The organism is Paenibacillus sp. Aloe-11 (assembly GCF_000245715.1).
GTDB lineage: Bacteria > Bacillota > Bacilli > Paenibacillales > Paenibacillaceae > Paenibacillus > Paenibacillus kribbensis.
Window position 1 is genome coordinate 533,979 of record NZ_JH601056.1, and the last position, 57,671, is coordinate 591,649.

The 57,671-nt window shown below is 47.9% G+C and carries 54 protein-coding genes and 1 other annotated feature (1 of these 55 only partly in view); of the genes, 5 read left to right on the top strand and 49 right to left on the bottom strand.

What is annotated here, in order from left to right:
- On the bottom strand, positions 1-1,327 hold a 1,327-nt coding region (locus tag WG8_RS28580), incomplete at its 3' end, for a PD-(D/E)XK nuclease family protein (protein WP_007431260.1).
- Positions 1,328-1,567: 240 nt separating this feature from the next.
- Positions 1,568-2,944, bottom strand: coding sequence for a class I SAM-dependent rRNA methyltransferase (locus tag WG8_RS15965; RefSeq protein ID WP_007431261.1), 1,377 nt, complete (start codon positions 2,942-2,944; stop codon positions 1,568-1,570).
- Positions 2,945-3,439: 495 nt separating this feature from the next.
- On the opposite strand from WG8_RS15965, the gene WG8_RS15970 reads away from it, so the two are divergent.
- Positions 3,440-4,462 carry a Na/Pi cotransporter family protein gene (locus WG8_RS15970; protein ID WP_007431262.1) on the top strand — a complete coding sequence of 341 codons (1,023 nt, stop codon included), beginning with the start codon at positions 3,440-3,442 and terminating at the stop codon, positions 4,460-4,462.
- Here the strand turns inward: WG8_RS15970 and WG8_RS15975 are convergent.
- The 22 genes from WG8_RS15975 to gpr all read right to left on the bottom strand — a co-directional run bounded on the left by WG8_RS15975 (position 4,452) and on the right by gpr (position 28,902).
- Positions 4,452-4,886 (bottom strand): NUDIX hydrolase, encoded by a 435-nt coding sequence (locus WG8_RS15975; RefSeq protein ID WP_007431263.1) that lies wholly within the window; start codon positions 4,884-4,886, stop codon positions 4,452-4,454. The two genes, WG8_RS15970 and WG8_RS15975, sit on opposite strands and share 11 nt — an antisense overlap.
- A 104-nt stretch (positions 4,887-4,990) precedes the next feature.
- Positions 4,991-6,334, bottom strand: a complete 1,344-nt coding sequence (gene mtaB / locus WG8_RS15980) for a tRNA (N(6)-L-threonylcarbamoyladenosine(37)-C(2))-methylthiotransferase MtaB (RefSeq protein ID WP_007431264.1) — start codon at positions 6,332-6,334, stop codon at positions 4,991-4,993.
- Between the two features lies 1 nt (position 6,335).
- The gene (locus WG8_RS15985; protein WP_007431265.1) at positions 6,336-7,100 is read right to left on the bottom strand and encodes a 16S rRNA (uracil(1498)-N(3))-methyltransferase; all 765 of its coding nucleotides are present in this window, start codon (positions 7,098-7,100) and stop codon (positions 6,336-6,338) included.
- A gap of 122 nt (positions 7,101-7,222) precedes the next feature.
- Complete coding sequence (locus tag WG8_RS15990; protein ID WP_007431266.1) at positions 7,223-7,915, bottom strand: site-2 protease family protein; 693 nt, start codon at positions 7,913-7,915, stop codon at positions 7,223-7,225.
- A gap of 2 nt (positions 7,916-7,917) precedes the next feature.
- Entirely contained in the window at positions 7,918-8,883 is a 966-nt protein-coding gene (gene prmA, locus WG8_RS15995) for a 50S ribosomal protein L11 methyltransferase (RefSeq protein WP_007431267.1), read from the bottom strand.
- A 195-nt stretch (positions 8,884-9,078) separates the two neighbouring features.
- Positions 9,079-9,264: a YfhD family protein gene (locus WG8_RS16000; protein ID WP_007431268.1), complete on the bottom strand. Its 186-nt coding sequence runs from the start codon at positions 9,262-9,264 to the stop codon at positions 9,079-9,081.
- 24 nt (positions 9,265-9,288) lie between these two features.
- Positions 9,289-9,663, bottom strand: a complete 375-nt coding sequence (locus WG8_RS16005; RefSeq protein WP_007431269.1) for a hypothetical protein — start codon at positions 9,661-9,663, stop codon at positions 9,289-9,291.
- 165 nt (positions 9,664-9,828) lie between these two features.
- Complete coding sequence (locus WG8_RS16010) at positions 9,829-11,034, bottom strand: NAD(P)-dependent malic enzyme (RefSeq protein ID WP_007431270.1); 1,206 nt, start codon at positions 11,032-11,034, stop codon at positions 9,829-9,831.
- A 66-nt stretch (positions 11,035-11,100) separates the two neighbouring features.
- The gene (locus WG8_RS16015; RefSeq protein ID WP_007431271.1) at positions 11,101-12,444 is read right to left on the bottom strand and encodes a 2-hydroxycarboxylate transporter family protein; all 1,344 of its coding nucleotides are present in this window, start codon (positions 12,442-12,444) and stop codon (positions 11,101-11,103) included.
- A gap of 133 nt (positions 12,445-12,577) precedes the next feature.
- On the bottom strand, positions 12,578-13,297 hold the full coding sequence (gene dcuR / locus WG8_RS16020) for a two-component system response regulator DcuR (RefSeq protein WP_007431272.1): 720 nt from the start codon (positions 13,295-13,297) through the stop codon (positions 12,578-12,580).
- Positions 13,290-14,942, bottom strand: a complete 1,653-nt coding sequence (gene dcuS / locus WG8_RS16025; protein ID WP_083837586.1) for a DcuS/MalK family sensor histidine kinase — start codon at positions 14,940-14,942, stop codon at positions 13,290-13,292. Before dcuS ends, dcuR begins: the two co-directional genes overlap by 8 nt.
- Positions 14,943-15,102: 160 nt before the next feature.
- Complete coding sequence (gene dnaJ / locus WG8_RS16030) at positions 15,103-16,230, bottom strand: molecular chaperone DnaJ (protein ID WP_007431274.1); 1,128 nt, start codon at positions 16,228-16,230, stop codon at positions 15,103-15,105.
- A 245-nt stretch (positions 16,231-16,475) separates the two neighbouring features.
- Positions 16,476-18,320, bottom strand: coding sequence for a molecular chaperone DnaK (gene dnaK, locus WG8_RS16035; RefSeq protein ID WP_007431275.1), 1,845 nt, complete (start codon positions 18,318-18,320; stop codon positions 16,476-16,478).
- An 89-nt stretch (positions 18,321-18,409) separates the two neighbouring features.
- The gene (gene grpE, locus WG8_RS16040) at positions 18,410-18,985 is read right to left on the bottom strand and encodes a nucleotide exchange factor GrpE (protein WP_007431276.1); all 576 of its coding nucleotides are present in this window, start codon (positions 18,983-18,985) and stop codon (positions 18,410-18,412) included.
- A gap of 121 nt (positions 18,986-19,106) precedes the next feature.
- A complete protein-coding gene (hrcA, locus tag WG8_RS16045) occupies positions 19,107-20,138 on the bottom strand; it encodes a heat-inducible transcriptional repressor HrcA (RefSeq protein WP_007431277.1) in 1,032 nt (343 codons plus the stop codon).
- 352 nt (positions 20,139-20,490) lie between these two features.
- Complete coding sequence (locus WG8_RS16050) at positions 20,491-21,369, bottom strand: hypothetical protein (protein ID WP_043891109.1); 879 nt, start codon at positions 21,367-21,369, stop codon at positions 20,491-20,493.
- A 347-nt stretch (positions 21,370-21,716) separates the two neighbouring features.
- Complete coding sequence (locus tag WG8_RS16055; protein ID WP_007431279.1) at positions 21,717-22,193, bottom strand: N-acetyltransferase; 477 nt, start codon at positions 22,191-22,193, stop codon at positions 21,717-21,719.
- 172 nt (positions 22,194-22,365) lie between these two features.
- Positions 22,366-23,553 (bottom strand): radical SAM family heme chaperone HemW, encoded by a 1,188-nt coding sequence (gene hemW / locus WG8_RS16060; protein WP_007431280.1) that lies wholly within the window; start codon positions 23,551-23,553, stop codon positions 22,366-22,368.
- A gap of 403 nt (positions 23,554-23,956) precedes the next feature.
- Entirely contained in the window at positions 23,957-25,771 is a 1,815-nt protein-coding gene (gene lepA, locus WG8_RS16065) for a translation elongation factor 4 (RefSeq protein WP_007431281.1), read from the bottom strand.
- A 71-nt stretch (positions 25,772-25,842) separates the two neighbouring features.
- The gene (locus WG8_RS16070) at positions 25,843-26,352 is read right to left on the bottom strand and encodes a DUF3679 domain-containing protein (RefSeq protein WP_007431282.1); all 510 of its coding nucleotides are present in this window, start codon (positions 26,350-26,352) and stop codon (positions 25,843-25,845) included.
- A 50-nt stretch (positions 26,353-26,402) separates the two neighbouring features.
- The gene (locus tag WG8_RS16075; RefSeq protein WP_007431283.1) at positions 26,403-27,671 is read right to left on the bottom strand and encodes a stage II sporulation protein P; all 1,269 of its coding nucleotides are present in this window, start codon (positions 27,669-27,671) and stop codon (positions 26,403-26,405) included.
- A 229-nt stretch (positions 27,672-27,900) separates the two neighbouring features.
- Complete coding sequence (gene gpr, locus WG8_RS16080; protein WP_007431284.1) at positions 27,901-28,902, bottom strand: GPR endopeptidase; 1,002 nt, start codon at positions 28,900-28,902, stop codon at positions 27,901-27,903.
- Between the two features lie 198 nt (positions 28,903-29,100).
- Between gpr and rpsT the strand changes: the two genes are divergently transcribed.
- Positions 29,101-29,373 (top strand): 30S ribosomal protein S20, encoded by a 273-nt coding sequence (gene rpsT / locus WG8_RS16085; protein ID WP_007431285.1) that lies wholly within the window; start codon positions 29,101-29,103, stop codon positions 29,371-29,373.
- Between the two features lie 100 nt (positions 29,374-29,473).
- Here the strand turns inward: rpsT and holA are convergent, their stop codons facing one another.
- The 6 genes from holA to WG8_RS16110 all read right to left on the bottom strand — a co-directional run bounded on the left by holA (position 29,474) and on the right by WG8_RS16110 (position 34,895).
- Positions 29,474-30,505, bottom strand: a complete 1,032-nt coding sequence (holA, locus tag WG8_RS16090; RefSeq protein ID WP_043891110.1) for a DNA polymerase III subunit delta — start codon at positions 30,503-30,505, stop codon at positions 29,474-29,476.
- A gap of 213 nt (positions 30,506-30,718) precedes the next feature.
- Positions 30,719-32,185 carry an anti-sigma factor gene (locus tag WG8_RS16095; protein WP_007431287.1) on the bottom strand — a complete coding sequence of 489 codons (1,467 nt, stop codon included), beginning with the start codon at positions 32,183-32,185 and terminating at the stop codon, positions 30,719-30,721.
- Complete coding sequence (locus WG8_RS16100) at positions 32,182-32,730, bottom strand: RNA polymerase sigma factor (protein ID WP_007431288.1); 549 nt, start codon at positions 32,728-32,730, stop codon at positions 32,182-32,184. Before WG8_RS16100 ends, WG8_RS16095 begins: the two co-directional genes overlap by 4 nt.
- Positions 32,731-32,971: 241 nt before the next feature.
- Positions 32,972-33,409, bottom strand: a complete 438-nt coding sequence (locus WG8_RS28585) for an ABC transporter substrate-binding protein (protein ID WP_007431289.1) — start codon at positions 33,407-33,409, stop codon at positions 32,972-32,974.
- A gap of 158 nt (positions 33,410-33,567) precedes the next feature.
- Complete coding sequence (locus tag WG8_RS28590) at positions 33,568-33,774, bottom strand: hypothetical protein (RefSeq protein ID WP_007431290.1); 207 nt, start codon at positions 33,772-33,774, stop codon at positions 33,568-33,570.
- Positions 33,775-33,923: 149 nt separating this feature from the next.
- Entirely contained in the window at positions 33,924-34,895 is a 972-nt protein-coding gene (locus tag WG8_RS16110; RefSeq protein WP_007431291.1) for an aldo/keto reductase, read from the bottom strand.
- Between the two features lie 185 nt (positions 34,896-35,080).
- On the opposite strand from WG8_RS16110, the gene WG8_RS16115 reads away from it, so the two are divergent.
- On the top strand, positions 35,081-35,767 hold the full coding sequence (locus WG8_RS16115; protein WP_007431292.1) for a TetR/AcrR family transcriptional regulator: 687 nt from the start codon (positions 35,081-35,083) through the stop codon (positions 35,765-35,767).
- Between the two features lie 114 nt (positions 35,768-35,881).
- On the opposite strand, the gene WG8_RS16120 is transcribed toward WG8_RS16115, so the two are convergent.
- From WG8_RS16120 to WG8_RS16130, 3 genes are all read right to left on the bottom strand, one after another.
- Positions 35,882-38,509, bottom strand: a complete 2,628-nt coding sequence (locus WG8_RS16120) for a ComEC/Rec2 family competence protein (RefSeq protein WP_442950077.1) — start codon at positions 38,507-38,509, stop codon at positions 35,882-35,884.
- Between the two features lie 201 nt (positions 38,510-38,710).
- On the bottom strand, positions 38,711-39,229 hold the full coding sequence (locus WG8_RS16125; protein WP_007431294.1) for a deoxycytidylate deaminase: 519 nt from the start codon (positions 39,227-39,229) through the stop codon (positions 38,711-38,713).
- A gap of 89 nt (positions 39,230-39,318) precedes the next feature.
- On the bottom strand, positions 39,319-39,870 hold the full coding sequence (locus WG8_RS16130; RefSeq protein ID WP_007431295.1) for a ComEA family DNA-binding protein: 552 nt from the start codon (positions 39,868-39,870) through the stop codon (positions 39,319-39,321).
- Positions 39,871-40,085: 215 nt separating this feature from the next.
- Between WG8_RS16130 and comER the strand changes: the two genes are divergently transcribed.
- A complete protein-coding gene (gene comER / locus WG8_RS16135) occupies positions 40,086-40,931 on the top strand; it encodes a late competence protein ComER (protein ID WP_007431296.1) in 846 nt (281 codons plus the stop codon).
- Here comER and leuS read toward each other — a convergent pair.
- The 16 genes from leuS to spoVAC form a co-directional block, all read right to left on the bottom strand.
- Positions 40,912-43,350 (bottom strand): leucine--tRNA ligase, encoded by a 2,439-nt coding sequence (gene leuS, locus WG8_RS16140; RefSeq protein WP_007431297.1) that lies wholly within the window; start codon positions 43,348-43,350, stop codon positions 40,912-40,914. The genes comER and leuS overlap by 20 nt on opposite strands.
- A gap of 62 nt (positions 43,351-43,412) precedes the next feature.
- Positions 43,413-43,670, bottom strand: a binding site (T-box leader).
- A 121-nt stretch (positions 43,671-43,791) separates the two neighbouring features.
- Positions 43,792-44,565: a class I SAM-dependent DNA methyltransferase gene (locus WG8_RS16145; RefSeq protein WP_007431298.1), complete on the bottom strand. Its 774-nt coding sequence runs from the start codon at positions 44,563-44,565 to the stop codon at positions 43,792-43,794.
- Positions 44,566-44,568: 3 nt separating this feature from the next.
- Positions 44,569-45,477: a CvfB family protein gene (locus WG8_RS16150; RefSeq protein WP_007431299.1), complete on the bottom strand. Its 909-nt coding sequence runs from the start codon at positions 45,475-45,477 to the stop codon at positions 44,569-44,571.
- Positions 45,474-45,821 carry a ribosome silencing factor gene (rsfS, locus tag WG8_RS16155; protein WP_007431300.1) on the bottom strand — a complete coding sequence of 116 codons (348 nt, stop codon included), beginning with the start codon at positions 45,819-45,821 and terminating at the stop codon, positions 45,474-45,476. The genes WG8_RS16150 and rsfS overlap by 4 nt, the downstream gene beginning before the upstream one ends.
- Positions 45,818-46,414 (bottom strand): bis(5'-nucleosyl)-tetraphosphatase (symmetrical) YqeK, encoded by a 597-nt coding sequence (gene yqeK / locus WG8_RS16160; protein ID WP_007431301.1) that lies wholly within the window; start codon positions 46,412-46,414, stop codon positions 45,818-45,820. Before yqeK ends, rsfS begins: the two co-directional genes overlap by 4 nt.
- A complete protein-coding gene (gene nadD / locus WG8_RS16165; RefSeq protein ID WP_007431302.1) occupies positions 46,398-46,988 on the bottom strand; it encodes a nicotinate-nucleotide adenylyltransferase in 591 nt (196 codons plus the stop codon). The genes yqeK and nadD overlap by 17 nt, the downstream gene beginning before the upstream one ends.
- A gap of 18 nt (positions 46,989-47,006) precedes the next feature.
- The gene (gene yhbY, locus WG8_RS16170) at positions 47,007-47,303 is read right to left on the bottom strand and encodes a ribosome assembly RNA-binding protein YhbY (RefSeq protein ID WP_007431303.1); all 297 of its coding nucleotides are present in this window, start codon (positions 47,301-47,303) and stop codon (positions 47,007-47,009) included.
- Positions 47,304-47,371: 68 nt separating this feature from the next.
- The gene (aroE, locus tag WG8_RS16175; RefSeq protein ID WP_007431304.1) at positions 47,372-48,244 is read right to left on the bottom strand and encodes a shikimate dehydrogenase; all 873 of its coding nucleotides are present in this window, start codon (positions 48,242-48,244) and stop codon (positions 47,372-47,374) included.
- Positions 48,245-48,351: 107 nt separating this feature from the next.
- Positions 48,352-49,479 (bottom strand): ribosome biogenesis GTPase YqeH, encoded by a 1,128-nt coding sequence (gene yqeH, locus WG8_RS16180; protein ID WP_007431305.1) that lies wholly within the window; start codon positions 49,477-49,479, stop codon positions 48,352-48,354.
- Positions 49,472-50,002: a YqeG family HAD IIIA-type phosphatase gene (locus WG8_RS16185; protein WP_007431306.1), complete on the bottom strand. Its 531-nt coding sequence runs from the start codon at positions 50,000-50,002 to the stop codon at positions 49,472-49,474. The genes yqeH and WG8_RS16185 overlap by 8 nt, the downstream gene beginning before the upstream one ends.
- Before the next feature lie 145 nt (positions 50,003-50,147).
- On the bottom strand, positions 50,148-52,394 hold the full coding sequence (locus tag WG8_RS16190) for a DUF4129 domain-containing transglutaminase family protein (RefSeq protein ID WP_007431307.1): 2,247 nt from the start codon (positions 52,392-52,394) through the stop codon (positions 50,148-50,150).
- A complete protein-coding gene (locus WG8_RS16195) occupies positions 52,391-53,638 on the bottom strand; it encodes a DUF58 domain-containing protein (RefSeq protein WP_007431308.1) in 1,248 nt (415 codons plus the stop codon). The genes WG8_RS16190 and WG8_RS16195 overlap by 4 nt, the downstream gene beginning before the upstream one ends.
- Positions 53,639-53,641: 3 nt before the next feature.
- Positions 53,642-54,601, bottom strand: a complete 960-nt coding sequence (locus WG8_RS16200; RefSeq protein ID WP_007431309.1) for an AAA family ATPase — start codon at positions 54,599-54,601, stop codon at positions 53,642-53,644.
- Between the two features lie 205 nt (positions 54,602-54,806).
- On the bottom strand, positions 54,807-55,163 hold the full coding sequence (gene spoVAE / locus WG8_RS16205) for a stage V sporulation protein AE (RefSeq protein ID WP_007431310.1): 357 nt from the start codon (positions 55,161-55,163) through the stop codon (positions 54,807-54,809).
- A complete protein-coding gene (spoVAD, locus tag WG8_RS16210; protein ID WP_007431311.1) occupies positions 55,160-56,182 on the bottom strand; it encodes a stage V sporulation protein AD in 1,023 nt (340 codons plus the stop codon). Before spoVAD ends, spoVAE begins: the two co-directional genes overlap by 4 nt.
- Entirely contained in the window at positions 56,182-56,685 is a 504-nt protein-coding gene (spoVAC, locus tag WG8_RS16215) for a stage V sporulation protein AC (protein WP_007431312.1), read from the bottom strand. The genes spoVAD and spoVAC overlap by 1 nt, the downstream gene beginning before the upstream one ends.
- 182 nt (positions 56,686-56,867) lie before the next feature.
- Here spoVAC and WG8_RS16220 point away from each other — a divergent pair, with 182 nt between their 5' ends.
- A protein-coding gene (locus tag WG8_RS16220; RefSeq protein WP_007431313.1) for a M42 family metallopeptidase crosses the window boundary here: on the top strand, positions 56,868-57,671 show its 5' portion. Its footprint extends 276 nt past the window's final position; the window shows 804 of its 1,080 coding nt (coding positions 1-804); its start codon is at positions 56,868-56,870; the stop codon falls past the right edge of the window.

Consider the following 57,671-nt stretch of genomic DNA (forward strand, 5'->3'; position numbering starts at 1 on the left):
AATTTTCCAGACGGTCCATGTCCTCACGGCTAACCCGACCATCCAGCGGCAGCAGAAGATCCGTTTTGACCGCACGAAATACATCTTCATACCGCCAACGCCGCTGGACGATATCCAGCGAAGCCCGAATCATTTCCACTAAGGGATGATGCAGTACACTTCTTCGCTGATCCAGGAATACCGGAACTCCATATTGCTTGAATATCGGTTCCACCCACGGCTCATAATCCTCAATATGACGTACAAACAAAGCCATTTCCCGATAACGTGCGCCTTCATCCCGGGCCAGACGGCGCATTTCGCGTACGGCCCCTTCCAGCTCTGCACGACGATTGGCCGCAGCGTACAGCTTTATGCCCTCCGGCTGCTTGTCTGCCCATTGATCCCGTAGCTGCTGCGGTATCCGATACCCTGTACGATGTTCAAAATATGCCTCCAAATACGCCAACGCCGAACGCTCCTTAAACCTCGGCATTGGATCTGGGCGCAATAATTGGGTCCGCATCTCTATCATCAGCTCGTCGGCCATTCCTTTAAGCTTTACATAGGTAGCTGCCGACGGATGAAACAAATCCAGCTCATGCGGAAGCTGTCCGCTCTCGTAGCTGCGGTTGCAGGTCAGCGCCACCGTCAACGAAGAGGCGTGCAGCATAAGCTGCTCTACCACCTTGTATTCATGCGGCGTAAACCTGCGGTAGCCATCCATCCAAATATCTGCCCCGCGCACAAGAGATGACTCGGCAATCTGTTCTGCCAGCATGCGCAGCGTATCCTCACCGTCAATATATTTAAGCGCCAGCTCTCGTTCAAAATCCTCATAGATTAAACTGATATCCTTGAGCTTACCGCGCAAAATCGGGACCGTCTCCCCTGCGGCATGCATGCGCTCCAGCTGCTCTGGTACAGACCGTGTATCATTCCCATACTGCTTTAGCTCCGTAAACAACGTATTCAACCGGTCTACAAAGCCAAGCTGATCCCCCGAGTCCTTGAACAAGCTCAGTTCATCCTTGCGACGACGTATAATTTTATATAAAAGCATCTTCTTGCCCTCTTCCGTCACCGGCACCAGCGCTGAACCTCCGGTTTCCTGCATGACTAAATAAGCAAGACGATGAAATCCCATCACCTGGGCGCGCACCGACCCCTGAATACCGTTTCCGGCTTCTGTAAGCAACGCATGCTCGGAAGCAAATGACGATTGCTCCGGTACGAGCAGCAACATGGGCTTGCCTAGCGGCTGCTCGCGTAGCATAGATGTCATTTCATGACGGATTAGCGTGCTTTTACCACTGCCTGAGCGGCCAATCAACAAACGGACCGACATGATGCGGCCTCCTCTCCAACGAACAACATTCTATTTAACAGTATAGCACACGAGGCAAGGGAGAAAAGAACGTACGTTTGCCATTTTGCAGCAATATATCCTTCCTCAAAAAACAAACAGTCCCGCAGGTTGGCTTGATGCATGCCTTCTCTACAGGACTGATGTATACATTAAACGAGCCTATTTTACTTATTTAACCATCTTTAGCCATCCCAAAGACGATTCACTGTGTTTCCACACCTACAGTTGTTTTTGGCTGCGCACCTCAAAGATCGCGAATTTCAAATAATGGCCTTCCTCCACGCCCAAAATTTGCGGATGATCCTTGCCCGCTGCTCTCCAGTCCACCAGACGGAGGATTTTTCCTGCATCAGCCGCCGCTTCCTTAATCGTGTCCAGAAACAGTTCGGGACGCATATGGTACGAACAGCTCGCCGTCACCAGATAGCCCCCCTCATTAACGAGCTTCATCCCGTGCAGGTTGATATCTTTATATCCCCGCGTAGCTCCTTTGACCGCACTTTTCGTTTTGGCAAAGGCTGGCGGATCAAGAATAACCACGTCAAACGTACGTCCGCCACCAGCTGTTAGCGGCTTGGACGTATCCCCCTTGCCCCCAGCTCTGGCTGCTCGTTCCTCTACACCTTTGACCTGATTGCGCAAATATTGAAAAGCATCGTCGACGACAAACTCGACGCGTTCCTCGAAGCCGTTCAGCTTGACATTATCCCTGGCGCTTTCAATCGCATGCTCGGAAATATCAAGACAAGTTACTTTTTTGGCCCCGTATTTACATGCATGAAGTGTAAAGCTTCCGGTATGTGAAAAGCACTCCAGTACGGTTGCGCCATCCCAAAACGGGAATTCAACAACCTTGCCGCTTTTATTTACAGGCTTCATAACCGTAGTGCCAGAGCCACCTTGTTCTGCTACTTCCTGCATTGTAATTCCGCTGCGCGCACCCCAGCCTGTCATCAACGGTGCAATCGCCGCACGATTCTCACGCTGGTCGAAGAAATAACCTGTCTTCTGGCCCTCCACAATATCGACCTTGATTTGCAAGCCATTTTCCGTTACCACGACATGGCGTGGGCAATCACCGTACAAAGGCCCCTTCGTCTGTTCCAGTCCTTCCAGCTCGCGGACGGATACATCACTGCGTTCATATATACCGACCGGATGAATGACTTCAACGAGCGCGTCCCTAATTTCTTCCCTACGCCGATCCATGCCCAGCGTTAACAGCTGCACGACCAATACATCACCAAAACGGTCTACAATCAGTCCAGGCAAAAAATCAGCCTCGCCGTACACTAGCCGATAAGCATCTCCTCCGGTCACAAAACGTTCACGGTGTTCCAGACAATTGCGGAAGCGTTCAACAAAGAAGCTTTTGTCCATGGCTTCCAGCGGCTCGTACGATAGCACACGCACCGTAATTTGTGAAGCCGGATTATAGTAGCCTGTCGCCAAATATCGACCCTGATGGTTAACAATGCTAACCAGATCGCCCGCCGCCGGATCGCCCTCGACCTTGGCTATTTCATTTTTAAACACCCAGGGGTGTGCGTGCTCCAGCCTTTTTTTGCGGCCTCGTTCTAATATTACTGAAGGCAAAACCCTCACTCCTATTCTTGGATTACTCAAAGTCCTTATAAGCGTGGTGTTCGATGGGGCGCGGCTCCGCGATTCATTTGATCTTACGATCGCTGTTGCAATGGAATTCTTGGATTAGGTAAAACATTTAAAGGTAAGAATCCCCCTGCAAAGGCGAACGCTCTCGCTTCTCCAGATTCAAATGAACCGCTCCGCTACTGCCCGCCTTTATATCGACGTCACGCTTTTAAAGCTTGTGTAGATACTACAAAATTATCGTTCCGTAAAAAAACTGCTCAGCCATGCTTGTCATGGCTGTCCTCGGTAGATCATAGGCTGTTACATAAGCGCTTTAGCGTTACTGAGAAAGGTCAATATACTTCGTTTGATGCTAAGTGCAACTCATGGAAATATCGTGATTCTTTAAGGCATTACAACAATGAGCGAAAGATCAAATGATCTGTGAATCGCCTTAGTCACCAACATTAAATTACATTAGAAAAGGGGGCTACGCCCGTGTTTATACACGTTATTTTGCCGCTGTGCGGTGGGCTGCTTATTTTTTTGGGCGGAATGAAGCTGATGGAAGCAGCCCTCCGCCATTTGGCTGGCCCCTTCCTTACTCGCTGGCTGAACCGGGCCACCGTCTCCCCTTGGCGGGGCTTGCTGTTCAGCTCAGGCATTACCGCCCTGCTGCAAAGCAGCACCGCCGTAACGGTGATGACCATCGGTCTGGTTAATGCCGAGCTGTTGACCTACGGTCGTACGCTCGGCATCATCCTCGGCACCAATATTGGCACCTGCCTGACCACCGAGCTGATGGGGCTGCAGCTGGGCAAAATGGCTGTGCCGCTGCTATGTGGCTCACTGCTATGCTGGAGCACCGCCGTCCTGTGGGGAGAAGCTGTCCCCGGCCGCCAGTATGTATCTGCCGGAGCTCCCCACGGCTCCAATGGACTCAGCCGCCCGCAGGCTGCACAATTTATCAGCCTTGCCTTTGCCGGATTTTCGCTGATTCTGATCGGCATCCGTGTGATGCAAGCAGTCGGCCCCTGGATTGAGCAGGCCGGACTATTCCGCTGGTTTCTGGATCACGCTGCGGCCAACATGTGGTGGGCCTTCGCCGCTGGAGCCTGCCTGACCGCACTTGTCCACAGCAGCGCAGCCGTCATCGGCATGGCGATCAGCCTTGCGGCCGCAGGTGCCTTGCCGGTCGATGTGGGGATCGCCATTGTCATCGGCTCCAATGTAGGCACATGCGTAACTGCTCTGATCGCCGCTGTTGGCGGCAGTGTGTCCGGCAAATTTGTGGCCTGGTCCCATGTGCTGCTGAACGTAGGCGGGGCATTGCTTTTTATGCCGTTGATTCCCGGGCTGGAAATGGCTGCCGCCTGGATATCCGCCGAGCCCGGAGCCAAGGTCGCCCATGCCCAAACCCTGTTTAACGTGATCAGCTCTCTGCTTGTCCTGCCCGTCTGCTATTTACCTGTATGGACTCGCTTAGAGCAACGCATGTCTCACCCTAGAATTAAACGTTAAGTCCCAGCATAGACAGCGCCTTGCTCAGAATGACATCATTATTATCATATCCACCTTGGCGCTGGAGACGCCATGCTTCCTCAGGCGTATGCCACGCGACACCTTTTATTTCTTCGATCTGCGCCTGTAAATCTCCATCCAGTGCCTCTACGAGATAATAATGAACTTCCTTGTCCACTTCCCCATATTCAGCGTGCCGGTACGTATAAGCAATCATATCCACATGCTGAATAATTCGCCCGTTTAGCCCTGTTTCCTCGCGAATTTCACGCAAAGCCGTCTGTTCGATTGTTTCTCCAGGCTCCATTTTGCCTTTAGCCAGGGATACCTTGCCATATCGGTCGGTAATCAGCTGGATTTCAAGCTGCTCCCCCTGTCTGCGAAACACCACACCGCCTGCTGAAATTTCCTTTTTTGCTGCCATCCTGTAATCTCCTTTCCTTGCGCAACAAGGATTCCGTCCTCTCTGTAAGGAAAGGCGAAATCCTTGTTGGCCATCGCTATTGCCTATTCAGGCTTTTTACGCTCTTAAAGAGCTGTTTGCAGTCCATTCTCCAGTACGCGGACCAATTGACCTTCACTTTCATTAATGCCCGCCTTCGTCAGCTTCACATGGCACACCTTGCCGACCAGATCTTCAGTACCTTCAAACACCAGTTGAATGTAATTGTCACTATAACCATAGAGTATGCCACTACCTTCGGTCCCTTTCGGCGCAACTTCCGGAATGACCTCCAGCACCTGACCTACAAACTTCTCAGCATACGCCAGCTGCATTTGCTCTGACAGTTCAATCAGCTCATGCACACGTGCATTTTTCACGTCCTCGTCGACCTGATCCTCCATACGTGCCGCAGGCGTTCCAGTGCGCTTGGAATACGGGAATACGTGCATTTCTGAGAAATTGATTTTTTTCATCAGCTCATAGCCGTTGCGGAACATTTCGTCCGTTTCCCCGGGGAATCCGACAATCACATCTGTTGTAATCGCCACATCCGGCATTGCTTTTCGAATCATAAGCATCTTGTTATAAAATTCTTCTGTCGTGTACTTGCGGCGCATCCGTTTCAGCACGGTGTCGTCTCCTGCCTGAAGCGGTATGTGAAAATGACGAACCAGCTTGTTGGAGCGTTTCAGCACATCCAGCATTTTTTCATCGATCTGGCTGGCTTCAATCGAGCTGATACGAATGCGTTCCAGCCCTTCCACCTTCTCCAGATCCCACAACAGATCGGACAGGTCATAATTTTCCATATCGTCACCATAGCCGCCAGTATGAATACCTGTGAGTACAATTTCCTTATAGCCTGCATGCACCAACTGACGCGCCTGTGCGATAATGCTCGCGGCATCACGGCTACGGGATAGACCGCGCGACCACGGGATGATGCAGAAGGTACAGAAGTTATTGCAGCCATCCTGAATTTTCAGAAACGCACGGGTATGGTGAGCAAAATCAGGCACATCCATTTCCTCAAACACACGAGTCTTCATAATATTACGCACGGCATTCACCGGTTGACGTGACTCTTGAATCTCCTTCACAAACGGGATAATCTTGTCCCGATCCTGTGTACCAATAACGAGATCGACACCGGGAATATCCATAATTTCAGCAGGAGAAGTTTGAGCGTAGCAGCCCGTCACTGCCACAATAGCATCTGGATTTCGGCGAATCGCGCGACGAATAATCTGACGGCTCTTTTTATCACCGGTATTCGTAACCGTACATGTATTAATCAAATAAACATCAGCAGTCTGCTCATCAAAATCCACCTGCTCATAACCTTCTTTTTTGAATAGCTGCCAGATTGCTTCCGTATCATAAAAGTTTACTTTACAGCCCAAGGTGTAAAATGCCACTGATGGCATATTAAATCCCTCCCATTTCTCCTGTCTCATATAAAATGCACGCCAATGCAGCCATACCTGCGGTCTCTGCACGCAAAATACGTCTTCCCAGCCCTGTCGACTGAGCCCCGGCCTGCTCGGCCTCCAGGTTTTCTGCTTCAGTGAAGCCGCCTTCCGGGCCCACCACCAGCAGAACACGCGGCTTATCTGCCGACGCCCATGGTCCTGCCAAAGGCTGGATCACATCCCGTAGCTGCCGACCCTGCTCTTTTTCATAACAATAGCATATCAAATCATACCCCGTAAAAGAAGCCAGCAGCTCTTTCCACGTCATGGGTGCGCTAATTTCGGGAATCCGATTACGATGGCTTTGCTCAGCCGCTTCCTTCACAATCTTGCGCCAGCGCTCCAATCGCTTGCCTTCTTTTTTGGCATCATACTGCACGACTGTACGCTCGGACAAAAACGGTATAAAACCCGCTGCTCCGATTTCTGTACATTTTTGCATCACCGTCTCCATCTTGTCTCCTTTAGGAAGACTTTGGGCGATGGTGACCTGCACATGCGGTTCAGAGGTCATCTCCAGCAGCTCGACGATCGTCGCCGTCACATGATCCTGCTCAATCGTATCCAGCGCAGCCAGCGCTTCTCTGGATACCCCGTCACTGACTATAATTTTGTCACCGCTGCGACCGCGCATGACTTTAGCGATATGCCGCGCGTCCTCGCCCGCAACAATCACGTGATCTTCCAGAAATTGCTCTGCCGGAATAAAATAACGCTGCATTGTCTCTCACACCTATTCTAAAAATAACTAAACACCATCATATCATCTTTTGCGCCTGTATGACCAGCCTGTTCCCTTTTCCATTGACTTAATATTTATCTGTTCTCGCAAAAAAGGAGCCCTTAGGCTCCAAATAATCCGGTGATGTAAAAAGAGAACTGCAAAAACTGTATATATATCACTTGGGCCAGCGTGTAAAGAGGTTCAATCGTTACAGCCCGCACCTGCGGAATGACCAGTATAAGCAGAAAAATAAAGATGGACCACTGTTCAAACTGCTGAAGCTTGCGGCGCACAGGAGTTGGAGCCACATCCTCCAAAATCCGGTACCCATCCAGCGGAGGCAGTGGGATCAAGTTGAAGATAAACAAAAACAAATTCAAATTGATCAGTGCATTGATAAACAGATAAATCGCCTGAGCTACCCGCTGGTTCTCCATGCCCGGCAGCACTTGAAAATGAAGCAGCATGGCATAGATCAATGTAGTGACAAATGCAAGCAGCAGATTACTCAGCGGACCAGCAGCTGAAACAATAATGCCCATGAGGCGCGGACGGTTGAAATTGTCACGGTTAACCGGAACAGGCTTGGCCCAGCCAAAGCCCCCGATCAACAGCAACAGCGTACCCAGCAGATCAATATGCACAGCTGGATTTAAAGTCACGCGCCCAAGCAGCTTGGCTGTGGGATCACCAAATTTATTGGCATAATACGCATGTGCAAACTCATGCACCGTAAAGGATATAATCACAGCCAGTAAATAAAATGGAAGAACATTTAAATTTACGCGAAAAATACTTTGTAAAAAATCCATACTTACCTCTTTCTCGCCACAAGCGCCAGCCAATCTTCATCGCGGCGTATTTCGGCAATTTCAAAGCCAGCTGCCTTTAACGCAGTTTCGACAACCTCTTCTTTGTTCTTCCAAATCCCTGAAGCAATATAAGTACCGCCTGGCTCCAGAGCCTTATAGACATCATCAATGAACAGCAAAATAATCTCGGCTAAAATATTGGCAACCACCAGCTTAACCGGCAGCTGAATACCCAGCGTTGGATCGCTTGCATTGAGCACGGACAGCAAATCGCTTTCCTTAATAGTAATGCGCTCTTCCAGTCCATTCAGACGCGTATTTTCTCGCGCGCTTGATACCGCTACCGGGTCCAAGTCCAGGGCAAGCACATGCTTCGCCCCCAGCTTTACAGCCCCAATGGCCAAAATACCGGAGCCTGTACCGACATCAATGACTTCCTCTCCACCCTTAATCACAGATTCCAGTGTTCTCAGGCAAAGTGATGTCGTAGGATGCGTCCCAGTGCCAAAGGCCATACCAGGGTCCAGCTCAATGATTTTTTCATCCTCACTTGCAGGCTCATAGTCCTCCCAAGTCGGTTTGATCGTTAAACGATCCGACACACGTAAAGGCTTGAAATATTGCTTCCAGGCATTTGCCCAGTCATCCTCATTGACCGTTTTCAGCTCATACTTTACCTCACCAGGGTCAATATCGAAGGTTCTTAATTGTTCAACACGCGGCTCAATTTGTGAACGTATGCTGTCCATGTCCACTTCTTCGGCAAAATAGCCCTTGATGATCGCTTGTCCTTCAGGGATGTCGTTCAGAGGGCGATCATACCACTGCCCGTAAGACGTATCCCGCGGTTTGTTGAGCGAACCGGATTCTTCAATGGAAACCCCTCCCGCACCTGCTTCGTGCAGAAAATTCGAAATCATTTCGACGGCTTCTTCACTTGTATGTATTGTTATTTCATTCCACAGCATGGTTTTCATTTCCTCCTCATTTCACGTGCATACATTACATTGTACTATATACATGCATAGGAGTTCAAAAAAGCTAGAATCAACGGAGTTCAAAATGTTTTTGTAGTACTGGCGGGTGAAAAAAGAGAAAAACACAAATAAGACGGGCTATCCCACAATCGACCTATTGATGGAGATAACCCGCCCTTTTAAATTCTACTCGCTGTCGTTTATGATACGCTCCTGACGACGATCAGCTGCTTCGCTCCGCCGAATCGCTTCCAAATCCTGAGCATCTGCCTGCTCTGCCGAGAACTCAACATCCTCGTTTTTGGCAGATTGCGCACGCTTGATTTTCTCCGTTTTGGTCAGCACTTTATCGTATCGTTTGTTTGTTGGCATCTGTCACAGCTCCTTCCAAACTTCTCACAGCATTCCACCCGCTTGCTCCACAATGGACATCGCCTGATGATGAATGGACTCATCAACCACAGCAGTCAACAAAATATCATGGCCAGTCGGTCCACCCTGTCCCCCATCGCTCATTCCGCTGGCGGACGGATCAGCCGCAGCCAGTATCGCTGGAGTTGCATCTGTAAAATCCACTCCCTGCGTTAGCGAAGACAAGCTGCTTATTTGTCCTGAAAATACAGGTAATCCGGCGTTGCCAGTGGACTGTCGCGGATATCGGCTAAATCGGTCTATCGACACATCCGCTACCCGAAGAGCTTCCAGTTTTCTAGCGGCTCCCTGTGCTTCCTCAGGACTTTTAAAATACGCCAAAATATTTTTTTCACCCATCCCCAAAAACTCCCTGTGTGAGATTGAGCGCAACTTTTGTTCAAGAACTATACAGTTGCGCTTTGCTATATCCTGCTCATTGGCACGAATTTATATTCTCCACAGAGACGGAACGGACAGTACCGAATTTAGTAGGCGGAATGCTGGGATTATAGTTTGTAAAGATTATAGCTTTTCCGGATGCAGGACAGCGGCGGGCTTCTCTCCTGCCTTGGCTACCCCTGTCTCCCAAGCAGCGCGAATGACAGCCTCCCGAACCTTTTGTACTACTTGTGGATTAAATACATTAGGTATGATATTCGTTTCACTCAGCTCTTCAGAGCTGATCGCATCAGCGATGGCAAGACCGGCAGCCAGTTTCATTTCTTCATTAATCGTCGTGGCATGGCAGTCCAGTGCACCCCGGAAAATTCCCGGGAAGCACAGCACATTATTAATCTGATTTGGGAAATCGGAGCGGCCTGTGGCCAATACACGTACGTGCGGCGCTGCTAAAGCCGGATCAATCTCGGGCTTAGGATTCGCCATGGCAAAAACGATCGGATCAGCGGCCATGCTCTGAATATCCTCCACAGTCAATAAATCCGGGCCTGACACACCGATGAAAACATCAGCTCCCACAATCACCTCGGATAAACTGCCACTCAGATTTTGGGGATTGGTCATATTGGCATACTCTGTCCAATGCGGGTTGCTGTATTCTACTCCACGATGAATGGCTCCTTGTCGATCAACGCCAATCAGATTGCGCACACCTGCCTTGAGCAGCATACGAGAGCAAGCCATACCAGCCGCACCGATACCTGCAAATACAACTTTGACATCCTCCATTTTCTTGCCGCATACCTTCAGTGCATTGACCAGGCCAGCTAATACGACGACTGCCGTACCGTGCTGATCATCATGAAATACCGGAATGTCCAGTTCCTCTTTCAATCGTCTCTCGATCTCAAAACAGCGTGGTGAAGAGATATCCTCCAGATTAATGCCTCCAAAAGCAGGAGAAATCATTTTGACGATTTGAATAATTTCATCAGGGTCCTTCGTATTGAGACAGATTGGAAAAGCATCGACGCCTGCAAACTGTTTGAACAGCACCGCCTTACCCTCCATCACAGGCATCGCGGCCTCCGGGCCTATATCTCCTAATCCAAGCACCGCTGTTCCGTCCGAGACGACGGCTACTGTATTTTTTTTGATTGTGAGCTGGTACGCTTTGGCCGGGTCGTTCGCAATTTCCATGCAAATTTCCGCCACACCCGGCGTATAAACTTTGGATAACCCTTCCATCGACTCGATCGGCTTTTTCGGTAAGGTCTCCATTTTGCCACCTGCATGTAATTCTCTGATTTCATCCAATAAACTACTCATATTTCTCTCCATCCTTTCAGGTCTGTATTTTTAGGCTATGATTTCTATGCTTAGAGATAAAACTCGTCAGCTCCATAATTTGAGTAACAAAGTTGCTAAAATGACCGTGGCTGCCCCGCCGATACGAGTTGCAATTTGCGCGAAAGGCATCAGTTCCATCCGATTCGATGCAGACAAGATGGCCACATCCCCCGTACCTCCCAATCCGCCACGACAACTGGTCACGATTGCAGCTTCTACCGGGTACATGTTAATCCATTTTCCGGTAAAATACCCAGTAACAATGAGTGCAACCACGACAGATGCACAGGTAATGGCATAAGGAATCGTCAAAATTCCAACCACACTATCCAGAGGCACATATAAAATCCCCAGACCTACCATCAATGGCCACGTCAGGCTTGCCGTAATGAATTTGTACAGATGAAAAGCTCCTGTTTCCAGCTGATTCGGCATGACTTGAACACATTTGATGATCGCCGCTGCCAAAATCATCAGAATCGGGCCTGGAATATGAAGATACGGCTCCAGCAGCTTGCCTACGATAAAGAAGGTACAGGCTAATAGCAATCCACCACCCATCAGTGGAAAAGAAATAGGTTGCTCCAAACTTGCAGGAGATAACTTCTTCTCTTCATCGAGTTTCAACAACTTCCCGTTACCAGAAGTACTCGGTTTCTTCTCTGCTAATCTCTTAAGAACACCCGCCCCTATAATTGCAACGATGTTCCCGATGATGGCAGCAGGGATAAACTGGGATACGAATATCGCCGAATCTTTGCCCAGGACCAATCCATACGAAATGGACAAAGGCAAAATTCCTTCCCCAATCCCACCGGAGATAATCGGAATAATGATATAAAAGAACGTATGGTAGGCACTGTAGCCAAAAGCCATTCCTACGACCATGCCAACCGCAACGGCTGCAATAGAACCAATGATGATAGGGGCAAAAATTTTCACGATCCCGTTAATCAACATTTTGCGATCCATACCAAGAATACTGCCGGTTACCAGGCAAGCGATATAGAAATAAAGGAAATTCGAGGTCTTCATAAGCGTGTGTACAGCATCCATCGCGGACGGACTGAACATATTCCAGAATACCATCAACGATGGAACCATGAGTGACAAAATGGCTGGACCGCCAATATGCTTGAGCAACGGAAGTTTGAACCCCAGCTCACTGAACAGTATGCCTAAAATCATGATGACGGCGAATCCGCCCAACATATCGTTCGGAAGTTTTTGTGTAACCGCAGCCAAGTATATAACCAGCGCGATCACGAGGTAAAGCGGGAGTGGAATCACCCCGAGTTTTATCTTGCCTAGCATCTTGATTGCTTCTACAGGATTTTTATGCCATTTTTGTTCCTTTTGAATGACACCCTGGTTTGTTGCATTTTCCATAAAGCTCCCTCCTTGTGTTAAGAACCATGATCAGGTCTCGTAGTAACGAACGATGATCATGATTTCATTGTACACCTTGGAAAACGCTTTATTTGGTTTTAAAACTAATAATGCACTTTTGTAATTAAAGTAATCAAAGGGAGCCTAAATCATAACCGGCCATGATTTCTTCTGCCTGTGGCAAAATACGATATTGGTACACAGGTCGTCCGATCGTACCATAAATCGTTTCCATGGCAAGCACCTCAATCTCCGTCAAAAAAGTCAGGTATTTGCGCATAGACACTCTGGATATCCCTGCACTTTCTGCAATGTCCTCGGTTGAAAATAGCGTCGCTTCATGCTGCCTGATACAATTCCATATCATGGCCAGCGTTGACTTGGTTACCCCTTTGGGCAATCGGGCCAAGTCCTTAGTAGAGCTTTTATGATATAAAAGACGGTCCAGTTCCTCCTGTGAAAGCAAACTGCTTTCACGCACGATGCTGATATGCTCCCGATAACCTGTAAGTGCCTCCAGAAAGCGATTAAAGTGGAACGGCTTAATCAAATAATCCACCGCGCCGAAATTCATCGCTTTCTTGACACTGTTCATGTCACTTGCAGCTGAGATCACAATGACATCCACATTCACTCCTGCCTCCCGTATGAATGACAGCAAATCTAGGCCGTTGCTTTCCTGCATATACACATCTAGTAAAACCAGATCAACGGCCTGCTCAGCCAAAAATTTCTTGGCCTCTTCTACAGAAGAAGCCCAGCCTTTACATTGAAACCCCTCTACTTGCTCCATATATTTGCGGTTAAATTCGGCAACCATCGGATCATCTTCTACAATCAGGACATTAATCATGTTCACCATTCCTCGTCATATATGGAATCGTAATCTCAAAACAGCACCCTTGCTCGCCCGGAATCAGCTCTACACTACCCTGTAATCTTTTCACGCTTTGCACCACCAGATAAAGCCCCATTCCCCGCGACTCTCCCTTGGTCGAAAAGCCTTTTTCAAATACCGTCTTTACGAGCTCTTCCGGTATACCTGGACCATTGTCACTCATGATACAGGTCAGACATCCGTTCTTCTGATGTTTATCATAATAAAGCGAAAGGGTAATCCGCTTATGCTGGAGAGATTCCATAGCCTCCACTGCATTATCAAACAAATTACCAAGAATAGTAATCAACTCATGAATCGTTTGGGTTTGACCCGATTCGGGCAAATAGCTCCCCGGAGTCAGTTCGAAACTCACCCCGACCTCTCTGGCCCGGCTTAATTTCCCCAGCACAAAACCCGCCATAACAGGGTCCTTAATCTGACGGGTAATGGAGCCAATCTCCACCTGATGATGCTCAACAGCATCCATAATATAATGCTCCAATTTATCGTACATTCGCAGATGTACCATCCCCATAATAACATGCAGCTTGTTCATAAATTCGTGGGCTTGTGCACGCAGTGCCTCCGTATACAGAGACACCCCTGTCAAACGCTCGGCCAGCTGCTTCATCTCTGTTTTATCCCGAAAGGTTACAATCGCTCCCACGATTTCCCCTTTTACGCGTATCGGAACACTGGTAGTAAGAAAAGTGATTCCCCCCAGCTCTATTTCCTCATCCATCTGCAGAGTGCTTGCCTCCAAGACCTCTTGCAATCGGAAAGCGGATAAATAAGCGGTAATTTCCTGTCCAGTGGACGAAAAATCTTCAATTCCCGCTTGCCTTAGCAAACGAATCGCTTCTGCATTCATTAACATGACACGTCCGGATTCATCCACCGCAATGACACCTTCCTTAATGGACTGCAGCATAGCACTGCGCTCTTCCAGCAAGCGTGCGATTTCCGGCGGTTCCAGACCGACCAGCATATTTTTGATTTTACGGGCCAGCACAACAGCCCCTCCGGTGCCGATTAACATTCCGACACCAATGGCGATAGCAATAAGGCGGTAGTTGCCTTCCTTGGCTCTCAGTACATCTTGCATGGATATACCGACGGCAATCGCTCCCAGTCGCTTCCCTGTCGAGCTGAACACGGGAGAAAAGGCGCGCATGGACAGGCCCAATGTTCCCTTCGCAACAGATACACTCTCATGACCATGAAGTGCAGTGTATTCGTCTCCTCCAACAAAGGCTTTGCCGATCATCCTGGCATCCGGGTGCGTTTTACGAATGCCCTTCATGTCCATAACGACGATAAACTGAACATGATTAGCAGATGAAACCTTCCGCACATACTCCTGCAGGGAGGAAGACGAACCGGGTTGTTGCAATTGTTCAACAATAAGAGGTGTGTGGGCGAGTGTACGTGCGATGGACATTGCCTTTTCCTCCAGCCCCATTTCGGTTTCATGCTCAACTCTGTCCGCAAACAAGAGTGTTACTGGTAAAAGTACAAGTGCCATAACGAGACAAACCAGCAGTGTAATCAGCCTTCTGAGTTTTATTTGCGGTTTCCCCCGACGCAGCTTTAGCTGTGAAATTGCGATGAGACTCACCCCTTTCTACTTAAGATTAAGCGCCAATAGCTCAGTACGCTTATACAAAAATGGTTATGTATGTGTTTACGTAAATCCAGAATAAAAAATGGAACTACCCCGCAATTGCGGAATAGTCCCCTCTGATTCATGGTTGAAGCTCCGCGATTCTTTCCTTGGATTAGTCGCCTCGGAAGGCACGCTTCACACGGTCAAAAAAGGATTGCTCATTTTCGTGTGTCTGCTCTCCGCTAAGCGCAGAGAATTGACGCAGGAGGTCCTTTTGCTCCTCACTCAGCTTGCTAGGTGTTACTACAACCACCTTAATATGCTGGTCACCCTGACCTACACCACGCAGCTTCGGCACACCTTTGCCTTTAAGACGGAAATAGGTGCCCGTTTGCGTACCCGCTGGAACTTTCAGCTTCACTTTCTCGGTCAGCGTCGGAATTTCAACTTCATCTCCCAGTGCCGCCTGCGAGAACGTCAGCGGAATTTCACAGTAGATGTCATCTCCCTCGCGCTCGAAGAAGTCATGCGACTTCACACGGAACACGACGTACAGGTCACCTGCCGGTCCTCCGTTGATACCGCCTTCGCCCTCGCCGTTGATACGCATTTGCGAGCCATCATCCACACCCGCTGGAATACGGATATGAATTTTACGTTGCTTGCGCACACGGCCAGAACCGCTACAAGTTGTACATTTTTCCTTGATGATCTTTCCTGCACCGCCGCAATTGGAGCAAGCCCGACGATTAACCATACGACCAAATGGTGTATTCTGCACCACTTCTTCCTGTCCGCTACCGTGGCAGACGGAGCAGGTTTGTGGCTTGGTGCCCGCTTTGGCTCCCGTACCGTGACACGTATCACATGTTTCCGTACGACCAATATGAATGTCGGTTTCCTTACCGAACACCGCTTCCTTGAATTCGATCGTCATCGTATATTGGAGATCATTCCCACGTTGTGGTGCATTCGGGTCACGCCGACCGTTGCCGCCACCACCAAAAAACATATCAAAAATATCGCCAAACCCGCCACCGAAGTCGGCTCCACCGAAGCCGCCTCCCATGCCCTGGTTCGGGTCTACATGACCGTATTGGTCATATCTTGCCCGCTTCTGACCATCGCTGAGAACGTCATAGGCCTCTTTCACTTCTTTAAATTTGCTTTCCGCGTCCGCAGCCTTGTTCACGTCCGGATGATACTGACGCGCAAGCTTACGGTAAGCCTTTTTGACTTCTTCATCCGAAGCGCCCTTCGCGACGCCCAGCACCTCATAATAATCACGCTTATCAGCCAATGTTCCACCCCCATGCCTACAACGCGTCTGCACTACATATAAAAGGAAAGCCAAAGGCACGGGATGACCCGGCTTTGACCTTCCCATCATTTCAAGGCAGTACAACCCGTAATATGCTTATTTATCCTGAAAATAACGGTTACTCTACAGTCTTATCGTTATTTATCAAGGCAGCTACGCTGCTAGATACTATTCAGTGTATTATAACGCACCGGTGTACTGTAATGCCACTCCCGATCCGTAGCTTAGTTTTTCTTCTCGTCTTCATTAACGATTTCATAATCTGCGTCAACCACATTGTCGCGGCCTTTGCTGTCTGCTGCGCCATTTTGGGCTTCTTCAGCCTGTGCTGCTTGAGCAGCTTGCTCGTACAGTTTTACAGACAATTGCTGAACAATTTCAGTCAGCTCTTCAGTAGCCTTTTTGATGTCTTCCAGGTTGTCGGTTTCCAGCGTTTTTTGCAGATTTTCTTTAGCTGCATTTGCCTTTTCGACTTCAGCTGCATCTGCTTTTTCGCCCAGATCTTTAATCGTTTTGTCTACGGAGTAGATCAGTTGGTCCGCAGCGTTTTTCGCTTCTACCAAATCCTTGCGTTTTTTATCTTCTTCCGCATGCAATTCGGCATCCTTCATCATACGTTCTACTTCCTCGTCGCTCAAGCCGCTGGAAGATGTGATCGTAATTTTTTGGCTCTTGCCAGTTCCTTTATCCGTAGCAGATACATTCACGATACCGTTCGCATCCAGATCAAAGGTAACTTCGATTTGCGGTACGCCACGTGGTGCCGGAGGAATATCTCCCAGTTGGAAGCGACCTAGCGTTTTGTTGCCTGCTGCCATTTCACGTTCACCTTGCAGTACATGAATTTCTACGCTAGGCTGGTTGTCGGCATACGTCGAGAATACCTGCGATTTGCTTGTAGGAATCGTTGTGTTGCGCTCGATCATTTTAGTGAATACGCCACCTGCGGTTTCAATACCCAGGGACAGTGGAGTTACGTCAAGAAGAACGACGTCTTTCACATCACCTGTCAATACGCCCGCTTGAACTGCCGCACCCAAAGCTACTACTTCATCAGGGTTTACGCCTTTATGAGGCTCTTTGCCTGTCAGTTTCTTAATTGCTTCCTGTACAGCCGGAATCCGCGTGGAACCCCCAACCAGAACGATTTTGTCGATGTCGCTTGCACTCATGCCTGCATCTTTCATCGCTTGACGAGTAGGTCCCAAAGTACGTTCTACCAGACCTTCAGACAGCTCTTCAAATTTCGCGCGAGTCAGGTTCAACTCCAAATGCTGTGGAACGCCGTCAACGACTGTAATGAACGGCAGGGAAATCGTCGTAGTCAGTACTCCGGACAGCTCTTTTTTCGCTTTTTCCGCTGCGTCTTTCAGACGTTGTACAGCTGCTTTATCTTTACTCAAGTCGATACCTTGATCTTTTTTGAACTCATTTACGAGGTAATCAATGATCACTTGGTCAAAGTCATCGCCGCCCAGCTTGTTATCACCGCTTGTTGCTTTAACTTCGAAGAAACCATCGCCCAGCTCCAGAATGGATACGTCAAATGTACCGCCACCCAGGTCATACACGAGGATCGTTTGGTCTTCGGATTTTTCCATACCGTATGCCAAGGCAGCTGCTGTCGGCTCGTTGACGATCCGCAGAACTTCCAGACCCGCGATTTTACCTGCATCCTTGGTTGCTTGACGTTGGCTGTCATTGAAGTAAGCCGGAACCGTAATAACGGCTTGAGTTACCGTTTGGCCCAGATAAGCTTCAGCATCAGATTTCAGCTTTTGCAAAATCATAGCGGAGATTTCCTGTGGGGAATACTCCTTGCCATCAATGCTTTCTTTATGGTTTGTACCCATATGGCGTTTGATTGAGATGATTGTACGATCCGGGTTCGTAATCGCTTGGCGTTTTGCCGTTTCCCCTACAGTACGTTCTCCATCTTTTTTGAAACCAACAACGGAAGGGGTTGTGCGCGCGCCTTCCGGATTTGGAATAACGACGGCTTCGCCGCCCTCCATAACAGCTACACAAGAGTTGGTTGTACCTAAGTCAATACCGATTACTTTACTCATCGGATAATTCCTCCTTCTGTATATACGAGGCCCGCAGGCCAGAATGGTTGAATTTCAATTCATGTGCTGCTAAATGTATATTGAAAAAGCTACATGCTTACTTTTACCATGGCTGGACGAAGTACCTTGTCCTTCAGCATGTATCCTTTTTGCACCTCTTCAACGACGATGCCTTCCTCATGCTCTTCGCTTTCCACCTGCATAATGGCCTGATGGAAATCAGGATTAAACGGTTGACCCACTGAATTCATGGCCGTCACTCCCTCAGCCTGAAGCACGCCCTCAAACTGGCGGAAAATCATCTCTACGCCCTTGGCGAACGACTCAGTCTCTGCTCCCTGCTGTGCTGTTGCCAGCGCACGCTCGAAGTTATCGAGAACAGGTACCAGCTCGGTGACCAGCTTCATAGACGCATACTTAGCGAGTTCTTCTTTCTCTTTTAACGTGCGGCGACGGAAATTGTCAAAATCCGCCTGTGCGCGCAAAAACCGCTGTTGATGCTCCTCAGCCTCTGCACGAAGCTTTGCCACCTCTGTGTCTTCTTCCTGGGCTTCCAGTCCTGCCGCTTCATTCACCGACTCTTCCTGCTCCTGGATCGTCTCGGTAGCTTCCTCTGTGCTTACATTTTGTTGTTTTTCTTCTTGGAACGCTTGTTCTTCCTTCAAAATGTTTCACCTCCTTCAAGTTGTAACTACCCTTACAAAAACACGCAGCAATACATCCGCGCAGGATACAAAACGTTTCCGAGCGCGGAACATGTAGAACTATAAACTGCGTATTCTTGTTCTATTTAAACCGCTGCGTAAGCATTACGGTCAAATCCTTAGATAGAATATCCAGAATGTTAATCACTCTCGCATACTCCATCCGCGTCGGTCCCAGTATACCTATGGTGCCCAACGCTTCCCCATCTATCGCATACGTAGCGGTGATCAGACTGCAATTGGCAAACGCCTCATGATCATTTTCCGTACCGATGCGCACCTGCATTTCAGGCGCTCCGGGAACAGGTGTCATCAGTTTAAGTAGCGTTGGTGTTTCCTCCAGCAGATCAAGAATATGTTTAACCTTTTCTACATCTTTAAACTCAGGCTGATTGAGCATGTTCGTGGCACCACTCAAATACAGGCGCTGATCTGATTCATTATCCAGTGCTTTATCCAGTACCTTCATAGCGTCCTCAAAATGAGACACATGCTTCTCCATTTCCTGACCAAGCGCAGTGTAAAGACGTGATTTAAGCTGATAAATCGGCACACCGACCAGCTTGCTGTTCAGTAAATTCACAACTTTCTCCATCTCGGAAATCGAAATTCCCGGCGGAATATCCACCGTCTTATTCTCCACCTGACCGGTATTGGTCACAATAATCGCCACAGCCGTCGTTTCGTTGAGCGGCAATAGCTGAAAGTGACGCAATGAAGTATGAAAAACCTCCGGCCCAAGCAGGATGGAAGTATAATTGGTCATATGAGACAAAATGCCGGACGCATGCTGGATCACTTGCTCCATTACATTCAGCTTTTCGGCGTAAAAGGCTTTGAGTTCCCGCATTTCCACAGGCTTCAGTGTATTCAGTGGCACCAGATGGTCCACATAATAGCGATAGCCTTTATGAGACGGGATGCGTCCCGCAGAAGTGTGGGGTTGCTCCAGATAGCCCTGTTCCTCCAAATCCGACATTTCGTTGCGGATCGTGGCGGGGCTGAATCCGACATCCTGCCTTTTGGATATGCTGCGGGAACCCACTGGTTCAGCCGAACGAATGTAGTCATCAATAATTGCATTCAAAATGAGTCTCTGACGTTCGGTTAACAAGTGAATCCCCCCTTATTGTTATCCATAATAGCCTGATTGTAAAATGGAATCATTAGCACTCGTTCGCGATGAGTGCTAACCATTAATACAAAAATACCAAACGGACCTGATCATTGTCAAGTCAGATCAGTATTTTCAATAATGTAGGCTGAACTCTAAAGTTTCTACCGTGCCACTACGCAGCCGGATGGTGCTTCCCATCGCCACCGCCCCCAGATTTCTTGAATAAATTTTTCGGTAAGGTAGAAATCCGGGGACAAAAGCGACCGCTTCGCTTGTACAGCACCATTCCGTCTGCTCCGTTTATGTTCATTTTTCGAATTTAACTTATAAAACTTTAGAATATATCAATTTAAAAGTAATTATCAATATTACTTGCGTTGAAATAGCCTAATTTCAACTTGCTAATTATTTGGTCCTCCGTTAAATTATTTACAATAATTTCTCTTTCGAGATTCTCCAGCCAAGCAATTTTCATGCGTTTCATAAAAATAGCCAACAAAAATTGAAATAGTATTACAATAATGACCATGACTAAACCATCAAAAATTTGTTTCCACAGTATATTATTAAAGTTGTAATTTAAACAAATATAACTTGTTATTAAAAAAGTCATTATTAGCTTTATGAGATAACTAAATAGAAACCTAATAATAAAAATCAACAACTTTTCATGAAGTTTATGCACTTCAATTATAGGATGACTTTTTTCATAATTCACATCGGTAGATTGGTACTCCTCAAATTTCCCCGTCCTATGCGAATCAATAATACGCTTGCAAGTAGGTACTACTTCAAATAAATACCGTATACAATATATTATAAAATATAGAATAAAACACAAATTCTTTGATTGAAATAGAAAATATACATTGGGTCCTAAAAATGATAGAAGCATAATTAGCTGATATCTCCACAAAATTGCTAATCCTTTTATTTCAATTGAACTGGTAGGGGAACCATACTTTTTTATTTTTCTTTGCCTATAATAGCTGTTAAAAAAGTCGAAAAGTGTGGTTGCTGTATTACCGAATAGTACATATCCAATTAAAACGGTTTTCCAATTTTTTTGGATTGCTGCGATATCTGGATATACCCAATAAGCAAGACCCATAACTGCCAAAAGCAAAGTCCAATTAGTAATACCACTTGAAATAATTTTTTGCCGTTCTCTGTCTTGTAGCCTATTAACATAATCAAGCCAGTCTTTTTGTAATTTCATTCTTTCCATAATTTTATGTCCTTAATATAATTATTTATGGCTTTGATACCTATAAGCAAACGTATCAACTTGCTTATTTAATGAATAGATTAAGATATGCAGCAGCCTTGTATAAGTACAAACACCGAGTTCCATTAGACGGCTCTTTATACTTTTATAATGACACTGATGTTCATAAGGACAGTCCGATAAAGAATTTAAACGGAATTCCTCCTGAATTATATCCCCATCATCAATTCATTTGGTGGTTGCTCAAAACATTAAACAAATGAGCATAAATAAACAATGTAAACTGTATAAACACAGCACACCATTACGACCTAACGAAAAAAAGAACTAACCTCATTGCTTACAGGTTAGTTCAGTATTTTCAGCACTGCGATTTCATCGCAGTTATTTTGTTTGCTACAGTGAATGCAATCAGTCCATACCTTTTCAGGGAAAATCTCTTTGTTTACGACATCAAAACCGTTTTTTATAAAAAAGGAGACCTCATAGGTCAAAGCCATAATTTTAGGGATACGTTGTCGCCTTGCTTCTATAATAAGGCCCTCTACGAGCTTGGAGCCAATGCCCATTCCTTTATATCCCTCAGAGATGCCAAGGGAGCGAATCTCTACCAAATCAGCGCCCAGTTTGCATAAAGAACCACAACCCACGACTTCGCCGTCCACTTCTGCAACAATAAACAGCTCCAGTTGGCGCGTAAGCACTTCCCTTGAACGTGGCAGCATAATCCCTCGCTCCGCATAGCCGCTAATCATTTGATATAAAGGCTCCACATCTTCAGGAACCGCACTTCTGCACAACACATCTTTACACACTGAAGCCATCTTGCTCTCCCCCTGCCGCTTGCCGCATATAATGAATAAATATACAACATTACGCATAGAATCGCAATACTCCACTTACCCTGCTGTGACAGAATGATGTTATCAATAGATCGCTCCAGCTTGCGAAGTTGAAACGTGCTGTATTGAAGCTTATCCTTATGAATTTATGGACCTATGAATTTACCGTAATAGAACCGATGAACTCTGCAAATACATCATTTCCGAATAAAATACCGCGTTCGCTCAGACGGTAACCATCCTCGACTGCTTCGATCAACCCCGCATTCAGCATTTTCCCGAGAGGGACTGTGAACGTATCTTCCAACGCCTGACCAAATTGAGCTTCAAAGCGGGATTTGGATACGCCCTCCAACATTCTCAGGCCAACCATAAGAAAGTCCTCCATCGCCTCCGCTGCTGGCACCTCAAAGCTGTCCAGACGGGGCAGACCGTTACGAGTAGCCTCTACATATGGAGTAACGCCCTTAATGTTCATATGACGTTCTCTGCCAACATATCCATGCGCCCCGGCGCCGAGACCGTAATAGTCCTCATTACGCCAATAGGTCATATTGTGCTTACTGCCCAAACCAGGTTTCGCAAAATTGCTAATCTCGTACTGCTCATAACCCGCTTCTTTCATACGGCGCATGAGAAGCAAGTACATTTCCAATTCATCATCCTCATGTGGAAGTGGAAGCTGATTTTTCTGGTATAGCGTGTGGAAGAGCGTATTTTCTTCAACCTTTAAGCTATAGATAGAGTAATGAGGGAGCTCCAGCTCCAGCGCTCTACTGACGCTCTCATTCAGCATGTCCACGGTTTGGTTCGGCAAGCCGAACATCAGGTCAATCGACAGATTGTCCAATCCGACCTTACGTGCATTTTCCAGACTACGATATACATCATCTGTATTATGAATGCGACCAATACCTGTAAGCAGCTCATTCTGAAAAGCCTGCACTCCGAAGCTGAGTCGGTTGACACCGCCCTCTTTCATCACGGAGAGTTTTTCATAATCGGTTGTACCCGGATTGGCTTCCATGGAAAATTCGATATCCTCCGACCAGTTCGGGAAGTAGGTTCGAACACTTTTCAGGAAATATTCCATTTCCTTCGGATTGAGCGTGGTTGGCGTTCCGCCCCCGACAAAAATCGTTTTGATTTCTCCTGGGGGGTGAAGCTTAACCGTATTTTCCATCTCCCGTTCCAGTGCATACAGGTATTCCATAACCGGCTGGTCCTTAAGCACATAAGAGTTAAAGTCACAGTAAAAGCATTTATTCGTGCAAAAGGGTATATGCAGATAAACCGCTTGAGGCGCGGATGAATGTTCATGTTTTGGTATGGATGCGGTCATTCCGATCCTCCTTGTCAATTCAGGGAATAGTAAAAAAAATGCGCCGAGGTCGAGATCAACCGCTTCGTGTCCCATTTGATCTTCCGATCGCTGTTACTCCCCAATTTTTTTTATAGGCCCTCTTACGGTTAAAATTGGGGAGTAAAGGCGAACGCTACGCTTCTCCAGATTCAAATGGGCCATTCCGCTGCTGCCCACCGTCAATCGGCCATTTTTTATGGTGTAGGTGTTGCAGTAAAAGTAAAAACCTCTTTCATAGACACCATCGCTATACAATTCGTTGGCTCAGTTTAAGAGTAGAGAAAGGGCCTCCATCTCTGAATAGCTTGCTCAAATAAAGAAAGCCCATTCTCCATGCATGGCTAATGCCCCATGAAAGAATGGACGAATACTTCAAGCAGCTTTACTCATCTATTTTCAGTACCGCCATAAATGCTTCCTGAGGTACTTCTACGTTACCCACCTGCTTCATGCGCTTCTTGCCTTCTTTTTGCTTCTCAAGCAGCTTCCGTTTACGGGAAATATCGCCGCCATAGCATTTGGCCAAGACGTTTTTACGCATAGCCTTAACGGTTTCACGCGCAACAACCTTTGTTCCGACAGATGCCTGAATCGGCACCTCGAACATTTGACGCGGAATGAGCTCGCGCAGCTTCTCACAAATGATACGTCCGCGATGGTAAGCCCGCTCTTTATGCACGATGAACGACAGTGCATCGACCTGCTCGCCATTCAACAGAATATCCATTTTCACCAGATTGGACTGGCGATAGCCTGAAATCTCATAATCAAAGGAAGCATAACCTTTGGTACTGGATTTAAGCTGATCGAAGAAATCATACACGATTTCAGACAGCGGAATCTGATACGTTATGGTTACCCGTGTCGTATCCAGATACTCCATATTCACGTACTCGCCGCGCTTGCTCTGGCAAAGTTCCATGACTGTACCTACGTAATCATTAGGCACAATAATGCCTGCCTTTACATACGGCTCTTCCACATGCTCGATCCGTCCTACTTCCGGGTAATTGGACGGGTTATCAATTTCAATGGTTTCCCCATTGGTCAATTGTACACGGTAAATAACGCTTGGTGCCGTTGTAATCAGCGGAATATTGAACTCACGCTCAATACGTTCCTGAATAACGTCCATATGAAGCAAACCGAGGAAACCGCAACGGAAGCCGAAGCCCAGCGCGCTGGATGTTTCCGGCTCAAAACTGAGCGAAGCATCGTTCAGCTGCAGCTTTTCAAGCGCCTCACGCAGATCGTTATACTCGGACGTTTCGATTGGATAGAGACCGCAATATACCATCGGATTGATCTTTCGATAGCCTGGCATCGGTTCTGGTGTTGGATTTTTTGCATCCGTCACGGTATCCCCGACACGTGTATCGCCCACATGCTTAATCCCGGCAACGATAAAGCCAACATCACCGACATTCAGTTCGTTTACAATACTCATGCGGGGCATAAATGCTCCGACCTCGATGACCTCAAACGTTTTGTCCGTCGCCATCATCTTGATTTTCGAGCCTGCACGGATACTGCCATCCACAACACGTACATATACGATAACGCCTTTATAAGGATCATAATGCGAATCGAAAATAAGCGCCTTGAGCGGATTATCCGGATTTCCTTGCGGAGCAGGCACACTTCTGACTACCTGTTCCAGAATTTCCTTGATACCGATTCCAGCTTTGGCTGAAGCATGTACGGTTTCGCTTGTGTCCAAGCCGATAACATCCTCAATTTCCTGCTTTACCCGTTCGGGATCGGCACTCGGCAAATCAATTTTGTTAAGCACCGGCAAAATTTCCAGATTGTTGTCCAGCGCCAAATAGACGTTAGCGAGTGTCTGTGCCTCAATCCCCTGGGCTGCGTCTACTACCAGCAAAGCACCTTCGCAGGCAGCCAAGCTACGGGATACCTCATACGTAAAATCGACGTGTCCCGGTGTGTCAATCAAATTCAAAATGTACTCTTCGCCGTCATCGGCCTTATAAGTGAGTCGCACTGCCTGGAGCTTGATCGTAATCCCGCGCTCCCGCTCCAGCTCCATCTGATCAAGCACCTGCTCCTGCATTTCACGGGAAGTGAGTGCACCGGTGTACTCCAGAATCCGGTCAGCCAGCGTGGATTTGCCATGGTCTATATGTGCAATGATACTAAAGTTCCGAATTTTACGTTGTCTTGCCAAAATGTCAGTCATGCCTTACCCCCACACAATGCCTAGTGTCAATCAGCTTATTATAGCAGTTGTAAGGGGGGTCAGCAATATTTCTATTCGGTTACTCCATCAAATACAGACACGACCCAGCGAATCCCCTTCCTCGACAGGTTTTGCAGCAGCCCAGCCGTTTTGTCTGCCATCGTATCCACCGAAGCCGGTTGCGCCTTGACGGCTAGCAGTTCACGAGGTGTCTCTCGGCTCTGCCGGGTACTGGTATCCTGTGCAGTTGTCGTATACCATTCACGTGTCTCACGTGCATACTGATCCTCATTGCGTTCATCAGTATTCGCTTCATTCATGCCGGTTTGCGGCTTAATTTCGACAGTTCCACTTGCGTCATTCGTACGGCTATAGACACGGACATTGGCTGCCGGAGTATCCTCAATAACCGTCTGCTCATATTCGGCCTTCTGTTGATTAATGGATTGAATCGGGTCCCGGTCCCATTCCGGTCCATAGACTGAGCGCAGGCCAGAGCCTGCCAATTGCATACCAAGTAACACGCCTACCCCAATCAGAAGCACAAATCCAAGCGCTTTTTTACGAAAATGTCCGGACATTATTTTTTCCCCTCTCCACTTTCACCCTTCCACTGTCAAACCGCCTTCATTTAATTGCCACTGTTGCTCTTTTTGGTATCCGATACATTCGTGCCCGCTTTCTGCGCTTTTTGGTCCTCCCAATACACTTCGCTGATCATATCCGCCAAAACGTCCGAGGTACGCTTCAACTCCTCCTCGGTGTTATCGATACCACCAATTTCAATCAAAATGCTATGGGGAGACAGGCTTTGGTTGTACTCTCCATTGTTGCCTTTACCACCATCTTTTCCCCATACTCCGCGTGATACGCCGTGATACGATTTTTCCAGCTTTTCATGAATACGGGCAGCGAAAGCTTCATTTTTGCGCCAGTTTTTATTGTCATGACCGATAATGAAATAGACTTTGGCATAAGAAAGTCCATTAATGGTGGCTGTCGTTTTACTATGACGCTGGGAATCTCTGTGGATATCAAGCAGATAAGTTAAATCCTTATTGCTCGCCAAGGCTTCCTTGACGGTTTCACGTGAATATTTATAGGAGTAGTTCCAATTGTAATTTTGCACTACGGAGGCATAGTCCTTGTTTACATGCAGCGTGTTTATTCCTTGCTTCTCCAGTCTCTTTTTCACAAAGTCCCCCACCCTTGATACATTCGCCGATTTAGAACCGGAATTGGGATTGGAACTGGTTTTGCTGAGTAGTGGGTTATACGCTTCTCTGGGATGAGAATGGTAGATTAATATACGCTTTTCTCCTTTGGCTGTATCACCTGAATCATCCTCTTTTGCAGGGTCCGTTTCCGGTGTTGTCGGCAAATCTGGCGTAGCAGCATCATGATTCGGCGGGTTCGCAGAAGCATCTGCGCCACCGGGAGCATCCGTCGTTCCCTGATCGGGCTGATAATCTGCCGGAGCCTCTACCTTGTCGTTCCCTGATCCCTTGCGCAGCAAGACAGGCGCATCTGCAGACATGCCGGGAATTTCGCGGGAAATAAGACTTTTCGGATCTTGTGGGTTAATGCCTGTAAGCATTTGAAAAACAAAAGGCGACCACTGTTCACCCGACAACGAAGATTGTTGCTTTTTCTGTGCCAGATGCGGCACCTCCATACCAAGCAGATCCGCAAAAAAACCGCTGGACACCGAACCTGCGAATCCTTTCATCGAAGAAACGGGAGATGTTTGCAAACGATTTTCGGCCAGTCCCCCTAGCCCCAGTACGACAAATAAAAGCGCCGAGCCCATAATAAGCAGCACTAGCGTATGTCCCATCGCCAAAATTTCGATACCCTTTCTTCTCCATCTTCCGACGTTCCAGGTCTGAATTTTTTTCATGTGAGCCTTGTCCTCCTTCGTCCCGTCGAAACCCGCTTTTACATTCGGAACATAGGGTTCCCATCTGCTGCGGAAATCTCTTATACTTCAACTCTATGAACGAAGAACAATTGCTAGAACAACAAAAAATCTCTATCCACAGGTAGAGCCCATCCCTTTTTGAGAGAGATAGGTTACCTGTTAAATAGAGAATTGGGTGTTTAGGAAAGATGATTTGACTAACCTTGCATTAATGCGTATAAGCGGCGACATTGCCGGGATCAACAGCCTCATGCAGAGCAGCGTTCAGCCCGGTTGCAATGATATTCGCGATATCCTCAATAAATTCATCAATCTCTTTAGGGGTCACAATCAGATCATGCCCCAACGGTTGAAGCACCTCTCTCACCAGCCCGAGTCTCTCAGGCTCTGAAATATCGTCCAGCATCCCCAGTATCGCCTTCGTAGGTGCTTTTTCTTTGGCAAAATGTGTTTTCATCAATTCAATTACATTATTTACGATGGTTGAAGCGTAGCATACCGTAGGCACGCCGATGGCAATGCATGGAACACCCATAATATCCTTGGTGATGCCGCGTCGCTTGTTGCCAATTCCTGATCCCGGGTGTATCCCGATATCTGCCACCTGAATGGTCGTATTGACGCGCTCCAGTGAACGTGACGCTAGAGCATCAATAGCAATAATCAGCTCTGGCTTTGTGCGATCTACGATGCCTTGCACAATTTCACTGGACTCGATGCCCGTAATACCGAGAACACCCGGTGCAATGGCGCTTACATCCCGATAGCCCGGGTTGACCTGATCAGGCGTTAATTCAAAATATTGACGGGTTACCATCAGATTTTCAACGACAAGCGGGCCCAGCGAATCGGGAGTGACGTTCCAGTTCCCAAGACCGACCACAAGTACCCGTGCCGTTTTGGAGATACCTATTTTTTGTATAAAATGCTCCATCTCTTTCGCAAATGCAACAGCTACTCGTTCCTGGAGCCCGGTATCACCCCCACGTAATCCAGGTACTTCCAGCGTGATATAATGCCCTTGTACCCGTCCAATACGATTAGCCCCTTCTTCATTAAGTACATCCAGACGCGTAATTTTAATCCCGTTATCTTCCTCTACGTCCTCACTGATGCCCGCCAGCGGTACAGGCTGATCCCGTGCTGCCAGCTCTCTTGCCTCCAGTGCCAAATCCGTGCGTACCGCATACTTCTGCAAGTCCAGATCCATCTTTTAAACCTCCTTGTATACCATCTCTGGCTATAGTGTGCGAGACACCCAACAGGTTTATGCACATCCATTTTCATCCTGTCATTTGCGTAGCCGCAGAATGTTTTCTTATTGCATTTTGAGGTGTAGCGTGCTAAAATATTTTAAGTTGTGAAACGTTTGTGTTCATAAGTAATGCCTTTACAGGAGGTGAATGTAATGCCAAACATTAAATCCGCTATCAAACGCGTTAAAACGAGCGACAAACGCCGTGCGTTGAACGCTTCCCAAAAATCCGCGCTTCGTACAGCAGTAAAAGCTGCCGATACAGCGTTGGTGGGTAACGAAGCTGAAGTTGCTGCTGCTGCTTTCAAAGTAGCTTCCCAAAAGCTGGACAAGGCTGTAACTAAAGGTCTGATCCACAAAAATGCAGCTGCTCGCAAGAAATCCCGCTTGGCGAAAAAACTTAACGCTCTTACAGCTCAAGCGTAAGCAAGAGCTACTTTTATACGTTAATGAAAAAATCCTGACCAGCCTCGGCTGATCAGGATTTTTTAGTTTCCCTTAAAAATCACTCTGCACCTGGGAGGGGTTAAACTGAAGCCCCCATACCCATTTTCATCAAAAACAACTCCAGTCCCAGTACCTTATCAACAACACCTGTTTTCATATGATAATCCAGTTCTCCCAACTCGAAGAGAAGCTGACGCAGTTGTTCGGGACGGAACCTCCTGGCCTGCTCCCCCGCAACTTTTACCCCGTAAGGATGCAAGCTAAGCTGACTCGCAATTTGCTGCTGGGAATAACTTTGACCTGCCAGCTCCTTAACCTGCAATATAATCCGGAATTGCCGTGTGATCAAAGCTGCAATCTTGATTGGTTCCTCTTTTTGCTTGAGCAGCTCATAAAAAATACCAAGCGCCTGATCCAGCCGCAAATTAGCCAGATTCTCAACCATCGCAAATACGTTTTGCTCTGTACTACGAGGCACAAGAGATTCGATATCCGTAGATGAAATCGTTCCTTGTGCTCCTGCATACAAGCACAGCTTGTCTATCTCGGCAGCCAAGGATTGCAGCCCTGTACCTGTATATTGAATGAGGGTCTCTGCAGCTCCTGCAGCTAATTGCACCTCCCTTTCCCCTGCACGCTTATGAACCCAAGCTATAAGGTCATCTCCACCCAACGGGGAAAAGGCAATCACCGAAGCATCACTTTTCAGTCTTTTGACAATCTTTTTTCGTTCATCCAGCTTTTCGGCCTGAACCATAAAAACGATAACGCTATAATCAGTCGGGTTATCCATATAAGCCAACAGCGTCTCAATGCGGTGCTCAATCTTGCCGCTATCTTTGCCTGCTGCAAATACACTTGTGTCCCGGACAATAATCAGCTTTTTCGGCACCAGAAAAGGCGCAGTTTCCGCTTCCTCCACGACCAGCTCGATTGGCGTTTCCGTCAGATCATAAGGAATAATGGCAAAATCACGATGCTCCTCTTCCACCACTTTTTCCTTGAGCATCTCGACGAATTGCTTCATCTGGTATTTTTCACTGCCGTATAGCAAATACACAGGCGAAATATCGCCCTTGCGAATAGCCTTAGCAGCTGCTTTTACATCCATATTCCGTTCCCCCCATCCATTGATCGTACCCGACATCCGACCGGAAGGCAAGTCATGATACAAACAAAGGGACCCCGCCTATAGGCAAGATCCCTTCACCACCATCTATATCAACACGGCAGCAGAAAGCTCTAGAAACTTTCGACCGTCGGGATACGACGTCGGTTCTTATAATCTATTCCTTAATTTTAAATGTGTGACTACTTACGGCAATTATTTTCCAGTGCTGCGCGGGACCGTATACGTATATTTACTTGCCGTACCGTCTTGCTCCGTCTCGTACATAAAGGTCTGACTATCATCCGACCAGCTTCCGTTGACCCAGGCTCCTTTTAAGGTACGAACCTCTAATGTTGTTCGGTCTACCCCATTATCGGCAAGCTTATATACTTTCAGCTTTTTGCCTTCAATAACCACCGCATAGCTGCCATCAGGTGAGTCCAGCTGATCTTCGGACGTAGACTGGGCGCCAAAGGTGGAGGCACTATTACTGTCTGGAGAGACCAGTGAATTAGATACAAAGCCCTCTTTGCGTACCGGGTCCTGTGACACGGAAGATGACTGATCGTTAGTGGCTCTCTTGCTGGTATCCCCCAAGGCATTGCCTGAATCCTTGGTAATGCTTTGGGAGCTTGTATCTGTTGACGTTCCATTCGAAGCTGTTTGATCCTGCGTCTTCAGTTCCTGACTCAGCGAAAAAGATGAATCATCCGTAGCTGTGTTGTCGTTATTACCATCCTGAGCAGTCCCTGCACCCGCTATAGGTGCATTTTCCATTCTTGATTCCTGCTGCTGATCAGGGGCTATCGTCGATTGTTTGGATTTTTCCTGCATTAGCCGTTTGTCATCGGACTTGGGAGCATCCTGTACGAAATTCTCCATCGACGGATTCTCCTTGGTCGCTTGACTATCCGATTCTGGCTGTTTCTGCTTTCGATCCTGCTGAGAAGAAGCTCCAGCTGACGCAGACTTCGCCGAGTCTCCCTCCCCACGCTGATTGTCACGTTTTGCAGCATCCGGGTTGGACAGATTATTTTCACGATCTGCCCCTTTTACACCCTGTTTGCTCGAATCAGGCTCTTCACCTGCAGATGGCTGAGAGGCATCCGTTCCTTGCCCCTGCTCTAACGGCGGGTTGGTCGAGTCCGATACAATGGCTGCATCATGGCCTCCACTACCATTCGTCGCATCTGAAATTTCAGTCTGATTCTGCTGAGTCGTCACTTCAGGCGACTGGGATGTAAGTATGCCTTCCGCATCCTGCACTGTTTTAGGCTGGAAATTGAACACTACAATTCCCAGTACAACAGCAGCGGCAGCCACGCCCATGGCCGCACGTCCTCCCATACGGTTCCACCAAGGCGTAGGCTGGGTACGCTGTCTAGGCCCAGGTCCAGGCTCAACAGCCAACGGCTGCATTTCCTGAAGCGCACTTCCCTGCTCCTCACGTGCGCGGTCAATGGCATCCAGCTGAGGCATGATGGAATCCACCAGGCTGAACGCCGGGGAAACCGCAGGTAATTCCTCCAGCTCGCGAGAGAGTGTCTGAAGAATATGAAATTTTTCCGCACAGTCCGGGCAAGTCGCAATATGGTTCATTAATTGGGACGTCTCTTCTTCGCCCAGCTCATGATCCACATAACGCTGCATCCAATCCATCACCTCTTCCTCACACTTCATCCTGATACACCACCTTTCTGATAATCCTGAAGTAGCCCTTGCAACTGCTGTCTTGCACGATATAAGTATGACTTGACCGTATTGAGCGGCAAATCCAAAGAATCGGCAATTTCGTTATAGGAGAAATCCTGCAAATATCTCAAGACGATCACTGTCCGATGGTGCTCTGGAAGCTGCTGTATCGCTTCACGAACATCCTGTGCCATGTAGGAGGTTAACACCTCAGCCTCTACATTTTGGGGATCGTTGAAGATCATGTCGTGCTCCTCAATGGAAACCGAGGGTTTCGTCCTTCTGAATTTGTCGATACATATATTCGTAACAATGCGTTGAACCCAGGTTTTGAACTGCGCTTTTTCCTCATAAGAGTTAATTTTGGAATAAATCCGTATGAGAGCTTCCTGTGAAGCATCCATGGCGTCCTGCTCATTGTTCAGAATGTAATATGCCGTACGGTACACATGCTGCTCTATCTCTCTTAATAGGGTAATGAGAGCGTCGCGATCGCCCGATTGAGCGGCTCGAATGAGTCCCTGCTCTACCACAAAGGATCCCCCTCTCCCTGCAATATTACAGACGCATCCTCTTTGCAAATTGTTGCAGGATAGACGTCTGACGCTAATTTTATTTTTTTAATGTAAAAAATTATACCAAAAAGCCCAGAATCCCCATTGTAACCTTCCTTAGAATAACAGAAAAAAGGAAGGTAGTCACCTTCCCTTGGCTCACAAGACATCACAATGTTGGAATCTATTGAACCGTACTGGCATGTTGTTTCTTTTCGGGTTATTTTTTAGAAATTAGAAAATCCGATATTCGTTCTAATTGATAAGTCAGAGCAATCGGATCTTGAAAATAAAAGTCGTCGATCGAATATTGGTACACCTTTGCTGCTTTAACGGCAGGCAGGTTCTTCCATACACTTTTAGATTCAATATCCTTCCCCTGATCTGCTCCTTCGCCTCGAATACCCAACATCAGATAATCAGCATCACTGAGCATCTCTGGTAAAGCCTCCAATGAAATGCTTGCCCGCCCATCATAAAGTATGGCTCCGCCACGCCCATAGGATTTTCCATAAAGATATAATTCTTTTCCTGTAATCTCGAAAATGGCAATTTTTTTACCTGAATCAATGACATCAGGCAAGGCTTGCTTTTTCTCAGCGATTTTAGCCGTAAAATCAGCAAGACACTCCTTCGCTTCCTGCTCTTTGTTCAGCACTTTGCCCAGCTCCAATAGGCGATTCTTGTAATATTTTCAACCCCATTCAAGTATTTCTTATAATATGGAGCATTAAAAACGGGATCTGGAGCCCCTACGGGTGTAACCCCAAGTGCAAGCACATCGCCCACATAGTCGCCAACTGCTACAACGACACGCTACGGATGCTCAGGAAGAGTAACTGTACCTTTATCACTTTCATATGTACGTGTAGCAATTGTATCACTGGTCGAGGCGGTCTTGGAATCAGCTGTTTGGCCATCAACCGCTGCACTCCCGTTCCCATTTGTAGCGCATGCACTCAGCACCAGCATCAACGAAATAAGGAACAAGCAAGCCGATACTCGAATATTTGAGTAGTTCACAATAATCCCCCAAACTAATAATGATTCTCATTTTCATTTATATGAATTCTATCAGACCTTACAGATGATGTCCATGCCAATTCGACTTAAGCAAACAGCCCACTCTTGAGAGTGAGCTGTTTAATATTTTGATCGAAAGACTCATATACTTACTTGTTTAAGGAACTCATATGGGCGTCGGCATATCGATTGCCATGCACCTCATTTTTCGGACTTACGGCTTCAATGAGTGCTAATTCCTCTGAGGTCAGTTCAACGTCCACGGATGCTGCATTTTCCTCCAAATATTTTATACGTTTGGTTCCGGGAATCGGCAATGCGCCCTTCGCTATCGTCCAGGCTAGTGCCAATTGGGAAGGAGTGCAGTTTTTTTCTCGAGCAACTTCTTTAAGTTTATCAACAAGAGCCACATTTTTTTGGAAATTATCACCCTGGAAGCGCGGCATATGCCGGCGAGCATCATCAGGTTGAAGATCTTCGAATGTACGCAGCTCACCAGAAATAAACCCTCTGCTCAAAGGACTGTAGGCCACAAGGGTTATACCCAATTCCTGGATCGCAGGAAAAATTTCATCCTCAACATCCCGGCTCCAAAGAGAATACTCGGATTGCAAAGCAGAAATCGGATGTACCGCATGTGCGCGTCGAATTGTAGAAGCAGAAGCTTCGGATAAGCCCAGATAACGAACCTTCCCTGCCTTAACCAGCTCAGCCATGGCTCCAACGGTTTCTTCAATAGGGACATTGGGATCTACCCGGTGTTGATAATAAAGATCAATGTAGTCCACACCTAACCGACGCAGGCTTTCGTCCACTGCTTTTTTAACGTAATCCGGGTGACCATTAATACCTTGGAAATTTGGACCAAAGGAAAATTTTGTAGCAATAATCGCTTGATCCCGGCGGCCTTTTAAAGCCCGACCCAGCAATTCTTCATTGTGCCCATTACCATACACATCTGCAGTGTCCAGCAAGGTAACACCCAGTTCCAAAGCACGATGGATTGTACGAATGGATTCGTCATCATTGGTGTGACCGTATATTCCAGGAGACATGCCCATTAAACCCAAACCAAGAGACGAAACGACCAAATCACTGTTGCCCAGGTTACGTGTTCTCATCTAGCAAACCTCTCTTTCCAATCTTCATTTTTAACTTCGAGCTTCATCATAGCATATGAGATATTACATTTCAAACAAAAAATATGTTTTTTGTCTATTTTGTTTTCGAGATACGTTTTGAAATGTATAATGTATATTCCAAAAATGATATCAGGTATAATAAAGCTGGATTGGAGGCTAATGATGTGACCGACGATAGCAAGGTAGACAATAGCAATGCAATAGATAAAAAAAATGAGACCTGCATTAAACTCAGCATGAAACTGGCTCCCTATGTAAAAAAGCACGGATTTCAGACATTACGTATGGATGAAATTGCAAAAATTATGGATATCAGTAGGGCAACCCTATATAAATACTTTTCTACTAAAGAAGAAGTAATGGAATTTGTTGTGAACAATCTCATTGAGTTTATCAACGACTTGGCTATGGATTCATTGGATACAGATCAATTGTACGGAACCCGGTTTCAGCAGCTATTTGAAAAATCAGTTTTACTTGCTGTGTATGTTACAGACATTCTCTTAAAAGAATTTGAGCACATATATCCTGAGAAATATGACCGCTTGAGAACGGCGTTGCAGTTGCGAGAACAGCAATTGTTGGATTTTTACAAGGAGGGTGTACAAAAAGGTGTATTTAACGAAATCAATGCAAAATTATTGATTTTGCAAGATGAGATGCTACGATCTATGCTTGATGCTAAGTACTTAATGTTAAACCATTTGACAATTTATCAGGTCTTGTATGACTACTACCAACTAAAAAAGGTTCAATTGTTTAAGCCTGAGAAAATTCAAAGCGTAGATGACGCATTAATGATACCTAGAATTGAGTACTTGACCCAAAAAATCTCCAAGGAGCTATACTAAAATGTATTAAGGATTAGGTTCCTTCAAGTCAAAAGCAGGCTGCTGTGCCTGCTTTTTGTATTTGAGGAATAGCAATTCTTATTTTTGATGTCTATAAAAACAATAATCGGAAAATCATTTTGTCGCCTTTTGTTCACGTTTGCGTTTGTACCGCACACTCATTTTTCCTTGCTGCGCACGGATTTGTATCTCTCCCATCGTATCTGTTCGATATATAGCAGAGCCTGCCGACGATAAACGCTTCAATACCGCTTCATTCGGGTGTCCATAGGTATTGCTCGCACCGACCGAAATGACAGATATCTCTGGTCGCCAGTAGGATAGCCACTCTTCCGAGGTGGAATACTTGCTGCCGTGATGTGCTATTTTCATGACGTCTACAGCTTGTCTTGCAGTCCCCATTTCCCCCGTATCTTTCATACGGGATGAAGAATGGGCTAATTCAGAAAGCAATAGCGATTCTGCCGCTTCATCCATATCTCCAGTGAACAAAAAAGTGACTCCCTCCATTTCCAATACCATGGCAACGGAATAATGATTTTGCTCCTTTATAACAGGTAACGGTTCAGATTCGTTCTCCTGCAACGGAAACGGATAAAGAAAGTGGATTTTCGTATCCTGATCCGGCTCCCATCCCATACCATGATATGCACTGTACAGCTTGATCTGCTTGTTTAAAGCCGTGCTCAACAGCTTGTGAAACGGTGCTTTGTCTGTCAGGGTACCGTTGAAAAACAAGTTTGTTACGGGAATCTGGTCAAGCACAGCCTGTAATCCTCCAGCATGATCATGATCTCCATGTGTTAAAATAACGGCATCCAGCCGCTGCACACCACGCTGCTTGAGCAAGGGTACAATCGTATCCGCACCGACCTCATAAGGATCTTTACGCTTGCGCCAGGCATTTTTCCCTGTCGCAAAATCCATTGTGCCGCCGCCATCCACCAAAATGTGTTTGCCGCCCGGCGTTGTAATTAGAATGCTGTCACCTTGGCCCACATCCAGGTATTGAACCATCCCCGTATCCCCTCCACCTGGAGATTGATAACCTACACACAGTATGCCAAGCCAGGCTATACCGCTTAAAACCAATGCCAAATAACGATAACTATTCCATTGTTGACGCGCATATTGGCCTGCACCCTCAGGCTCATGAGCCGTTTGCAAGATAGCCGCCCATTCTGCAGAAGCTGCTAATCCTGTATGTATGGGCGATGAAATGGGGGGAGAGCTTATAGCAGTCATTTTTTCGTCCGCTTGCCTTCGGGATGTCAGCCACGTTTTGAGCCAATACAGAACACTGTACAAAGCTGCATAATACGCCATGACCCACAGGATGGAGGAAGATGGCCAAATACTCACATAAACATCATCCACGTTCAACCACTTCACAAGCAAAAAGGTCAGCTCGTTTAATTGCTCTGCTGGCCACGCAAGAATACGAGCCCCATCCCCCCACAAAAAGGCGATTCCCATCGCTACTGTACCCAAAGGAAGTACGATATACGTGATCAGTGGTACGAGCACAAAGTTAGCTATAAACGATAACAGCGAAAATTGATTAAAGTAGAATACCGTCATTGGAAACGAAACAAGCTGCGCCGTAATGGTAATCGCAATCTCACCGCCGAGCAGAAGAGGCCATTTAGCGAAAAACGGCTTCATAAGCGGCATGTAAATGAGCAGCCCGCCTGTCACCAAAAAGGAAAGCTGAAAGCTGACGCTAAGCAGGTAATAGGGATTCCAAAGCAGCATCAGCAACGCTGATATGCTTAAAATGTTAAGCCCGTCTTTGAGCATGCCCCGTCTGGCTGCAAATAACCCGATCATCGCCATGATCCCGGCCCTCACAACAGATGGAGAAGCACCTGTCAGCAGAACATAAGCCGGAATAAGTACCATCACGATGGTCAGTGACGTCTCGCGACTCACTCGCATCAGCTTGAGTAAATATAGCAGTGTAGCTGCATATACCGCCACATGCATACCGGATATCGCTAAAATGTGCGTTAACCCGAGTTGCGTAAATTCGTTATACGTTGCCGGGTCGAGCTCATCTGTAACTCCCAGTACCAGTCCATTCATATATCCTGCGTGATTAAGGGCTGTAAATGCCGTTTCCATTCGTTGTCCTAGCTGCTCCCTAAGCTGATCATTCCACCTGAGCAAAATGTAACGGTTCCACAGGGAGGCTTGCTGTTTCTGCAGTGAAGCGGCTCCATTCCCTTTGAAAAGCCAGTGAACTTCCTGGGTGTGAAGGTATTCACTATAATCAAAGCCGCCAAAGTTCCCCGCTTTGGCAGGAGCCTTCAAGCTGCCACGTATTTGAATTGCATCTCCACGCTGCCATGCTGCCGCAACTTGCTGTTCCTGCTTGGCAGCCAGCTTGATGTGAACGATGACCTGTTCAGAGATAGATGCAAGCTGCTTGCTTTTTTCTGAATTACGTCCCATTTGATGAATAGCAGTGACTCTCATCTCAAACTGCGCTCGATCTCCATCTACCTCCACCTCGGAAGCAATAAACCCCGCTGCTTGAACAGGCATGTCTTCCACCATAGAAGCCGATACATGAAGAGTGTCGGGAATGCTGCTCACATTATGCCTATCATGCCAAAACCAATGGAATCCACCACCGCTCAAAGCAAGCCATAGCCATACCACATGCCGCACAGGAATTTTCATCAGTAGAGCTATAAGAGGAAGCATCAAAGTCACTCCCGTCCAGAGCAACAAAAGCATACGTCCAGAATAAAGGCAAGCTCCTGCACTTCCTGCAATCCAACATACAGTTAGAGTCAAAATAGGTCTGGTTAAAACAAGTTTGGCCTGAATACAATCACCCCCCCGTAGCAAAAATACTGCTTGCTGTCCAAGCTGCAAAACACAAAAAAGAACCCCTGACAAAATAGCATTCGTCAGAGGTTCTTCCTCGTTTACACTTTAATCCTTAATATCCATGAGCGTTTCCTTGGGTGGGTGATAGGTCTCCAGCATGCGGAAGGCAATTCCCTTCTCCTCCATCATGGCACGAACCTTGTCGGCATCTTTGGGATAGGGCCGATGGTATACAATCTCCACAATACCGCTGTTTGCCAGCATATTGGCACACGTCCAGCACGGCTGGTCAGTAACATATACTGAGGAGCCTTCGCGATCAATCCGATCAGTGAACAACAGCAGATTTTGCTCTGCATGAATCGTACGGATGCAGCGTTGCTTTTTAACCATTTCCTCACGACCATCACGATGAACAACCTCGTACTCCTCCGAGATCATACAGCCTGCCTCAGAGCAGTCAGGTACGCCGGACGGTGCACCATTATAAGCGGTGCCCAAAAGTTTTTTACCTTGGACAAGTACGGCTCCAACATGACGCCGCGAGCAGCGCGAACGGGTGGATACCATATAAGCGATATCCATAAAGTAAGTATCCCAGTCCTTGCGTACATCTGCACTCATAACCATCTCTCCCGTATAAACTAGTTAAAACGTATATCATTCCGCTAAAATTCATTTTCAGAGCCTGGTCACCGTAATCTTTGTATAGCTTACAGGCTTACGTAAGGCTTCATTTTCGCCAGCATTTTAGCGCCGATGCCCTTCACATGATCCAAATCGTTCACACGTTGGAACGGCCCATGCTGATTACGGTAGTCTAAAATGGCTTCGGCCTTTTTAGCTCCAACCCCCGGTAGCTCCATTAACTCGGCAGCAGTCGCCGTATTGATGTTCACCTTTTTTTCACCGGATACGGATGTGGTAGCTGAATTTGCATTTCCAGTAGCGAGGTTTTCGCTTACAGCAACCTGTACAGCAGCAGCCCCCTTCACTGGATTATGCTTCATAGTGCCAGCAGCTTGGCCAGCCGGGCTGCGTTCCGTTTGGTCTGAATTCGCTTTTGCAGCACGCTTTCCCGATGCGTCGTCACTTTTGCCCTGCAATTCCTTGGGCTCTGACTCCACCGCTAATACCTGCTCCACCTTGCGGTTAAGCAAAGTCCACTCTTCTTGCGGCTCAGGGCGCTGCCCTCCGGCAAACAGAATAAGCCCACTCCCGATTAGTGCAAGCGTTATCGCTGTTCCTGTCCATACTCGTTTCATGTTCGTATCGTCCCCTACTCCACATGGATTTTGGGAGGATGTAAACAACCTCCATACGGTTTCGCTGTGAGCCATTTTTCCAAAGAGAGGTACAGCCCCGGGAACGATCTTATATATTCAGACATAAAATTCGTCATGTCGGTCAAGACCGGGTGCATACACTAAGAAGAATGACAGCGTCTATACCGCAAAGTATGAAAGGAGGACGTTGAACAATGAAAGTTGGATTTATCGGGACTGGCAGCATGGGAAGTCTGCTGATTGAGTCTTTTATTCAATCCAATGCACTTAAGCCACAGCAAATATCAGCAAGCAATCGAACGCATTCCAAGGTAGCTGAGCTGGCCCGTCGTTATCCAGGTTTGCATGCAGCCCAAAGCAACCGTGAAACGGCAGCGGAAAGCGATATTTTGTTTATCTGCGTGAAGCCGCTGGAATCAAAAGCCGTAACGGATGAAATACGCAACGTCATTACAGAAGAGCAAATCGTCGTATCTATCACAAGTCCGGTGCAGGTACGTATTTTGGAGCATGCACTGAAAGCCAAAGTGTCCAAAATTATTCCGAGCATCACCCACCAGGTGGGGAGCGGAGCCTCACTATGCATCCATGGCAGCCGGATTACAGAGGAGGACCGCTCGCTTCTGGAAGAGCTTATGTCTCACATTAGCAGGCCGATTCGAGTTAAAGAATCTTATACGCGGATCACGTCGGATTTCTCCAGTTGCGGACCTGCTTTCCTGGCCTTTTTTATGGACCAGTGGATTCAAGCCGCCGTTCAAGCCACGGGTATAGACCGTACGGAGCTAGGTGCCCTGACTGGTGAAATGATGATCGGCACAGGAAAGCTGCTCACGGAAGGCGGGATGACACCAGCCGAGTTGCAGGCCAGGGTAGCGGTTCCCGGAGGTATTACCGCCGAAGCCCTTGCACTGCTGGACAGCAGCCTGCATAGTGTCTTTCCCGAACTGATACGGGCTACACACAACAAGTATGAGGAGGACATGCAAAAGGTAAATGTCTCCTTCGGCTCAAAGCCGATTAACCGGCAACAATATTAACCAGCTTACCTGGAACAGCAATTACCTTACGAACCGTTTTGCCGGCCAGCACCTGCTGAACGTTGTCCAGCGACAAAGCAAATGTTTCCATCTCTTTGGCATCAAGATCCTTGGCAATCTTTGCACGCTGCACGATTTTACCATTCACCTGCACGACAATTTCCACTTCGGCATCCACCGTCCATGCTTCATCATAAGCAGGCCAAGCCGCGTAGGTAATGCTGTCGCTGTGCCCCAGCAGCTGCCACAATTCCTCGGCCAGATGCGGTGCAAGCGGCGACAGCATTTGCACGAAGTTTTCCATCGCTGCACGCGGCAAAAGCTCTGCTTTGTATGCATCGTTGGTGAAAATCATCAACTGGCTAATTGCCGTATTGAAGCGCAGCGCATCCAGATCTTCAGTTACTTTTTTCAGCGTTTTATGCCAGGTCCGCTTGAACTCATCGCTTCCGCCATCATTTGTAATTTTATCATTCAGGCTACCATCCTCGGAAACAAACAGGCGCCATACGCGGGACAGAAAACGATGCGCTCCCTCAACTCCGTTCTCGTTCCATGGCTTGGTCGCTTCGAGCGGCCCCATGAACATCTCATAAATACGCAGCGTATCGGCGCCAAACGTATTCACAATATCGTCAGGATTAATGACATTACCGCGCGATTTACTCATTTTTTCATTGTTATTGCCCAAAATCATGCCCTGGTTGACCAGTTTGTAGAAAGGCTCTTTCGTTTCCACTACACCTAGATCATACAGTACCTTGTGCCAGAAACGAGCATACAGCAAGTGAAGAACCGCGTGTTCCGCTCCGCCAATGTACAAATCAACAGGCATCCATTCACGCTGCTTCTCCTTGGATACAAGCTCTTTATCATTTTTGGGATCAATAAAGCGTAGGTAGTACCAGCAGCTTCCTGCCCATTGCGGCATCGTGTTGGTCTCGCGACGCGCTTTCATGCCTGTCTCAGGATCAATGGTTTCTACCCATTCTTTTGCATTGGCCAATGGGGATTCACCCGTGCCTGAAGGCTTGATGTTGTCCATCTCCGGCAGCATGAGCGGCAGCTGATCCTCAGGAACCGTTTTGATCGTGCCATCTTCCAGATGAATTACCGGAATAGGCTCACCCCAATAGCGTTGGCGGCTAAACAGCCAGTCACGCAGACGGTAGGTTACTTTGCCCTGTCCTTTACCCTCGGCTTCCAGCCATTCGATCATCTTCGGAATCGCTTCCTCGTTGGTAAGTCCATTCAGCGGGCCTGAATTGACGTGCGGACCATCCTCGGTGTATGGCTCATTAGCCACGTCTCCACCTTGGACAACCTCAGTGATTTTCAATCCGAATTTCTTGGCAAATTCCCAGTCACGTGTATCGTGACCCGGTACAGCCATAATTGCGCCTGTTCCGTAGCCTGCCAGCACATAGTCGGCAATCCAGATCGGCAGCTTTTCACCGTTCACCGGGTTCACCGCATAAGCACCTGTGAACACGCCTGTTTTATCCTTAGCCAGATCCGTACGCTCCAGATCGCTTTTACGAGCAGCTTGCTCACGGTATTGATGCACAGCATCCTTTTGTTCAGGTGTAGTGATGATTTCCACCAGTTCCTGCTCTGGAGCCAGCACACAGTAGCTCGCACCAAACAGCGTATCCGGACGGGTTGTAAATACCGTCAGCTGCTTGTCATGGCCTTCAATTGGAAAAATAACCTCAGCCCCGGTAGATTTGCCAATCCAGTTCCGTTGCATATCCTTAATGCTCTCGGACCAATCCAGCTCCTCCAGATCATCCAGCAGACGATCCGCGTATTCCGTAATTTTCAGCATCCATTGACGCATTGGTTTACGGATGACCGGATGACCGCCACGCTCACTCTTACCATCAATAACTTCTTCATTCGCCAGCACGGTTCCCAGCGCAGGACACCAGTTCACGGGTACTTCAGCTACATAAGCAAGACCGCGCTTGTACAATTGGATGAAGATCCATTGTGTCCATTTATAGTAATCAGGATCAGTCGTACTGATTTCACGATCCCAGTCGTACGAAAAACCGAGCGATTTGATCTGACGGCGGAAGTTATTTACGTTTTTCACCGTAATTTCACGCGGATGCTCACCTGTATCGAGCGCATGCTGCTCGGCAGGCAGACCGAAAGCGTCCCAACCCATCGGATGCAGTACGTTGTAGCCGCGCATTCTTTTATAACGCGAAACAATATCCGTTGCCGTGTAGCCCTCCGGATGGCCTACGTGCAGACCAGCTCCAGACGGGTAAGGGAACATATCCAAAGCATAAAACTTCGGTTTGCCCGGCTCTTCTCCGGTACGAAACGTCTTGTTCTCATCCCAATATTTCTGCCATTTTGGTTCAATACTTTGCGGTTGATAGCCGTGCTTCGGCTGTGTGTCTGTCATTCTCATTTCCTCCTCAAACGGTATGCAACAAAAAAACCTCTGCATCCCGTAGCGTATTCAGCGCTAGGGACGAGAGGTTATATTCCCGTGGTACCACCCTAGTTAGCAGAAAGCGTTCTTCGCGTTCTACTCCCTTTGCACCTGATAACGGAGGTGATCCGATGCGGTTTAGTAACAGAATATAAACACCTGTATAGGGCGTTCCTGCGTTGGGCGCATATCTCCGAGGCGAGTTCACTTTGCGCTGTCAACCGACTTGCACCACCCGCCGGCTCTCTACATGTCCACACAAAACTACTATTCCTCATCAGCGATTGTTTAACCGTTAATAATGGCACTATTATATTGAAAACTGCGAAAAAAGTCAAATAAGGACTACACGCCCTTCATGTCATTATGAAAGCGCCCTTCTTTTTCCCGTATTCTCATAATAAAGCCTCACTATTTTACAGCAACATAAAACAGTCTCGCCGCGTCATCCTCTGCTTCTACCCATTCAAAATCCGCATACACCTTCACATCACGAAAACCCGCTTTGGACAATTCTGCCTTCATCCAGTCAGGGTCATAGGCACGCTGCACATGAATTTCCTCGAACCGCTGATACAGATCGCGTCCTTCATTTTCTGCTCTCGCAAAAATACTAAGATGATGCTCAATTTCACAGCGTGGCGTATCCAGCGCACAGGTCCAGATATACGAGATGGAGCGTTCGTCCAATACAAAAGGCTGCTCTTCATCATAACGTACAAACGTCTGGGGATGATGTACATCAAACAAGAAGGTTCCGCCGGGCTTAAGACCTGCATACGTTCTGCGAAACGTAGCCGTTATATCTTCTTCCTCCAGCAAATAGTTCAGGCAATCGCAAAAAGAAATCACCGAATCGACTGGCTCGGGTAAACTCCATTCCCGCATATCCTGCTGCAGCCAGCGGACGCTTCCCTCACGAAACAGCCGCTGTCCTTGCGGAGTCGTTTCCATTTTGCGGCGAGCTACCGCCAGCATATCAGAGGATAGGTCAATGCCGGTCACCTCGAAGCCCGAGTTCACCAGGGGAATCGTAATGGAGCCCGTTCCGCAGCCCAGCTCGGCCACCGTATGCGGCATACCGTACTGTTCCCAAGCCTGCCGTGCAAAGCGCAACCAGTCTGGATACGGCATATCCTGCATCAGCTCATCATATACATAGGCAAACTTCCGGTAAGAAGCCATTTTTTATTCCTCATTCCCGTCCTTCGGTTTAGGCATTTTTTCCACCAGGTAGGTCCAGTTTTCCTTTTGTATAACCAGTCCTTCCTTCATCAGCTTGCCCATCGCACGCTTGAAGGCAGATTTACTGATGCCAAACCGTTGCTTGATAATGTCGGCCGGGGTTGCGTCAGAATAAGGCATACCTCCGCCTGGACGCTCTTTCAGAAAAGCGATCAGCCGATCTGCATCCTCATTACGGCCCACTTCCTTACGCGGCGACATCGCCAGATTGACACGACCGTCTTCACGAACAAGCGCGACCCGTACCTTAACCTCTTCGCCCAACCGAAGCATCCGGTTACGTTCCGAGGAATGAATCATACCAATGGCTCCAAAACCAAGCACCCCGCCGTCCACCAGGACAAATGTACCCATCTGAAGCGGCTTGTACACGGTCGCCTGCACCCACGTATTTTTCCACGAATCAGGGGCATGGAAGCACAGCGGAGCCAACTCCTGCTCTCCTGCCAGCTTAGCCCGCAGTCTGCCCTGCTTGTCATGCTCCATGATCGCATACACGTGATCGCCCACCCGAGGATGCAAGTCCCGGTTCTCCGGCAGCTCGCGAATCGGCAGCAAAAGCTGGCGACCCAGTCCCATCTCCAAGAAGCATCCCAAGCGCGGGTGCACGTCAGCCACCTCAAGCTTTGCCATTTCGCCCAGCGACAAGAACGGCTTTTTCATGGTTGCAGCCAAACGGTCCTCTGTATCGTAAAAAATAAATACCTCCAACCGTTCGCCTACCTCGATCTCGCGTGTAAGCTCCGTATAATGTAGCAGCACATCCTGCTCACCGACGGTGAGAAAGTAGCCAAAAGGGGACACTTCACGGTCCACCATAATGGTGACATAAGTACCAGCAATCAGACTCATACCTTCTCCACAACCTTAGCGTCCGACCAGAGTCGTTCAATGTTATAATATTCACGCTCGTCGCGATGGAAGACATGCACTACAACATCCCCCAAATCCATCAGAACCCAGCGTGCGGAATCCATACCTTCGATCCCCTTGATAGTTACACCTTCATCATGAGCACGTTTGCGAATTTCGGTTACAATCGCCTGTACCTGTGTATCCGAATTACCGTGGCAGATTACAAAATAATCCGCGACAAGTGATACTCCACGCAAATCCAGTGCAACAATGTTCATTGCCTTTTTATCATTAGCGGCATCAACCGCAGTTTGCATTAATTGCTCATTCGTTAGGGTCATTCATGAACCTCCGTTTTTCTCTGTTTTAGTTGTTGAATCAAGTCATTGCGCGACAAGACCGTCAAAGGAAAAATAACCTTTTGCTTCTCCAGCAACAATGAAATCGTAGAGTCAAATCCAGCGACAAGCCCTTGCTCCAAACTTTTTTTGGCCTGTTTTCGGATATGATCGACCCCGGGAAAATCACGGCCTGGCTCGATGTAATCAGCGAGACACACGACTTTATCCAGCAGGCTCATGCTTACACGCCCTGACGTATGCCAGCGAATCGCATTTCGTATTTCCGGATCATCTACCCCGTAATCTCTTGCTGCAACACAGTATCCCACCTCAGAATGCCAGAGCTGTTTGTCATGCTTCAAAAGCTCCTGATCACATTCGGGATGACTGCGAATCACTTCTTCCATCTGCTGAACAGGCCAATATTTCGCTACATCATGCAAAATAGCCGCCAGTTCGGCCTTCTCCGGGTCCGCGCCATAACGCTTGGCTAGCTCCACGGAGGTATGCATAACACCCAGCGTGTGCTTCCAGCGTTTTTCAGGCATCTGATCGGATACGGCCTCCATCAATTGCTCACGGCTGTACTTCATACAAACCGCCCCTTGTAATATAGTCATGCACACGGTCAGGCACAAGATAACGAATGGTACGCCCTTCCGCAGCACGTTCCCGAATATCCGTCGATGAAATGTCCACCACTGGCATGTCCGCCAGCAATATCCTGTTCTGCAAATAATGCGGCAATTCATGTAATGCAAGCTGGAAACCGGGGCGTCTGACACCGATAAAGCAAATCCGCTGCGCCAGCTCCTCAATTCCCTGCCAATGAGGCAAGTAGTTGACCATATCCGCGCCAATAATAAAATAAAAATCCTCCGCAGGGTGCAGCTTCTGAAGCTCCTTAATCGTGTCAATGGTATATGATACCCCACCGCGAAGCACTTCAATATCCAGCACTTCAAAAGCGGGATGACCCGCCACCGCTTCTCGCGTCATCTCCAGGCGCTCCGTACCGCTCGCCCCCGCCTGATGCTTGTGCGGAGGGATATGAGAAGGCATAAACCATACTTGATCTAGCGCATAGGCATCCCTTGCCGCCTCTCCAGCCAGCAGATGCCCAATATGAATCGGGTCAAATGTACCGCCCATAATACCGATTTTCATAGTATTCTCCCCGCGTGTTTATCCTCTTGGCAACTCAATTTGCTTGTGATCACGGGATTCCTTGTACAAAATAATGGTGCTCCCGATGATCTGCACAAGCTCGGAACCTGTTTCCGTAGCCAGCTCTTCCGCAATTTCATGCTTGTCATCCAGACAGTTGTTCAAAATTTGCACCTTCATCAGCTCACGCTTTTCAATCGCATCGTTGATGTGACGCATAAGATGCTCATTCGTACCGTTTTTCCCTACTTGAAAAACCGGGTCCAAATGATGCGCCATGGAACGCAAATATCTTTTTTGTTTACCTGTTAACATGTATAATTAACCCCTTCATCGCCACATATGCAATGCGGCATTTCCATAATTTAAATGTAAAATCTGACCTATGACAGACTTCTCAGCACCGCCGCTCTCATCTGGTCTACCGCCGGGGCAATCCCCGTAAAATACTCAAAGGCCACCGCTCCCTGGTACACGAACATCCCCAAGCCACCATGCACAATACAGCCACGTTGTTCACGGCTTTCACGTAAAAGCCTCGTTTCCAGCGGGTTATAGATCAAATCACTCACAATGATTCCCTTCGGAATCAAGCTCGTTTCCAGTGGAAGCTCATCTGATAAGGGCGACATTCCCACCGAGGTTGTATTGATCAACACATCTACCGTTGCAAGTACGTTCTTCGCCTCATCGTTGGCATAGCCCGTTACTGGAATCGCTTCCGTCGTCCATTCCTTTGCCAGTTGCTCAGCTTTCTCGCGTGTTCGGTTCAGAATCATAACCGATTCCGGCCGCTCCTCCAAAAGAGCATGAATCACGCCACGAGCAGCCCCTCCGGCTCCAAGAACGGCAATTTTTGCACCTTTCAATTCCACCGAAGTCTCTTCCTTAAGGGAACGCACATAGCCGATTCCGTCGGTATTGTAACCCTTCAGCCGTCCGTTGTCATTCACAATCGTATTGACTGCGCCGATCAGCCTGGCCCCTTCATCAATCTCATCCAGATATTTCATAACCTCAACTTTATGGGGAATTGTCACATTGACTCCGCGGAAATGCAATGCCCGAATTCCCTTCATAGCATCCTCCAACTGATCCGGCTTGACGTGAAGTGGTACAAAATCCCCTTCAATTCCTGCTGCCTGCAAAGCTATTTTATGCATAAGAGGCGATTTGGAGTGCTTGATCGGATCCCCCAATACGCCTAATAGTACAAGACCTTGCTCGGTCGCTCCAGACTCCCCGCTGCTGCTCATCGTTGATCTCTCCCATACTGCAAAATATTAGGCTGCACAAATACATGAATGGCGGCAGGAACCTGAACATGTTCCTTGCCGCCCTATAACATGGCTTACAACATCCGTTAAATCAACGCAGGCCGCAAAAGGACACGGATTCCCCGAGGGACATGAACCGCTACCAGAGCTCCGCTGTCGCTATTCACCCTGATCCATCCCAAACCGGAAATATAGATGTCCGATGGAGCTTTACGGGGAACACGGAACTCATGTCTCGTCCATTCCGGCATTTCTGCCAATTGATCGCGCGTTGGCGGAGAGAGCAATTCCCCGGCATGATCAGCAAACAGTTGATCCGCCCGCTCCAGCTTCGTGCGATGTATTTTTAACCCACCGTTAATATAGCAGGTAAAGGATTGATGCTGACCTTCTATAAAATCAAATCGGCCCATGCCGCCGAAAAACAAGGTCTGTCCGGAATCCAGTTGATAAGCAGCAGGCTTCAGTGGCTTGTCCGGCATAATGGCGCTCAAATCCCGGCGGGAAACGATTTCACTGAACCGCCAAGGGTACACAATCCCTGGCGTATCAATAATATGCTTGCCGTCATCGAGTGGAATATTCACCATATCGAGTGTGGTTCCCGGGTAACGGGACGTTGTGAGCTCCTGTTCCATATCGCTATAATCACGAATCAAGCGGTTAATGAGAGTGGATTTACCCACATTTGTCGCACCTACCACATATACGTCCCGGTTGTCGCGCAGCTCGGATACCACATCCAGCAAACGGTCAAAGCCCTGATTTTTCTTAGCCGAACACAGTACAATATCTGCCGTACGCAGCCCTTGCTCCTTCGCTTGCTTTTGTACCCAGTTACGAACCTTGTTCCAATTCGTTACCTTAGGCAGCAAATCAGTCTTGTTGACAGCCAGTATAACCGGATTGGAGCCTACAAAACGTTGCAGGCCGGAAATCAAGCTGCCTTCGAAATCAAAGATGTCTACAATGTGGATGACGAGCGCGTCCTTGTCCCCAATCTGACTGAGCAGCTTTAGGAACTCGTCCTGATCCACTGTCACTGAAGACGTTTCATTATAATTTTTGATCCGGAAGCAGCGCTGACAGATAACGGGCTCCCGTGTAAGCAATTTTTCCGGAATATACCCCGGGAGCTCCGGGCTAGTAGTCTGCATTGTGATACCGCAGCCACTACATTTGACGACAGTTCCGCCGTCAGGTCTTTCAGTCATTCTTCTTTTCCTCCTCAAGCCATAAGCCTTTCTTACGTAACCTTGTGAGCGCGATTCGCTCCAACCGCCGATTAAAGCGGGTCATGACTCCTTCATCATGGATGGATATCGGCAACACCAACACCGTATGCAATCCCAGTCGGTTGCCACCTAATACGTCCGTCAACATTTGGTCCCCGACCATAATAGTCTCTTCCGGAGTAAGCTCCATCATACGAATGGCTCTGCGAAAGGACGAGTTGGAGGGTTTCCGTGCAGCATGTATAAATTCAATGTCCAAAGGTGTAGCAAACATGGATACACGGTTCATATTGTTATTGGACACGATGACAAGCTTAAAACCCGTCTGTTTGACCTTTTCGAACCAGGCCACCAGCTCGGGAGTCGCGTTCGGCGCTTTTGCGCCAACCAGCGTGTTATCCAGATCCGTAATAATGCCGCGATATCCTTGAGCATACAAGCCTTCAAGATCAATATCAAAGACGGTTTTCACCCGTAATTTGGGCATGAGCATTTCAAACAACGTCGGTCACCTCAGTTTCATACGACAAACTATACCATATTACTATGGCTTAGTAAAAAGCTATCCGCAACAAACGGACAGCTTTTTTACCCAGCCTATAGATAAAGATTATAAAATCGACGGCATTTGAGCCTGGAGAAAATGACTACACTTTATCCTTCTGATCTGGCGCAGCTTTTCGTCCAGCCCATCGTCTTGTCCGTCCTTCCTTATGCAACAGGGAAACTTGCTTTCGAACCTGACGCCAATCCTCCGCGGTTACTGAAGATGGACTATAACGCGCTTGCTCAAACCGTCTGAGCAGCTGTTGTAAAATGGCCGCACGTTCCGGTGCTTCTATCGACCATCTGCCAACCGATTCTCGCAGCGTCTCGTGACTGGCACGCCCAAATCCCTTTCTTCGCATGTACCCTAACCAGTGCTCTGTTTCGACAATTACCTTTTCATCTGGGGTCAGCGGCTTCCCTCTGCGCAAGCGCAGCAGGTAAAAGTGGATATCCGCGCGATTACGCCAAATAATATATGCAGCCCACAGCACAAGGATTGCAGCCGCCACAGCTATAAAGGCCGGATGAATCTTTAACCCTTCCTCTACATTAACCTGAGGAGTCTGTCCAGGCTGTTCCGGTTCAGGCTGATCTTTGACCTCGGGGGCATCAGGCGTCTTTGTATCCTCCTGTTCGGTAAGCAACGGCATATCAAAGCCCGGCGTAGCTTCTACAGGAACCCAGCCATATTCACCCAAATATACTTCCGCCCAGGAATGGGCATCCGCATTTGTTACAGAGTAAGAGGACATATTTTCACCAGCATCGTCCGTTGTTGCTTCATCTGAAAACGTCTGCTGACCAGGCGCATATCCTTTGACCCAACGGGCCGGAACCCCAATCGAACGAGCCATCATGACTAGCGAAGTCGAGTAATAATCGCAATAGCCCTCTCGGATTTCAAACAGAAAAGCATCTACAAAATCCTTGCTTCTTTTTCGTGAGAGGTCCGGATTATTGGTATATGCATAATTTTGCTGTAAATACTTCTGTAGCAGTCCGACCTTTTCATACGGCGTTTTGGCTGTTGACGTTATGTTTTTAGCCAGATCACGCACTCGCTGCGGCAACTCATCTGGAATTTGCAAGTAAGCTTCCTGTTTGTTTGCCCCATATAGATCACTAAAGGTTTTTGTACGCAGCACTTTCTCGGGAATTACAGGCACATAGGATACCAAGGTATACGTTTTGGGATAAGCGGTTCTTCGGGAGCCTGCGCTCCAAAGCAGTTCTGACTGTTCTGGATTCCAACGCAACCCATTGGCCTGAGAATCTCTGTCCACAGATTGAACACGATGGATCGAATAGGCGCCAAACAGAACCGGATAGCTCTGATCATTTTGCATCGTAATCGTTTGAACGACCTGCTCGGTCGAATGCCGCGTTTCCTGTGTATTTTCCAGCTCTGCGGTCATGGACACATCATTTAGTGTTTGATCATCGTTGCCGGCATCACTCCAGCCTGTACCTGAATAGATCCGTTTCGACTCCCCGCGCCAATAGCTTCGCTGATTGGTCATAATGGTCATAACGGGAGAATAATCAAAATTAAAGCCTCCACCCAAACGATTATCCTGGCGACTATAGCCCGACGCAGTGCTCATCCGCTGATTCATCGCCCCAGGACCATTGTTGATCCCGACAGTAGTAGAGCTATTTCGCTGAGTCCACGCCGTATAGGGGTCTGTCAAGGCGGGCTGTACCTCAGGCATATTCACGCCAACCATAATAATCAGCGCGAAAATGACCGCAATATTGGCTGCGATTTTATACGGATAGCGGCGAATATGTTTCCAGCCTTGTGGATAATGCTGGCGAAAATACTGCAAATGCTGCGTTACCAGCCAGCCCATACCGGCAAAAACGATCCAGGCTACTTCCTCCCAGAGCACCGTTGGTGTGAATGAATCAAGCACTGCCAGCGCAGCAATATTGATACCTACAAATACGATAATCCGCTGCTTGGTCGTCACAATGAGCGGCACCATTTCAATGATCAGCCAAGCAATCAAAGAAAACCAAATATAAGGGGACATATTCGATATGAATTGATCCAAGCGGTTGGCTGCACCCCCGAAAGGGATGATGATTGAGTAGGCCACGAGTGTCCGATACAAGATAAAAAAGAGCGTCGCCGCCTTAATGATAAATTCAATCCATGGTCGGAATGGCAATAAAATTTTCACCAGAGCCAGCATCGTAATGGTCATTAGTACAAGTGTTCTGGTCTCCTCCATCCACAATTCGGAAGCAAAGGACACCCATTGCATGGCAATAATAATAATCCATAGAAAGGTAAAGGTCAGCGCCCATGAACCCTTCAACGATTGTAACCAGCTCTTCATCGTGTCCCTCCTCCCATCACAGCCGGGAGCTCTTCAAGGCTCGAAATATGATAGCCTTGTATTCCCCTTGTACGAAGCATGCTTAACCATTCTTCAGCTTTTACCTCAGCGGAGCCTTCTCCAATTCGAACGTGGCACGGAGTCATCCCCCGGGTATCAGCCCAGCGAAGAAGTTCCAGCGCCCGCTGATCCTTCAACGGACTGACCAGTACAAAATAGCAGCCTTGTGGAAATTGACGTACGCTACTCTCGACAGCAGCCATCAGGCTACCTTGTGAAGTCATGTGTATGTCTACCAAATGATGCATCATCCGTTGTCGTTCCATCATCTGCTCACTGGGTTGAAAAACAATGCCTTTCTCTCCGGCCGTGCACAGGCCGACCCCCATTCGCTCCCGTCCGCCATATTCCAGCAATGAAGCGGTAGAGGACACAGCCAGTTCAAACTGGTCAGCGTTTATATAATGCTTCGTTTGCAGGTCCAGTACAAGCATGGTTTTGGGAACTGTTTCATGCTCAAATTCCTTAGATTTCCAGCTACCTGTACGAGCAGTCGCATTCCAGTGAATACGTGAAAACCGGTCTCCATATACATAGTCTCGCACACCGTTAATTTGCGTCGTTTCACGCCGTGTTCGAGTTTGAACCGTTTGCGGCCCGGACATCCTTGAGCGACGATCATTCACCTGCCAATACGGGATGAACACCGTTCGGGGCAGTACCCGAAATTCACCGCGTGCGTTCAACCTGCCTTTGTGCTCTAACAGGCCGAAGATGTCCTCACTGACACATTCGGTTTCCTCAAAATGGTAGCTTCCCCGCTCTAAAGCAGGAGTCTGGAATGTAAGCTGCCCGCCCCCCTTCAGACTGGGAATGACGCTGTCCTCAAACGACCAGGACTCGCCTGTATGTCGCTTGAGAACCTCGCGGACAATGATATACGGCAACGGAAGAAAGCCGGGGATACGCAGATTCAGCTTAACATGCACCTGATCTCCCGCATGCAGCAGCTCGCCAAACTCCGAGCCATGCGACAGCTGCCGTGAGCCTTGAACACGGCGAACCCCGCTCAGACCAACGATCCATAAATAAATACCCATCAGCGTAACCATACACAACAGCATCACTGACGTTTTTCCGCCCTGAAACAACAAATACAGCAGGCATACCACCCATATGACCATCAGAAGCCAGATGCGGCCGGACAGACGGGGAATCCTGCGTTTTCTTTTGACCATATTCATTCTCTAAGAACGCTCCATCCGTACAGGTACATGAATCTGCCGAAGAACAGCCTGAAGCACGGACTGGGCGTTCGAGCTATCCAGACGCGCCTCGGGACGAAGCAACAAGCGATGCGTCAGCACATAGGGTGCCAGCGCCTTTACATCATCAGGCAGCACATAATCACGGTTGTCCAAAAAAGCGTACGCCTTGGCGGCCATTACAAAAGCAAGCGCCGCCCGCGGGCTGGCTCCCAGCAGCACCGATGGATGTTCTCTCGTCGCACGCACAATATCAAGTAAATAGGACGTCACTGCCTCGTCCATATAGATTTCTCGGATTTCCTGCTGGATCGCAGCAATCTGTTCCATATGGGCTACAGCCTCCAGACGATCTGCCGGCTGACCTACCTGATGATGAAGCAGCAGGTTTCGCTCTGTCTCCATGTCAGGATAGCCAAGGCTGATTTTGAGCATAAAACGATCCAGCTGCGCTTCCGGCAGCATATAAGTGCCTTCAAAATCAATCGGATTTTGTGTCGCACACAGCATAAAAGGATGAGGCAACATATGCGTTTCCCCATCCACTGTCACACTGCGCTCTTCCATCACTTCCAGCAGAGCCGATTGGGTTTTCGTCGTGGCGCGGTTAATTTCGTCCGCCAGCAAAATGTTTGTCATCACAGGACCCGGACGAAAATAAAAACGTTCATCCCGTGGATGAAATATGGAAACCCCCGTAATATCACTTGGGAGAATATCAGGATTACATTGGACACGGCGGTAATCACCGCGCATGGATTTGGCTAGAGCCTTGATCATTTGCGTTTTTCCCGTACCCGGAACGTCCTCGATCAGAATGTGCCCACCCGCCAGCATAGCCGTAAGCAGTAATTTTATCTCAAAGGATTTTCCTAATATGCATGATTCTAGATTCGAACGGATTGCAGATACAATCTGCGCAGATTCTTGACGTACGGGCATAACTCAGTAAACCTCCTAGATAGCAACATGTTTCCTATTATTGTACATGAAGGCGGGCACAGAGTACACTTAACTCCTTTCCCATATCCTTCAAAACGTATCCTTCCTTCGTATCATGCCGTGTGTACAGCATGTCAAAAGCCCTCCGGTCATCAGACCGAAGGGCTCGTATATACTTATTTACTTCACTTATGTCATATTTAAATTATATACTTCCCTTTGGACGAACAAACAAGCATGCCAGAAAAGAGAAAATGATCGCCGAAGAAATCCCTGCACTAGTCAGACTAAAAATCCCTGTAATGACCCCAAGCCATCCATCCTTCTCCAATTCGGTTAAGGCGCCGTGTACGAGCGAGTTGCCAAAACTGGTAATTGGAATCGTTGCACCTGCCCCTGCAAATTTGATAAGCGGATCGTAGATCCCGATGCCATCTGCAATGGCACCTGCTACCACCAACGTACTCATCGTATGTGCCGGTGTCATTTTAAGCCAATCCATCATTAACTGACCCACGACACAAATGGCACCGCCAACTAAAAAAGCCCATAGATATATCATACTTGTCCTCCCGCTTCGAAAGCTACAGCATGTGCAACACAAGGGATGCTTTCACCCTGCTGTGTAGACAAAGGAGATAGCAAAGCCCCGGTTGCCACAACCAGTACCTTTTTCAGTTCTCCCTTTTCAATCCGCTTTAACAGATGGCCATAGGTTACCACAGCCGAGCATCCGCAACCACTGCCGCCTGCAATGACTTTCTTTTGCTTATTGATATCATAAATTAGTAAACCGCAATCATTAAATTCCGTCTGATTCATATCGTATCCATCTTTTTTGAGCAGCTCCTTGGCAATCGGCAGCCCCACTGAGGCCAAATCCCCCGTTACAATGAGATCATAATAACCAGGGTCCCGGCCTGTATCCCGAAAATGAGACAACAGCGTATCTGCCGCTGCCGGAGCCATGGCTCCACCCATATTAAAAGGGTCTTTAATGCCCATATCCATAACACGTCCAATGGTAGCACAATCCACCACCGTACCTGACTTGGCATGTCCCACAACTGCAGCGCCAGAACCTGTAACGGTATACTGGGCCGTGGGAGGCTTCTGTGATCCGTATTCATTAGGGTAGCGGAACTGCTTCTCGGCCGTACAATTATGACTAGTCGTACCCGCCAACACGTAGTCGCCCGCCTCTGAATCCACAATCAGCGCGGCCAAGGCCAAGCTTTCCATTGAGGTTGAGCAGGCTCCAAAAACACCCAGATAAGGAATGCCCAGCTTGCTGGCTGAAAAGGAGCTGCTGATAATCTGATTCATCAGATCACCACTGATATAAAACTGTACTTCCTCTTTGTTTAAATTGGCATTTATTAGTGCCAGCTCAGTAGAATGTTCAATTAGTCTGCGTTCCGCTTTTTCCCACGTTTTCTCGTTAATTTCGATATTGTCATAAATATAATCAAAATCTGTGGACAACGGCCCCTCACCTTCATCCGGACCTACAACGGTTGCACTCCCAATGATGCGCGGTCTCGACTCAAATTTCCAGGTTTGTCCTCCCTGTCTTTTCATTAGTGATGGCCCCCCAAACCGAGGATGGCATAGATAACACCCACGACAAATGCGGCCACAACCCCGAATACGACAACCGAGCCTGCTAGCTTAAACATATTTGCACCCACTCCGAGCACCAGTCCCTCGGAACGATATTCCAATGCCGCCGAACACATCGAGTTAGCAAAACCTGTAATGGGTACAGCGGTTCCCGCTCCCGCCCATTGGGCAATCTTATCGTAGACCCCGATGCAGGTTAATATGACTGATAGCAAAATCATCATGGATGAAGTCGGCGCAGCAGCGTCTTTGGCAGAAAGGTGCATGCCTGCCATAAAAGCCTCCTGAATCGCCTGCCCAATCACACAGATGACGCCCCCAACCAGAAAAGCGCGCACACAATTGGCAAATAACTTTCTGGACGGTTCATGCTTTTGGGAAACACTCTTATAGTCCTTCTCACTTATGGACAACGGGGACGTATTGGTACGAAAACCGCGTTGCCCTGATTTAGCTGGCATCATTCACCACCCCTTTGACGTAAATTCCGCACTTGGCGGTTCTGATTGTTGAGCCTTTATCATTATTAGCTTGAGGGGGAATTGTTATGTCAGGAAAATGATATCGTGGACATTCCGTACAAATGCATTCATACTGATTACATGCGACCACTGGTTAATTAATAAGGAGTGAGGTATGCAACATGGAAGCAAAAACATTGGAATTGTTTAAAACCTTAACGGAGTTTCCGTCCATTCCGGGCCATGAGCGAGAGCTGCGGGCATGGGTGAAAGAGCGGATATCCGGTTATACAGATGAAATCGTGCAAGATCGGCTGGGCAGTCTTTTTGGTGTTCTACGCGGTGAAGAGAGCGGACCCCGTGTGATGGTCGCAGGCCATCTGGATGAGGTCGGATTTATCGTGAACGGGATTACGGAAAATGGAATGATTCGTTTTCAGCCGGTTGGAGGCTGGTGGAGTCAGGCCATCATGTCACAGCGTCTGCAGGTGCTGACTCCTAATGGGCCAGTCATCGGTGTAGTTGGCTCTGTCTCGCCCCATTTGCTGGATGAATCTCAACGCAGCAAGCCTATGGACATCAAGCTTATGTATCTGGATATCGGCGTAGACAGCCGGCAGGAAGCGCAGAATCTGGGGATCGTACCTGGAACGGCCATTGTACCGATCTGTGAATTCACGCCACTCGCAAATCCAAAAAAAATCATGGCTAAAGCATGGGATAACCGCTACGGTGTGGGCTTGGCGATTGAACTGCTGGAGGCATTACATAAGGAAAAGAACAAACTTCCTAATACGTTGTATGCAGGAGCTACGGTTCAGGAGGAAGTGGGACTGCGCGGTGCACGTACAGCGGCCCATCTGATTCAGCCGGACATTTTCTTTGCACTGGATTGCAGTGCTGCCAACGATATGGGCGGAGATCCGAATACATATGGGCAGCTTGGCAAAGGCGCCCTGCTGCGGGTATTTGATCCAGGTATGATT

Coding starts and splice junctions, on each gene's coding strand:
- WG8_RS15975 (WP_007431263.1), bottom strand. CDS start 4,886: ATGGCAGCAAAAAAGGAAATTTCAGCAGGCGGTGTGGTGTTTCGCAGA.
- mtaB (WP_007431264.1), bottom strand. CDS start 6,334: ATGCCATCAGTGGCATTTTACACCTTGGGCTGTAAAGTAAACTTTTAT.
- WG8_RS15985 (WP_007431265.1), bottom strand. CDS start 7,100: ATGCAGCGTTATTTTATTCCGGCAGAGCAATTTCTGGAAGATCACGTG.
- WG8_RS15990 (WP_007431266.1), bottom strand. CDS start 7,915: ATGGATTTTTTACAAAGTATTTTTCGCGTAAATTTAAATGTTCTTCCA.
- prmA (WP_007431267.1), bottom strand. CDS start 8,883: ATGCTGTGGAATGAAATAACAATACATACAAGTGAAGAAGCCGTCGAA.
- WG8_RS16000 (WP_007431268.1), bottom strand. CDS start 9,264: ATGCCAACAAACAAACGATACGATAAAGTGCTGACCAAAACGGAGAAA.
- WG8_RS16005 (WP_007431269.1), bottom strand. CDS start 9,663: ATGGGTGAAAAAAATATTTTGGCGTATTTTAAAAGTCCTGAGGAAGCA.
- WG8_RS16010 (WP_007431270.1), bottom strand. CDS start 11,034: ATGAGTAGTTTATTGGATGAAATCAGAGAATTACATGCAGGTGGCAAA.
- WG8_RS16015 (WP_007431271.1), bottom strand. CDS start 12,444: ATGGAAAATGCAACAAACCAGGGTGTCATTCAAAAGGAACAAAAATGG.
- dcuR (WP_007431272.1), bottom strand. CDS start 13,297: ATGATTAATGTCCTGATTGTAGAAGATGATCCGATGGTTGCCGAATTT.
- dnaK (WP_007431275.1), bottom strand. CDS start 18,320: ATGAGTAAAGTAATCGGTATTGACTTAGGTACAACCAACTCTTGTGTA.
- WG8_RS16050 (WP_043891109.1), bottom strand. CDS start 21,369: ATGGAAAGAATGAAATTACAAAAAGACTGGCTTGATTATGTTAATAGG.
- WG8_RS16055 (WP_007431279.1), bottom strand. CDS start 22,193: ATGGCTTCAGTGTGTAAAGATGTGTTGTGCAGAAGTGCGGTTCCTGAA.
- hemW (WP_007431280.1), bottom strand. CDS start 23,553: ATGACCGCATCCATACCAAAACATGAACATTCATCCGCGCCTCAAGCG.
- lepA (WP_007431281.1), bottom strand. CDS start 25,771: ATGACTGACATTTTGGCAAGACAACGTAAAATTCGGAACTTTAGTATC.
- WG8_RS16070 (WP_007431282.1), bottom strand. CDS start 26,352: ATGTCCGGACATTTTCGTAAAAAAGCGCTTGGATTTGTGCTTCTGATT.
- WG8_RS16075 (WP_007431283.1), bottom strand. CDS start 27,671: ATGAAAAAAATTCAGACCTGGAACGTCGGAAGATGGAGAAGAAAGGGT.
- gpr (WP_007431284.1), bottom strand. CDS start 28,902: ATGGATCTGGACTTGCAGAAGTATGCGGTACGCACGGATTTGGCACTG.
- rpsT (WP_007431285.1), top strand. CDS start 29,101: ATGCCAAACATTAAATCCGCTATCAAACGCGTTAAAACGAGCGACAAA.
- holA (WP_043891110.1), bottom strand. CDS start 30,505: ATGGATGTAAAAGCAGCTGCTAAGGCTATTCGCAAGGGCGATATTTCG.
- WG8_RS16095 (WP_007431287.1), bottom strand. CDS start 32,185: ATGAAGTGTGAGGAAGAGGTGATGGATTGGATGCAGCGTTATGTGGAT.
- WG8_RS16110 (WP_007431291.1), bottom strand. CDS start 34,895: ATGAGAACACGTAACCTGGGCAACAGTGATTTGGTCGTTTCGTCTCTT.
- WG8_RS16120 (WP_442950077.1), bottom strand. CDS start 38,509: ATGCTTTTGTTGCTCTGGACGGGAGTGACTTTGATGCTTCCTCTTATA.
- WG8_RS16125 (WP_007431294.1), bottom strand. CDS start 39,229: ATGAGTGCAGATGTACGCAAGGACTGGGATACTTACTTTATGGATATC.
- WG8_RS16130 (WP_007431295.1), bottom strand. CDS start 39,870: ATGAAACGAGTATGGACAGGAACAGCGATAACGCTTGCACTAATCGGG.
- comER (WP_007431296.1), top strand. CDS start 40,086: ATGAAAGTTGGATTTATCGGGACTGGCAGCATGGGAAGTCTGCTGATT.
- leuS (WP_007431297.1), bottom strand. CDS start 43,350: ATGACAGACACACAGCCGAAGCACGGCTATCAACCGCAAAGTATTGAA.
- WG8_RS16145 (WP_007431298.1), bottom strand. CDS start 44,565: ATGGCTTCTTACCGGAAGTTTGCCTATGTATATGATGAGCTGATGCAG.
- WG8_RS16150 (WP_007431299.1), bottom strand. CDS start 45,477: ATGAGTCTGATTGCTGGTACTTATGTCACCATTATGGTGGACCGTGAA.
- rsfS (WP_007431300.1), bottom strand. CDS start 45,821: ATGACCCTAACGAATGAGCAATTAATGCAAACTGCGGTTGATGCCGCT.
- yqeK (WP_007431301.1), bottom strand. CDS start 46,414: ATGAAGTACAGCCGTGAGCAATTGATGGAGGCCGTATCCGATCAGATG.
- nadD (WP_007431302.1), bottom strand. CDS start 46,988: ATGAAAATCGGTATTATGGGCGGTACATTTGACCCGATTCATATTGGG.
- yhbY (WP_007431303.1), bottom strand. CDS start 47,303: ATGTTAACAGGTAAACAAAAAAGATATTTGCGTTCCATGGCGCATCAT.
- aroE (WP_007431304.1), bottom strand. CDS start 48,244: ATGAGCAGCAGCGGGGAGTCTGGAGCGACCGAGCAAGGTCTTGTACTA.
- yqeH (WP_007431305.1), bottom strand. CDS start 49,479: ATGACTGAAAGACCTGACGGCGGAACTGTCGTCAAATGTAGTGGCTGC.
- WG8_RS16190 (WP_007431307.1), bottom strand. CDS start 52,394: ATGAAGAGCTGGTTACAATCGTTGAAGGGTTCATGGGCGCTGACCTTT.
- WG8_RS16195 (WP_007431308.1), bottom strand. CDS start 53,638: ATGAATATGGTCAAAAGAAAACGCAGGATTCCCCGTCTGTCCGGCCGC.
- WG8_RS16200 (WP_007431309.1), bottom strand. CDS start 54,601: ATGCCCGTACGTCAAGAATCTGCGCAGATTGTATCTGCAATCCGTTCG.
- spoVAE (WP_007431310.1), bottom strand. CDS start 55,163: ATGATATATCTATGGGCTTTTTTAGTTGGCGGTGCCATTTGTGTCGTG.
- spoVAD (WP_007431311.1), bottom strand. CDS start 56,182: ATGAAAAGACAGGGAGGACAAACCTGGAAATTTGAGTCGAGACCGCGC.
- spoVAC (WP_007431312.1), bottom strand. CDS start 56,685: ATGCCAGCTAAATCAGGGCAACGCGGTTTTCGTACCAATACGTCCCCG.